The sequence below is a fragment of the Dyadobacter sp. SRI_021 genome (assembly GCF_057586235.1).
On the sequence record NZ_JBYCZM010000001.1, the window covers coordinates 749,729 to 806,676 of the forward strand.

Annotated in this window: 55 protein-coding genes and 1 pseudogene (2 of these 56 running past the window's edge); 22 read left to right on the plus strand and 34 right to left on the minus strand. The window is 49.1% G+C overall.

The features are described from left to right. Both AC2YIT_RS03000 and AC2YIT_RS03005 read left to right on the plus strand, forming a co-directional pair. On the plus strand, positions 1-114 hold the 3' end of the coding sequence (locus tag AC2YIT_RS03000) for a toast rack family protein (protein WP_487278187.1). 915 nt of this gene lie to the left of the window's left edge; 114 of the gene's 1,029 nt are visible here — the last part of the coding sequence; its start codon lies beyond the left edge, outside the window; the stop codon is at positions 112-114. Between the two features lie 60 nt (positions 115-174). Then, on the plus strand, positions 175-870 hold the full coding sequence (locus tag AC2YIT_RS03005) for a M15 family metallopeptidase (protein ID WP_430842586.1): 696 nt from the start codon (positions 175-177) through the stop codon (positions 868-870). 5 nt (positions 871-875) lie between these two features. Here AC2YIT_RS03005 and AC2YIT_RS03010 read toward each other — a convergent pair whose 3' ends face one another. Further along, the gene (locus AC2YIT_RS03010) at positions 876-1,595 is read right to left on the minus strand and encodes a head GIN domain-containing protein (protein ID WP_430842584.1); all 720 of its coding nucleotides are present in this window, start codon (positions 1,593-1,595) and stop codon (positions 876-878) included. A gap of 171 nt (positions 1,596-1,766) precedes the next feature. On the opposite strand from AC2YIT_RS03010, the gene AC2YIT_RS03015 reads away from it, so the two are divergent. From AC2YIT_RS03015 to AC2YIT_RS03025, 3 genes are read left to right on the plus strand one after another with little or no spacing between them, the layout of a single operon-like run. Continuing rightward, on the plus strand, positions 1,767-2,387 hold the full coding sequence (locus AC2YIT_RS03015) for an RNA polymerase sigma-70 factor (RefSeq protein ID WP_487278487.1): 621 nt from the start codon (positions 1,767-1,769) through the stop codon (positions 2,385-2,387). A 2-nt stretch (positions 2,388-2,389) separates the two neighbouring features. Beyond that, a complete protein-coding gene (locus tag AC2YIT_RS03020) occupies positions 2,390-3,457 on the plus strand; it encodes a FecR family protein (RefSeq protein WP_487278188.1) in 1,068 nt (355 codons plus the stop codon). A gap of 20 nt (positions 3,458-3,477) precedes the next feature. Continuing rightward, the gene (locus AC2YIT_RS03025; protein ID WP_487278189.1) at positions 3,478-5,295 is read left to right on the plus strand and encodes a peptidase associated/transthyretin-like domain-containing protein; all 1,818 of its coding nucleotides are present in this window, start codon (positions 3,478-3,480) and stop codon (positions 5,293-5,295) included. A 2-nt stretch (positions 5,296-5,297) separates the two neighbouring features. On the opposite strand, the gene AC2YIT_RS03030 is transcribed toward AC2YIT_RS03025, so the two are convergent. From AC2YIT_RS03030 to nadE, 3 genes are read right to left on the minus strand one after another with little or no spacing between them, the layout of a single operon-like run. Next, complete coding sequence (locus AC2YIT_RS03030) at positions 5,298-5,633, minus strand: type II toxin-antitoxin system RelE/ParE family toxin (protein ID WP_430842578.1); 336 nt, start codon at positions 5,631-5,633, stop codon at positions 5,298-5,300. Further along, on the minus strand, positions 5,630-5,845 hold the full coding sequence (locus AC2YIT_RS03035) for a hypothetical protein (protein WP_430842576.1): 216 nt from the start codon (positions 5,843-5,845) through the stop codon (positions 5,630-5,632). Before AC2YIT_RS03035 ends, AC2YIT_RS03030 begins: the two co-directional genes overlap by 4 nt. Before the next feature lie 48 nt (positions 5,846-5,893). After that, complete coding sequence (nadE, locus tag AC2YIT_RS03040) at positions 5,894-7,954, minus strand: NAD(+) synthase (protein ID WP_487278190.1); 2,061 nt, start codon at positions 7,952-7,954, stop codon at positions 5,894-5,896. Positions 7,955-8,091: 137 nt separating this feature from the next. On the opposite strand from nadE, the gene AC2YIT_RS03045 reads away from it, so the two are divergent. Beyond that, positions 8,092-9,327, plus strand: coding sequence for an ABC transporter permease (locus tag AC2YIT_RS03045; protein ID WP_487278191.1), 1,236 nt, complete (start codon positions 8,092-8,094; stop codon positions 9,325-9,327). A gap of 36 nt (positions 9,328-9,363) precedes the next feature. On the opposite strand, the pseudogene AC2YIT_RS03050 reads toward AC2YIT_RS03045, so the two are convergent. The 4 genes and pseudogenes from AC2YIT_RS03050 to AC2YIT_RS03065 all read right to left on the minus strand — a co-directional run. Continuing rightward, positions 9,364-9,798 (minus strand): annotated as a pseudogene (locus AC2YIT_RS03050) (RES family NAD+ phosphorylase); the annotation flags it as partial. Then, positions 9,795-10,229 carry a type II RES/Xre toxin-antitoxin system antitoxin gene (parS, locus tag AC2YIT_RS03055; RefSeq protein ID WP_430842568.1) on the minus strand — a complete coding sequence of 145 codons (435 nt, stop codon included), beginning with the start codon at positions 10,227-10,229 and terminating at the stop codon, positions 9,795-9,797. The pseudogene AC2YIT_RS03050 and the gene parS, both read right to left, overlap by 4 nt. Positions 10,230-10,304: 75 nt before the next feature. After that, positions 10,305-11,465 (minus strand): methionine aminotransferase, encoded by a 1,161-nt coding sequence (locus AC2YIT_RS03060; RefSeq protein ID WP_487278192.1) that lies wholly within the window; start codon positions 11,463-11,465, stop codon positions 10,305-10,307. 99 nt (positions 11,466-11,564) lie between these two features. Next, a complete protein-coding gene (locus AC2YIT_RS03065; protein WP_487278193.1) occupies positions 11,565-12,176 on the minus strand; it encodes a peroxiredoxin family protein in 612 nt (203 codons plus the stop codon). A 121-nt stretch (positions 12,177-12,297) separates the two neighbouring features. Here AC2YIT_RS03065 and AC2YIT_RS03070 point away from each other — a divergent pair, with 121 nt between their 5' ends. After that, a complete protein-coding gene (locus tag AC2YIT_RS03070) occupies positions 12,298-14,466 on the plus strand; it encodes a glycoside hydrolase family 31 protein (RefSeq protein WP_487278194.1) in 2,169 nt (722 codons plus the stop codon). Here AC2YIT_RS03070 and AC2YIT_RS03075 read toward each other — a convergent pair. Both AC2YIT_RS03075 and AC2YIT_RS03080 read right to left on the minus strand, forming a co-directional pair. Next, on the minus strand, positions 14,453-14,944 hold the full coding sequence (locus tag AC2YIT_RS03075) for an NUDIX hydrolase (RefSeq protein WP_487278195.1): 492 nt from the start codon (positions 14,942-14,944) through the stop codon (positions 14,453-14,455). The two genes, AC2YIT_RS03070 and AC2YIT_RS03075, sit on opposite strands and share 14 nt — an antisense overlap. Before the next feature lie 19 nt (positions 14,945-14,963). Then, positions 14,964-15,998, minus strand: a complete 1,035-nt coding sequence (locus tag AC2YIT_RS03080; RefSeq protein ID WP_487278196.1) for a LacI family DNA-binding transcriptional regulator — start codon at positions 15,996-15,998, stop codon at positions 14,964-14,966. 267 nt (positions 15,999-16,265) lie between these two features. Between AC2YIT_RS03080 and AC2YIT_RS03085 the strand changes: the two genes are divergently transcribed. From AC2YIT_RS03085 to AC2YIT_RS03110, 6 genes are all read left to right on the plus strand, one after another. Continuing rightward, positions 16,266-17,036 (plus strand): SDR family NAD(P)-dependent oxidoreductase, encoded by a 771-nt coding sequence (locus AC2YIT_RS03085; protein ID WP_487278197.1) that lies wholly within the window; start codon positions 16,266-16,268, stop codon positions 17,034-17,036. A 40-nt stretch (positions 17,037-17,076) separates the two neighbouring features. Then, positions 17,077-17,907 (plus strand): 5-dehydro-4-deoxy-D-glucuronate isomerase, encoded by an 831-nt coding sequence (kduI, locus tag AC2YIT_RS03090; RefSeq protein WP_487278198.1) that lies wholly within the window; start codon positions 17,077-17,079, stop codon positions 17,905-17,907. Next, positions 17,907-18,263, plus strand: a complete 357-nt coding sequence (locus AC2YIT_RS03095; RefSeq protein WP_430842552.1) for a cupin domain-containing protein — start codon at positions 17,907-17,909, stop codon at positions 18,261-18,263. Before kduI ends, AC2YIT_RS03095 begins: the two co-directional genes overlap by 1 nt. A 357-nt stretch (positions 18,264-18,620) precedes the next feature. Continuing rightward, positions 18,621-20,156 carry a tagaturonate reductase gene (locus tag AC2YIT_RS03100; protein ID WP_487278199.1) on the plus strand — a complete coding sequence of 512 codons (1,536 nt, stop codon included), beginning with the start codon at positions 18,621-18,623 and terminating at the stop codon, positions 20,154-20,156. Then, entirely contained in the window at positions 20,137-21,453 is a 1,317-nt protein-coding gene (locus AC2YIT_RS03105; protein ID WP_487278200.1) for an MFS transporter, read from the plus strand. The genes AC2YIT_RS03100 and AC2YIT_RS03105 overlap by 20 nt, the downstream gene beginning before the upstream one ends. A 100-nt stretch (positions 21,454-21,553) precedes the next feature. Then, the gene (locus AC2YIT_RS03110; protein ID WP_487278201.1) at positions 21,554-21,988 is read left to right on the plus strand and encodes a nuclear transport factor 2 family protein; all 435 of its coding nucleotides are present in this window, start codon (positions 21,554-21,556) and stop codon (positions 21,986-21,988) included. 29 nt (positions 21,989-22,017) lie between these two features. Here the strand turns inward: AC2YIT_RS03110 and AC2YIT_RS03115 are convergent, their stop codons facing one another. Next, positions 22,018-23,079 carry a PDDEXK nuclease domain-containing protein gene (locus tag AC2YIT_RS03115; RefSeq protein ID WP_430842544.1) on the minus strand — a complete coding sequence of 354 codons (1,062 nt, stop codon included), beginning with the start codon at positions 23,077-23,079 and terminating at the stop codon, positions 22,018-22,020. A 137-nt stretch (positions 23,080-23,216) separates the two neighbouring features. On the opposite strand from AC2YIT_RS03115, the gene AC2YIT_RS03120 reads away from it, so the two are divergent. After that, positions 23,217-23,657 (plus strand): SRPBCC family protein, encoded by a 441-nt coding sequence (locus tag AC2YIT_RS03120; protein ID WP_430842542.1) that lies wholly within the window; start codon positions 23,217-23,219, stop codon positions 23,655-23,657. Next, positions 23,654-23,986: an ArsR/SmtB family transcription factor gene (locus AC2YIT_RS03125; protein WP_430842540.1), complete on the plus strand. Its 333-nt coding sequence runs from the start codon at positions 23,654-23,656 to the stop codon at positions 23,984-23,986. Before AC2YIT_RS03120 ends, AC2YIT_RS03125 begins: the two co-directional genes overlap by 4 nt. Before the next feature lie 3 nt (positions 23,987-23,989). Here AC2YIT_RS03125 and AC2YIT_RS03130 read toward each other — a convergent pair whose 3' ends face one another. From AC2YIT_RS03130 to AC2YIT_RS03140, 3 genes are all read right to left on the minus strand, one after another. Next, positions 23,990-25,204 (minus strand): ATP-grasp domain-containing protein, encoded by a 1,215-nt coding sequence (locus AC2YIT_RS03130; protein WP_430842538.1) that lies wholly within the window; start codon positions 25,202-25,204, stop codon positions 23,990-23,992. 138 nt (positions 25,205-25,342) lie between these two features. After that, the gene (locus tag AC2YIT_RS03135; protein ID WP_487278202.1) at positions 25,343-26,731 is read right to left on the minus strand and encodes a leucyl aminopeptidase family protein; all 1,389 of its coding nucleotides are present in this window, start codon (positions 26,729-26,731) and stop codon (positions 25,343-25,345) included. 75 nt (positions 26,732-26,806) lie between these two features. Then, entirely contained in the window at positions 26,807-28,372 is a 1,566-nt protein-coding gene (locus AC2YIT_RS03140; protein WP_487278203.1) for a M20/M25/M40 family metallo-hydrolase, read from the minus strand. Between the two features lie 145 nt (positions 28,373-28,517). Between AC2YIT_RS03140 and AC2YIT_RS03145 the strand changes: the two genes are divergently transcribed. Together AC2YIT_RS03145 and AC2YIT_RS03150 are read left to right on the plus strand one after the other, a co-directional pair. Continuing rightward, positions 28,518-29,441 carry a UbiA family prenyltransferase gene (locus AC2YIT_RS03145; protein WP_487278204.1) on the plus strand — a complete coding sequence of 308 codons (924 nt, stop codon included), beginning with the start codon at positions 28,518-28,520 and terminating at the stop codon, positions 29,439-29,441. Positions 29,442-29,443: 2 nt separating this feature from the next. Further along, a complete protein-coding gene (locus AC2YIT_RS03150; RefSeq protein WP_487278205.1) occupies positions 29,444-30,127 on the plus strand; it encodes a class I SAM-dependent methyltransferase in 684 nt (227 codons plus the stop codon). Here the strand turns inward: AC2YIT_RS03150 and AC2YIT_RS03155 are convergent. Beyond that, the gene (locus AC2YIT_RS03155; protein WP_487278206.1) at positions 30,068-30,967 is read right to left on the minus strand and encodes an EamA family transporter; all 900 of its coding nucleotides are present in this window, start codon (positions 30,965-30,967) and stop codon (positions 30,068-30,070) included. The two genes, AC2YIT_RS03150 and AC2YIT_RS03155, sit on opposite strands and share 60 nt — an antisense overlap. A gap of 161 nt (positions 30,968-31,128) precedes the next feature. Between AC2YIT_RS03155 and AC2YIT_RS03160 the strand changes: the two genes are divergently transcribed. Further along, the gene (locus tag AC2YIT_RS03160) at positions 31,129-31,836 is read left to right on the plus strand and encodes an outer membrane beta-barrel protein (protein WP_487278207.1); all 708 of its coding nucleotides are present in this window, start codon (positions 31,129-31,131) and stop codon (positions 31,834-31,836) included. A gap of 67 nt (positions 31,837-31,903) precedes the next feature. After that, positions 31,904-32,701, plus strand: a complete 798-nt coding sequence (locus AC2YIT_RS03165) for an HAD family hydrolase (RefSeq protein WP_487278208.1) — start codon at positions 31,904-31,906, stop codon at positions 32,699-32,701. A 9-nt stretch (positions 32,702-32,710) separates the two neighbouring features. Here the strand turns inward: AC2YIT_RS03165 and fabF are convergent, their stop codons facing one another. The 7 genes from fabF to AC2YIT_RS03200 form a co-directional block, all read right to left on the minus strand. Continuing rightward, entirely contained in the window at positions 32,711-33,961 is a 1,251-nt protein-coding gene (gene fabF, locus AC2YIT_RS03170; protein WP_487278209.1) for a beta-ketoacyl-ACP synthase II, read from the minus strand. Between the two features lie 36 nt (positions 33,962-33,997). Next, positions 33,998-34,231: a DUF2798 domain-containing protein gene (locus AC2YIT_RS03175; protein ID WP_430842520.1), complete on the minus strand. Its 234-nt coding sequence runs from the start codon at positions 34,229-34,231 to the stop codon at positions 33,998-34,000. Positions 34,232-34,280: 49 nt separating this feature from the next. Continuing rightward, on the minus strand, positions 34,281-35,042 hold the full coding sequence (locus AC2YIT_RS03180; RefSeq protein ID WP_487278210.1) for an SDR family oxidoreductase: 762 nt from the start codon (positions 35,040-35,042) through the stop codon (positions 34,281-34,283). Positions 35,043-35,257: 215 nt separating this feature from the next. Beyond that, positions 35,258-36,511, minus strand: a complete 1,254-nt coding sequence (locus AC2YIT_RS03185; protein WP_430842516.1) for a PQQ-dependent sugar dehydrogenase — start codon at positions 36,509-36,511, stop codon at positions 35,258-35,260. Between the two features lie 83 nt (positions 36,512-36,594). Then, positions 36,595-37,038 (minus strand): DUF6841 family protein, encoded by a 444-nt coding sequence (locus AC2YIT_RS03190; protein WP_430842514.1) that lies wholly within the window; start codon positions 37,036-37,038, stop codon positions 36,595-36,597. Between the two features lie 54 nt (positions 37,039-37,092). Next, complete coding sequence (locus AC2YIT_RS03195) at positions 37,093-37,647, minus strand: DUF2911 domain-containing protein (protein ID WP_430842512.1); 555 nt, start codon at positions 37,645-37,647, stop codon at positions 37,093-37,095. A gap of 59 nt (positions 37,648-37,706) precedes the next feature. Next, on the minus strand, positions 37,707-39,299 hold the full coding sequence (locus tag AC2YIT_RS03200) for a serine hydrolase domain-containing protein (RefSeq protein WP_487278211.1): 1,593 nt from the start codon (positions 39,297-39,299) through the stop codon (positions 37,707-37,709). Positions 39,300-39,419: 120 nt separating this feature from the next. Here AC2YIT_RS03200 and AC2YIT_RS03205 point away from each other — a divergent pair, with 120 nt between their 5' ends. Next, positions 39,420-40,577 carry a DEAD/DEAH box helicase gene (locus tag AC2YIT_RS03205; RefSeq protein WP_430842504.1) on the plus strand — a complete coding sequence of 386 codons (1,158 nt, stop codon included), beginning with the start codon at positions 39,420-39,422 and terminating at the stop codon, positions 40,575-40,577. 3 nt (positions 40,578-40,580) lie between these two features. Here the strand turns inward: AC2YIT_RS03205 and AC2YIT_RS03210 are convergent, their stop codons facing one another. From AC2YIT_RS03210 to AC2YIT_RS03230, 5 genes are all read right to left on the minus strand, one after another. Further along, positions 40,581-41,693 (minus strand): sialidase family protein, encoded by a 1,113-nt coding sequence (locus AC2YIT_RS03210; protein WP_487278212.1) that lies wholly within the window; start codon positions 41,691-41,693, stop codon positions 40,581-40,583. A gap of 58 nt (positions 41,694-41,751) precedes the next feature. After that, positions 41,752-42,759 carry an NAD(P)H-dependent glycerol-3-phosphate dehydrogenase gene (locus AC2YIT_RS03215; RefSeq protein WP_430842500.1) on the minus strand — a complete coding sequence of 336 codons (1,008 nt, stop codon included), beginning with the start codon at positions 42,757-42,759 and terminating at the stop codon, positions 41,752-41,754. A gap of 132 nt (positions 42,760-42,891) precedes the next feature. Next, positions 42,892-44,328: an efflux RND transporter periplasmic adaptor subunit gene (locus AC2YIT_RS03220; protein WP_487278213.1), complete on the minus strand. Its 1,437-nt coding sequence runs from the start codon at positions 44,326-44,328 to the stop codon at positions 42,892-42,894. Positions 44,329-44,379: 51 nt separating this feature from the next. After that, positions 44,380-45,864 (minus strand): TolC family protein, encoded by a 1,485-nt coding sequence (locus AC2YIT_RS03225; RefSeq protein ID WP_430842496.1) that lies wholly within the window; start codon positions 45,862-45,864, stop codon positions 44,380-44,382. A gap of 116 nt (positions 45,865-45,980) precedes the next feature. Next, positions 45,981-47,216: a nucleoside recognition domain-containing protein gene (locus AC2YIT_RS03230; RefSeq protein ID WP_487278214.1), complete on the minus strand. Its 1,236-nt coding sequence runs from the start codon at positions 47,214-47,216 to the stop codon at positions 45,981-45,983. A gap of 135 nt (positions 47,217-47,351) precedes the next feature. On the opposite strand from AC2YIT_RS03230, the gene AC2YIT_RS03235 reads away from it, so the two are divergent. Next, positions 47,352-47,831 (plus strand): hypothetical protein, encoded by a 480-nt coding sequence (locus tag AC2YIT_RS03235; RefSeq protein ID WP_487278215.1) that lies wholly within the window; start codon positions 47,352-47,354, stop codon positions 47,829-47,831. Positions 47,832-47,881: 50 nt separating this feature from the next. Here the strand turns inward: AC2YIT_RS03235 and AC2YIT_RS03240 are convergent, their stop codons facing one another. The 7 genes from AC2YIT_RS03240 to AC2YIT_RS03270 all read right to left on the minus strand — a co-directional run bounded on the left by AC2YIT_RS03240 (position 47,882) and on the right by AC2YIT_RS03270 (position 55,132). Then, positions 47,882-48,400: a hypothetical protein gene (locus AC2YIT_RS03240; RefSeq protein ID WP_430842490.1), complete on the minus strand. Its 519-nt coding sequence runs from the start codon at positions 48,398-48,400 to the stop codon at positions 47,882-47,884. A 1-nt stretch (position 48,401) separates the two neighbouring features. Beyond that, the gene (locus tag AC2YIT_RS03245) at positions 48,402-49,760 is read right to left on the minus strand and encodes a C10 family peptidase (RefSeq protein ID WP_487278216.1); all 1,359 of its coding nucleotides are present in this window, start codon (positions 49,758-49,760) and stop codon (positions 48,402-48,404) included. A 178-nt stretch (positions 49,761-49,938) separates the two neighbouring features. Beyond that, positions 49,939-51,300 (minus strand): T9SS type A sorting domain-containing protein, encoded by a 1,362-nt coding sequence (locus AC2YIT_RS03250; protein WP_487278217.1) that lies wholly within the window; start codon positions 51,298-51,300, stop codon positions 49,939-49,941. 172 nt (positions 51,301-51,472) lie between these two features. After that, positions 51,473-52,144: a hypothetical protein gene (locus AC2YIT_RS03255; protein WP_487278218.1), complete on the minus strand. Its 672-nt coding sequence runs from the start codon at positions 52,142-52,144 to the stop codon at positions 51,473-51,475. 90 nt (positions 52,145-52,234) lie between these two features. Continuing rightward, complete coding sequence (locus tag AC2YIT_RS03260; protein WP_487278219.1) at positions 52,235-52,816, minus strand: Crp/Fnr family transcriptional regulator; 582 nt, start codon at positions 52,814-52,816, stop codon at positions 52,235-52,237. Between the two features lie 120 nt (positions 52,817-52,936). Then, positions 52,937-53,833 (minus strand): sugar phosphate isomerase/epimerase family protein, encoded by an 897-nt coding sequence (locus tag AC2YIT_RS03265; RefSeq protein ID WP_487278220.1) that lies wholly within the window; start codon positions 53,831-53,833, stop codon positions 52,937-52,939. Positions 53,834-53,872: 39 nt separating this feature from the next. Further along, a complete protein-coding gene (locus AC2YIT_RS03270; RefSeq protein ID WP_409014504.1) occupies positions 53,873-55,132 on the minus strand; it encodes a Gfo/Idh/MocA family protein in 1,260 nt (419 codons plus the stop codon). A 256-nt stretch (positions 55,133-55,388) separates the two neighbouring features. On the opposite strand from AC2YIT_RS03270, the gene AC2YIT_RS03275 reads away from it, so the two are divergent. Further along, positions 55,389-56,948 carry the 5' portion of a Na+/H+ antiporter gene (locus AC2YIT_RS03275; RefSeq protein ID WP_430842478.1) on the plus strand. The gene runs 36 nt beyond the window's last position, so only the first 1,560 of its 1,596 coding nucleotides appear in the window; it begins with the start codon at positions 55,389-55,391; its stop codon lies beyond the right edge, outside the window.

A 56,948-nucleotide genomic window follows, 5' to 3' on the forward strand; every position in this document is an offset into this window, starting at 1 on the left:
TTAAGCAAAATCGGCGACGGCCTCTACCGCACCGCGAATTTCGACACCGCAACGAAGAAAGTCATTGTACATTACGAAGGCGGGCTTACCAGCATCAATATCAAACGGTACTAGCCTACACTTCCCAATTCAGCAAAAAGAATATCTTTGCAGCCTTTGCAAGGATATTTTTTTATGCTCAAAACTGCATTTTCCCTACTGCTAACAAGCTTCGCTGCTCTCCAGACCTTTGCCCAGTCATCGAAATCACTGCCTGCTATCGAGCAAAAAATGGTCGACCGGGGCCTTGTCGATATTCAAAAAGTGGATCCCGAAATTCTGGTTGAACTGAAATATTCGACCACCGACAACTTCATCGGACGCGATGTGTACGGCGACCTCACCCGCGCCTATCTGCAACCCGAAATGGCTAAACGGCTTGCCAAAGCCAGCACATTGCTGAAAAAAGAAAAGCCGGGATACCGGTTGCTGGTTTATGATGCGGCACGCCCTAACTCGGCCCAATACGATCTTTGGAATGCATTGGATCATTTAAAAATCCCCGCACGAAGCAAAACCCAATACGTGGCCGATCCCAAAATCGGTTCGAACCACAACTTCGGGTGTGCCATCGACCTTACCGTTGTCGATGAAAACGGCAAACCACTCGATATGGGCACTAAATTCGACTTTTTTGGCCCTTTGGCATATCCACGCTCCGAGCAGGAAATGCTGGAAAAAGGAAAGCTGACGGCCAGGCAAATCGAGAACCGCCAGCTTTTGCGAAAAGTCATGACCCAGGTGGGATTCAAGGTCAATACCACGGAATGGTGGCATTTCGACGGTATGTCGAAAGCACAGGCCCGGGTTAAATATGGAATGATCCCCTGAAAATTCTAATCAGCGCGGACACTACTCCCACCAGTTACTTCCTTTTCGACTTTCGGGTTGCCGCGGTAACGCACGTTGCTCGCGCCGGTGGCTTTCACGTCCAGCAAACGGGTAACCCATACTTTGGCATTACTCGCGCCCGAAACATCCAGATCAGATTCTTCCGTTTCCAGTTGGAATGCATTGAGTTGCGACGCCCCGGAAGCTTCGCCGTCAACGAACTTCATTTTACCAAAAGCATTCAGCTGTGAGGCACCGTTGAGGTCGAACTTTAATGTGGTGCCACTTCCTTCGAAATCGCATTGAGAAGCGCCGGATAGCTCAATTTCAATGCTGGGCAGGTTTTCAAAATCATTGATCTCCGCATCTACCGCGCCCGAAAAATCCACGCCGCTGAGATCGGGCATTGTAATGTCGATATCCATTCTCTGCCGTTTCCTCCATGAATTATTGTAACGCGCAGTGAGCTTCCCGTCCTGAACGAAAATGTTAAGGTCGTCGAGGTCGTTGCGTTCGCCGGTAGCTTCAACGCTGAACGACGTGCCTGCGATCACATGAACGCGGATTGCGTCGCTTACTTCCAGCTCATCGAAATTGCGAAAATCATACGTGCGTGTGGCTTCGCCCCTCGGCGGAATGTCCTCATCCTTATTGATATAAACGCAGGATTGAAAAACAGAAACGATACTAAGGGCAAGCGATAGTTTAAGAAAAGTTTGTTTCATGGCTAAAAGACGTTGTTTACGATAGGACAACTGCCCCCTTGAATCCCCCTATTCAAAAAAATAAATTTTGTTATAGGGGTATGCGGCGGGTAAGTTGTCACATTCCAAAGGACATCCATAATGACCGCTCTTCTATATCAGGAACCGCTAATCGAAAGAGATTATCTATTTTTGACCGAAAATCAAAAACAGATAACGGTGCACTCTTCCGACCCAGAAATAGTCAGCGCGATACGGCGGGGCGATGAACAGGCCTTTGAGCAGACCTTCCGGACCTACTATCCGAGGCTGTGCAATTATGCATGTACAATGCTTAAAGATGAAGAAGAGTCCGAAGAAGTCGTACAGACGGTTTTTCTGACGATCTGGGAGAAGCGGGAGGATCTCGAAATCACCCTTTCGCTGAAATCATATCTCTATCGGGCAGTGCACAACCATTGCCTCAACCGCTTCAAGCACGCGAATGTGCGGAAAGCGCATAAGGATTATACCATGTATGTTTCGAGTGGGTCGTACGACTCGGTGACGGAGGTAATCCACGCCAGCGAGCTGGAAGAACGCATCGAGCGGGCAGTGAGCACATTGCCCGAGCAGTGCCAGAAAGCATTCAGGCTAAGCCGTTTTGAGGAATTGAAATATCAGGAAATAGCAGATCAGTTGGGAATATCCATTAAAACGGTGGAAAATCAGATAGGGAAAGCATTGAAAATTCTGCGCGCGGAACTGGCAGACTACCTGCCCGTCACGCTTTGGTTGTGTGGTAGCATTGTTGAACAGTTAATCAGATCGTAACCATGAACTCATCTCATGCAAACATATCGGAGGAACTGCTCGCACGTTACCTGGCCGACACCGCTTCGGAATCCGAAAGAAATGATGTGGAAGCTTGGCTCGCCGAATCGGAAGCCAATGCACGGGAGCTGGCTACTTACCGGCTGATCTGGGACCACACGGCTGCTATGAAAAAGAGCAGCGTTGGGGTGGATACGGATGCCGCCTGGAATAAAATGAAGGGTAAAATGGCTGCGCGGAAGACTGCTGACCCATCGTCCAAATTGCCTGGGAAGGAAGTGCCTACCCCGGAAGCACCGACCAGGGAGGCAAAAACAATCGAATTCCGGCCCGAGATACGAAAACGCCGGTTGCCGGTAACGATGTGGGCGGCTGCGGTGATTGCTATTCTGGTCACAGCTTTCGGATGGTTCTTCCTTATTTCGGAAAAAACGCCGGAATCGCTTCACGTAGCCACAACCGACAATACGAAGGAGCAACTCCTTCCCGATGGAACGAAGGTTTTTCTCAATTACAACTCTAAACTCACCTATCCTGAAAACTTCAAAGGCGATTTGCGGACGGTTTCACTGCAGGGAGAAGCGTTTTTTGATGTGAAACCGGATGCCGCACACCCGTTCGTCATTCAAGCTAACGGCACGGAGATTCGGGTATTGGGAACGTCTTTTAATGTAAAAGCTTACCATGAAGCACCTGTGCGGGTGGATGTCGCGACCGGGAAAGTACGTGTAAGCAAAAACTCCCACCGCGTCGAACTGGTGAAAGGGCAAAGTGCGGAAGTGCTCAAAGACTCGATCCGTAGCCTGCAAGCCAATATGAACCTGATGGGTTATCGCACACAGATTTACGAATTCAATGCCGCCGATCTGCAAGATGTCGTTACGTCGATCCGCGACGGCTATCACGTGGACGTGCGGCTGTCCAATGACAAGATCGCGCAATGCAGGCTCACGATCCGTTTCGAAAAAGAACCGGTGGACGCCACATTGTCCGTCATCGCCGAAACCCTCGACCTCAGTCTCCGGAAAGAAGGAAAGGTTTACTGGCTCGACGGAAACGGTTGCCAATAGAAACTACAAGTTATCCTGCTTTGAAACTACTTTACAGAATTACTTTCTGCTGTGCCTGCATTTGCCTGCTCCCCGGCTACATTTCGGCCCAGGAATTGCTGGAAAAGCGCATTAATTTGAAAGTAACGAACCAACCGCTCGACGAGACGCTACGAAAAATCGGCAATGCGGGCGGTTTCAGTTTCTCGTACAGCCCCGACATGATCGACGTCAAAAGTCGTGTATCGATGCAGGCTGAAAACCGGAGCGTACGGGAAATATTGGTAGCCATTTTTAAAGACAAGGTCACATTCAAGGAGCGTCGCCACTATATCATCCTTCAAAAGAAACCAGAAACCGAAAAGCCAGAGGAGCCCCAAAACTTCGACCTGAATGGCTACATTATCGACAATAAAACCGGCAAAAAACTGGCTAACGCAAGTATTTACGAGCCGGTGACGCTGGCTTCGGCAGTAAGCAACCAATATGGTTATTACAAAATACGTCTCCCGGCCGCCCGCTCCTCACTCCGGCTCGAAATCAGGAAAGAGGATTATATCGGCAAATCCATCCCCATTCCGACGCGCAAAGATACCTACCTGCAGATTTCGCTTACGCCCGACACGCTGAAACCGATTTCCGGAAAGATCGCTACGCCCACCCCCGTGCAGGTGGACTCGCTGCATACCAAAGTAACTGTCCCGCAATTTGAAGTGGCGAAAACGGAATTACCGCGCGATACCATTTTTATCGATAGCTCGGCCAGCGGCAAAGCTATTACCTGGGCCGATTACGAGTCGTTGCGCAAGAAGTACCGGCGCGTTCAGAACAAGTTTGTCAGCGCATTCGCATCGGCCAAGCAAGCCATACACACCCGCAATATCGAGGATACGCTGTATGCGCCCTTCCAGGCCTCTATTTTGCCATTCCTGGGCACGAACCACGGGCTGAGCGGAAATATTGTAAATGAATATTCCATCAACCTCATCGCCGGGTACTCGCTGGGGGTGTCCAAATTCGAAATCGGCAGTTTGATCAACGTCGTAAGAGGTAATGTCAGGGGTTTCCAGTTTGCGGGGGTAAGTAATATAGTCGGTAACGATGTAGTCGGCTTTCAATATGCTAATGCACTGAACATGACGCTGGGCAATTTCACCGGCTTCCAGGGAACGCATTTACTGAACTACATAGGCCGCAATTTTACGGGTTTCCAGGTGGCCGGCGTGGGTAATGTAATTGTAGGTGAATTGCATGGTTACCAGTTCTCGGCTGTTTATAATTATGCCCACACGGTCAAAAGCGGCCATCAGATCGGCGCTGTGAACTACGCCGACTCGACGGCGACCGTTCCGTTCGGGCTTTTCAGCTGGGTGCATAGCAATGGTTACCGCCGCTACGAGTTCTCCACCGACGAGTTCAACTATTTCAATACCGCATTCAAAACGGGGGTAAGTCGTTTTTACAATATTTTCAACCTCGGTTTCAGCGGCTTGGCAAAAGACAAACCGCTCTTTACCATAGGTTACGGTTTCGGGACGGCCCAAAAACTGGGCAGAGGTTGGAGCGCTAATGCGGATTTGACGGGAAGCTTGGTACTGCTTGAACATAATATCGACGATGACATCAGTCAGGGGCTTGTCAAATTTGCATTAGGTATCGAGAAGAAAATCGGTTCGCGGTTCGCGCTATTTGTGGGCCCATCAATCAACACCTTCTTTGCCAAACACTCCGGTTTAATCAACGCAGAAGGCAAAAAAGGGTTTCCATCCGTTTGGCTAGGGGAAAAGCCGGACGCTTCCAGCAAAGTTTACGGCTGGATCGGCTTCCAGGCCGGTATCCGGTTTTTGAATAAGATCTGAGGCTACTGTTTGTTGGGGATTTCTAGTAGTAGCCGGTTCAACTCGTCGTCGGAAATGTCCGATTGTTCCGATTTGTCGTAAATCGAAACCAGAAATACTTTATTCTTAACCACTTTAACATAAGTAATCACGCGCGCACCACCTCGCTTGCCTTTGCCCTTTGACTTTATCGCAAGCCTTATTTTGTAGAAACCGCCTCTTAGTGCTGTTCCAATAAAAGGGTCTGTTTCGAGTTGTTCGATTAAATGAAGTAAGTCACTTGGAAGAGATATAAACTTTTTTCGGAGCCTTCTGGCTTCCCTTTCAAAGTTTGGAAGGGTTTCAACCTCGAACCTCATAGTTCATTAAGAAACTCACGTGCAGAACGGGTTTTCAGCTTACCTCCTTCCACCAAAGACAATTCGCGAATCCCCTCCCTGACATTTGCACGAACAGCCTCGTCAGAATCCTCTTCGACGTCTTCGCTGATTTTCACGAAAGGAAATTTCATCAAAAGCGCTCGCAGAAAGTCAAGTTCTGTATCCTCTACTTCAACGGTTATTGTAGCCATGACAGCAAATTTTATTTCAGTAAAGATAACGAAATACGGCCGCTATTGCTAAAACCCGATCCGCTTGCGCCCGTTCTGCACAGCCGCGCCTTGTACATATGCGCGCAGCTCGGCTAATTCTTTCTCAAACCCGCCGGACAATATCGGGAAGCGACACCAGGAGCGCGGGTCGAGGTTTCGGTCGTCGAGGTGGAAGGATGGCGCGTAACGCTCCCGCTTCCACTGGTTGCGGCTCCATAACTTAAAGAAACGTTCTGTCCAACCGAGGAGCTGCTCCACGCTATAAGTTCCTTTGTAACGCACATAAAGGTTTTTGTAAGACTCCAATGGCGACTTTTTATCCCTGATAGCCAGTCCTTCCAGGTCATTTAAAAACTCATAAGGCATTAAATCGGCCTCGTCTGTCTGCGTCTGTGCGAGTGGTCGTAGTTCGGCGGTGGGTTGCAGGCTATTTACTTTCTTTAAACCTTCAATCCGGATGTGCTTGCCTTTCACTTCACATCCCACCGTTTCGAGCCAGCGGAGCCATTGGCGCAGGTAATGCTTGTCGATCCCCGCTAACGGACTAATGCTGCCGGAGGTATCACCATCCATAGTGGCATATCCGACGGCCGCCTCCGAGCGGTTCGATGTAGCGAGCAAGAGGTGGTTCGAAAGGTTGGTCAGCAGCCACACTCCCGGGGCACGGACCCTCGCCTGAATATTCTGCAGTGCGATGTCATCCTGCTCCCAGTTCAGCTTCCGGCCAATCTGGCTTTCAATCAGATCTTTATAAGTCTCGACCAGTCCATTGATATTTACATTATAAAATGTAGAACCAATCGACTCCGCCAATGACTGTGCGGATTCGAGCGTATCGGAAGAGCTGTTTTCAGTCCCCTGGTAAATATTATGGATCAAAACTTTGGCAAGGTCTTCCTCTGTTTGGGCAGATTGAATATCCTTGATGTAAGATAGCTTCTGCTTGAAGCGGTCCATACCGATACTTTCATCGGCCAGGCGGATCATCAGCCCACACAATGCAGTACAGGCACAGGAATCGGCCCCGCCCGAAAGTGATATGGTGAAACCGTTGGAACGGCTCTTTCTCAGATAGTCGAACAATGCAAGACACTCGGCCCGCGCGAATTCCTCCTCCTTTAATGCCCCACCTTTTTCAAATGGCTCTATATCCGGAACCTGTGGTAATACCGGCTCGATATCCGGAAAATCGAACCTTGCAGCAACGCGCCAGGTCCGTTCTTTCTCCGCAGTAGCAATTTTGCTCTGAACCTGACTTAAACGGGTGTATTCCGTATCAATAACTGCCGTTGTGATCACATAGTCCTCGTAGCTGAATCGCGGACTGGATGCAAGCAGGTCGCCATTCGAGGCGATCATCGCATCCCCATCGTACACAGCCCTCCCCGCCTCGTTACCCAGGAGATTAGTATAAATATAACTACATGAGAATGAGCGAGACGCATCCACTACGAGCTTCTCGCGCACCATAAACTTATTGAATGCAAAATGACTCGCGCTGGGGTTCAGGATAATGTCCACACCCCGCTCGTAATGCCTGCGAGCGGGACGATTGGCCACCCAGCCATCCTCGCAAATCTCGAACGCAATCTTCACTCCGTGTGAACCGCCCAGGATAGGACCCGAAGCCACGTCAAAAATGAGATCCCCGATTGGGTAAAACATCTGATTGACCTCAATGCTCTCTACTACCCCAGGCTGCCACGGCCTGAACCATCGCGCCTCGTAGTGAATACCGTTGTTGGCCAGGTTTTGCTTGCAGTAAAAACCGGCAATCTGCTTATTGGAAATCAGGCAGGCTGCATTATACAAACTTCCACTATGCCGCAGCGGCAAGCCTACCGCCACGATCATCCCTGCCGTTTCCTCTGCTATTTCGAGCAGGCAATGCTGAGCTTGTTCCACCATGTCCGGCGCAAAAAAATAATCATCGCAGCCGTAACCTGAAATGCATAATTCGGGCAGGCAGAGCAGGCTTACATCCTGCTTCCTGGCCTCCCTGATCGCATCGACGATATTTTGGGTGTTGGCCTCCCAGGCCATGGGTATCTGGTTTACTACTCCGGAAGCAACTTTGATTAATGGCATGGACCGTGGTATGTTTTTCGATTCGGTATGTCTTTGGGCTAAAAAGAGGCTGGAAACTTAATAAAAAAATGCCTTTTTCGAACCGCTAAGGTTTTTTCCTATTTTTGTCAACAACTAATTTAAAGAACAGATTCCTCTTGCAATTCCCCTCATTCATCGCCAAACGAATACGCCATAACGAAGCAGGATCATTTTCTGCCACAGTTTCGCGAATCGGCGTGGCCAGTATCGCCATTGGTATTGCGGTTGGAATCATCGCTTTTGCAGTGCTGCTGGGCTTCAAGCAAACCATCCAGCAAAAAATATTCCTTTTCAGCGCACATATCAATGTAAATGCCTTTTCGCAGGGCAATACTTATGAAGAGGCGCCGCTCCCGGTCAAAAATGCGGTGTCGGATATACTACCAACAATTCCCGAAATCAAGCGCTGGCAAGCCGTAGCACATAAATCGGGCATTCTGAAGACGCCAGACGAAATCAAAGGAATAATTCTGAAAGGCGTAGGCAAGGACTACGACTGGGAAACTTTCAAACCCAACCTCAAAGAAGGGAAACTAATCACCCGCACCGATTCTTCCTCCATTAAATACGGTTATTCTTCACAAATCCTTATCAGCCGGAAAATCGCTGCGCAAATGCGGCTGAAAACCGGCGACGATGTAATCATGTATTCGCTTCAAAATCCGCCCAGGCCCCGTAAGCTGGTGGTCGCCGGTATTTATGAAACGGAAATGGAAGAGTTTGATAACAACCTGATCATCGGGGATATCGGACTTGTACAGCGGCTGAATGGCTGGGGCGCAGATTCTGTCGGGACTTATGAAATTTACCTCAAAGACTTTCACAACCTCGACCAGGTCACCCACAAGCTCCGTCGCGAACTTCCACCAGGTTTATTTCTGCAAAAAGTTACCAGCCTCTTTCCGCAAATCTTCGACTGGCTCGTTCTGCTCGACCGCAATACAGCCGTTTTCCTGGTGCTTATCCTCTTTGTAGCTTGTTTTAACATGATCTCAATATTGCTCGTGATCATTATGGAAAGAACACCGCTCATTGGATTGCTCAAAACACTCGGAAGCCCAAACCGGCAAATCCGGATGATCTTTTTCCAGGTCGGCCTCGACATGCTTCGCAAGGGGATCATTATCGGCAACGTGACCGCGCTCTTGTTATGCTGGCTTCAATACCAGTTCAAACTGATCCCGCTCGACCCGGTCAATTATTACATGGACACCGTCCCTATCGTATTCGATTGGGGAATTTTCGCGTTGGTCAACGTAGTCGCGGTCATTATCACGGCGGCGATCCTGCTCATTCCAACGCTCATCATCACGCGGATTCAGCCGATCAAGGCATTGTTGTTCAAGAAGTAGTTTTTGGGCTAAGAGCTTTGCAAGCAGACGTAAGTCTGTTGAGAAGTCAACTGCGGGCATAAACTGAATATCGCCGAATCTTTTGGCGAATGGATTCAATATCACATTTCTTTCCGAAGGTACAATCGCCGATGGCGCCGTAAATGCGATGATTTCAGGGTCGGTCAGGATCTGTTCGCCAATCCACTGAGAATAGGAAATATCGTTCATCCAATTCTTCTTCAACTGCTGGTCGTCGACATGAAAAACCAGGTTATCATCGTCGGGAATAGTGATTTGGAGTAAGGCGAGCCGCTCCATACATTCCCGGAATTCGGCATGGACGTATTTCTCAAGTAATGCGAGTGAAAGGTTCTGGCTGGCATAAATGCAAGGGCATCCCGCCGGATTCCAGCGCCCTCCAAACAACTTGGCTCCTGAACCCGATAGGTCATCAATATACGCCCTCGCAGCAAGGCGGTACGCGATCATATGTACACGCCATGTTCCATGCGCCCGAGCTCATTGCAAATCAGTTTCACACCCCAGAATGAGCGCAACGTCGAAAAATCCTGCGTTTCACCGAGAACTTCCCTCGGCGTACGAAGCCATCTTTCAAAGGCTTTCGCATCCCCAAATACTTCCAGGCCAAGATCGGCCATATTTTCAAGCTGGTACAAATGCTCCGCATACAACCCTTCGAAAGGCTTATCGTCTTTCAGATACCTGTGCAGCGTTCTATCGCTTACATGCAGTATCTCGGCCCATTCCATTTGGGTGAAAAGCAACTTCTGAGAAAGCGCCTGAAAGCGCCCGACAGGAAACATATCGATCGTTTGCCGGGCAACATACAACACTTCGGGCTCCTCAGCTATCCGCAACGGAGCGACTTCATCGTATTTTTGATATTGTATCGTTTTCATACGTCCGAAATTTGTCAGATTAAGTTACGACTTTTTTCGAATTTATAAATAACAATCCGGTCTCCTACAATCTTTTTACCAACGTGCCGCGTTCAACAAGCCTGCGGCTTTCAGCAAGGTTTCATCATGCTTGGCAAAGCAAAATCTAAGCGTTTTGAAGTCCGTTTCTCTTCCATAGAATGCCGACACCGGTATAGAAGCAACCCCAATCTCCCTGGTGAGCCGTTCGGCTAATGCAAGATCGTTTTCATCTGACAAGTTGGCATAGGAAACATTCTGAAAAAAGCTGCCCTCTGAGGGTTTAAGCACAAAACCAATGTCCTGGATTGCCTCATTAAACAAATCCCGCTTACGCTGGTAAAATGCAGAGAGCGACAGGTAATGCTCCGGTTCGTTCAGGTACTCGGCTACGGCAAATTGCAATGGCGTTACCACGCTGAACACCAGGAATTGGTGAATTTTCCTGAACTCGGCAGTAAGATGGGCCGGAGCAAGACAGTAGCCCAATTTCCAGCCGGTTGTGTGAAATGTCTTCCCGAAGGATCCGCAAACAAAGCTGCGCCCGGCCAGCGAAGGGATAGACGCCACCGAAATATGCTTTCGCCCGTCAAAAACAATGTATTCATAAACCTCGTCACTGATCACGATCAGATCGTGCACCTCCGCGAGGGAAGCCAGCGCCCGTAAATCAGCAGCCTCCCAAACTTTTCCGGTCGGGTTATGCGGTGTGTTGACGAGGATTGCACGTGTTTTTTCGCTAATGCGCGACTTTACGGCCTCCCAATCAATAAAGTCGTATTGTGGGTCGAGCGTTACGGAAACCGGAATGCCGCCGCTAAGCTCAATAGCCGGCACGTAACTGTCATAGGCAGGTTCGAACACGATTACTTCATCGCCCGGATGCACCACTGTGCTGATTGCCACGAATAGTGCCTCGGTGGCGCCGCTGGTAATGGTGATGTCCGTCACAGGATGATATTCGTGACCGGAGGCTTCAAAAGTCTTTCGTGCGATTGCCTCTCGCAACGGCAATACGCCCGGCATGGGCGCATACTGGTTTTTACCTGACCGTACATACTTGTCGACCAGCCACTGTAAATCAGGTGAACAATCGAATTCGGGGAAACCCTGCGCCAGGTTCAGCGCCTTGTGCTCTTCGGCCAGCGCCGACATTTTAGTAAAAATGGTAGTCCCGACATTGGGGAGCTTCGATTGCAACCTGTTTTTCAATAACATATCCAAAAATAGTATTAAACAAATACCGTGTCAGCGGCGAAACCAAAGATAATGCATGGTTGCCTGGCTGACACGGTATGAATGCCAAATATGTAATTCCTATTGCCGTCCGTCGTAAACCGCTTTCAAAATCGTTTTAAGGTCTGGCGTATTATCAAAGTTTTCATCTACAAATGCGTAACCCACCCGACGGTCACGACCGAGAACGAACAGCGATGGCGTAAAAACTTCTTCCGAAATCCCTGCAATGCGGTCCCAGATCGGGGAGGTTTCAGAAAACACGCCATAGGAGCGCGCCACGTTGTAATTTTTATCATGGTAAATCAACGCTGCCGTATCCAGCTTTCTGGCAATGCGCCCTATTTCCTTTTGGGATTCATTCGTCAATATCAACAGTTGTCCCCCCAAAGCCTCCACCTGCGGCGCGAGCGCCTTCAGAACTTCCAGGTGTTTGGGCGCGTAACTTCCCCAGCAATTGCAATAGAAACTGAGTACAAGCGGCTTGAAACGCACCAGATCGAGCACCGATCGTAAGTCGCTGTCCGACGGAGCGCCCGCCAGCGATGTGACCGGAAATCCTTCCTCGTTCCGTAGATAGAACAGCGGAGCCAGCTCATCCTTCTTGGGCGGCTCAATCTGCTCTTCCGCGATCCGTTGTTTAAGTTGTAAGGTGGACACGTTGCCCAGTTCGTCTTCAATTTCGTAGTACATAATGCCAGGGGTCTTCTGATTTCGAAGCTCGAAGTTAACATTAATCTATTTATCCTACAAAATTAATAGACTTATTTTGCCACCGCCATTTCTTAGTATAAAAAACCAATAACCACTTATAATGTTGATCCACGAGCCCCTGAACACGATGCGCCAACTCAACCTAGGCCTTTCTACGTTATTTTTAATCTTCATTCCATCCCTGCTTTTCGGGCAAACTATCACCTGGAAAGAGATTCATCCGGGCATCTGGAAGGGTACCGCAGGCAAGCCCGATGCCTACGATCTGTTGAAAGCGGCGGAAAGCACCGCCTCTCCTGCGCTTTCCAAACTATCCATACAGGAGTTTCCGCTCGACAAATCGGCCATCGCATTTCAATTGAATAATGGCAAGTCGTACCTACGCCTGCCGTTGCAAAGGAATGAGCAGCTGTATGGTTTCGGGCTGAATTTCCAGACTATCCATCAGCGCGGCCGCATTATGCAGCTCCACGCCGATCATTACGGCAAAACCGACAACGGCCGCACACACGCCCCGGTGCCATTTTATGTATCGTCGCTGGGTTATGGTGTCTTCGTCAATTCTGCCAAATACATCGATGTATACGCGGGCTCGGGCGTACGCAAGGACAGTAAAAATCCGCCGAAAGTGATGGATCGCAACACCGACAAGAACTGGGAAGCCCACCCCTATTCCGACGCAGTTGAAATGCTGATTCCGGCCGAAGGCATTGAAATCTACGTTTTCGCCGGCCCCAAACCTGTCAATGCGATCGAGCGTTTTAATTTGCTGAGCGGCGGAGGCTGTCTGCCGCCACGCTGGGGGCTCGGCTTTACACAGCGCGTCCACCGGCTCTACACGGCCGATCAGGTGAAACAGGAGGCGAAAGCATTTGAAGAAAAAGGCTTCCCGCTCGATTTCATCGGTCTCGAACCCGGCTGGCAAACCAAGTCCTACCCTTGTACATTCGAATGGGACCGCTCACGCTTCCCGGATCCGGCAAGTTTTGTAAAGGATCTGGATCAAATGGGTGTCAAAATCAACCTCTGGACAAACCCGTACGTCTCGCCCGATGCCTCCATTTACAAGGCAATAGCGCCCTACACCGGTTCACACACAGTTTGGAATGGTGTAGTACCAGACCTTTCGATGCCCCAGGCGCGCAAAATTCTCTTTGATCAGTTTGAAAAAGAGCATGTCAAAATCGGTGTCAGTGGCTATAAGATCGATGAAGTAGATGGCTTCGATTCCTACCTCTGGCCGGATGTGGCCAAATTTCCTTCGGGCCGTTCATCTGAGCAAATCCGCCAGACTTACGGGCTGCTCGTTCAGAAACACAGCTTCGAAATGTTCCGTCGCAACAATATGCGCACATATGGGCTCGTTCGTGCGTCCAACGCGGGTGGGGCGCCGTTTCCTTATGTGATTTATAATGACAATTACAGCCATGAAGATTTCATTACCGCGCTCATCAACAGCGGCTACGTCGGCGTGCTGTGGACTCCGGAGGTACGTGCGTCGAAAACCGCCGAAGAATGGCTCCGGCGCTTTCAGACAGTATGCTTCTCTCCTATGGCGATGATCAACGCGTGGTCGAGCAGCATGCAGCCTTGGACATTCCCCGAGGTGGCGCCGCAGATCAAGGCATTGGCTGAACTCCGGATGCGCATGATGCCTTACTGGTACTCCGAATTTGCGAAATACCATTACAACGGCACGCCGCCATTCCGTGGGATGAACCTGGAAGAGGGTTTTGGCATAAACATGAAAAAGGAAAAAACGGCGACCAATCTCGAAGAAAATCCTTATGAAGAAGCGGTTACCCATGAAGTGAAAGACCAATATATGGCTGGTGAATACCTGTTGGTAGCACCATTGTTTACCGGACAAACTTCCCGAAAAGTGATTTTGCCCAAAGGAAAATGGTATGATTTCTACACCGGCAAGTTCGCAGGCAACGGCGAGGTGATCACTGTCAGCCCGGGAATGGATCAAATTCCGGTTTTTGTGAAAGACGGAGGTATTATTCCTATGATGCCGGCCCTGCTCCACGCACCGCGGTCGGGAACCAAAACGGATATCGAAATCCGGCATTATGGTGAAAAGAATGGCAGCTATAACCTTTACGACGATGACGGTGAGACATTCGCTTACGAAAAAGGGGCATTCTCGTGGCGTACCATTAAAGTGGAACGGCAGGGCGGCCAACTGAAAGGCAGCATTTCAGCCGCTGAAACTGGCAAGCCTGACACAATCGGTAATATTACCTGGCGATTTATGACGGAATAGCGCCCACGGCGTCGAGATCAAGATAACCCGAGTTATAATGTCCTTTTTCCAGAGGTTTCTTCGCAAGTGCGTCCGTGAGGAATTCAGGGTAGACACGAATCGAATGCAAATCAGTCACATCGTGCCAATGGAAAAGCAATTCATCCTGCCCTTCCACACCGAGAAAATCATCCTGGTTGGGCAGGTTTTTAATCTGCATTTCAAAATAGAAACCTATTTCGTGGTATTTATCGCCATTATAGAGGAAGAAATTTTCGGAAACCCAAAGCATTGCGCCGGCTTCGGCGTCCAGCCCGGTTTCTTCCTGCATTTCACGCTGCAAAGTATCTTTTGAAAATTCGAACAACTCGCAGCGCCCGCCGGGAAGCGTCCAGAAATTATCTGAAGGGGTTTTATGCAGGAGCACCTTGCCATTCAGCACCGCCACACCGGCGACCCTGTAATTGAACAATGCTCCATCAATGCGAAGGCTAATCATCCGTGACGCGTCTTTTCCGCTAAACTACGGTTTTTCCCACAGACGATTCCCTGATCGTCATGACAGTTTTAAGTGAGCGCGTTTCAAATTTGTCGTTTTTTTGCGGATGCTCGATCAGCCTGATCAAGAGCTCTACGGCCTGCTGACCCATTTCCATCGCAGGTTGCATGACGGTCGTCAACGGCGGATTGAGCAAGTTTGCCACGCTTATATTGGTGAAGCCGACGATCGCCACCTCATCCGGCACCCGGATACCTTTCCTTTGGAATACCGACATACACCCGGTTGTAAGCCGGTCGCTGGCTGTGAATATGGCATCGGGCGGCTCCGGCAATGAGAGCAGATCTTCTATTGCGGCTTCGTTCTCAGCCTCTATTTTGCCGCCGTAAAGGCAATATTTGACATACGACTCATCAAATGGAATGCCGTAATCTTCCAGTGCCTTTTTATAACCCGCGAGTCGCTCGGTGGTGATCGACAGGTAAATAGGGCTCGTGAGATGCGCAATGCGCCGGCGCCCCGAAAGGATTAAATGCTCGGTAGCCTCGTAACTGCCTGTAAAATTGTCGGCTACGACCTTATGCGTCTCGATATCATTAGGTACCCGGTCGAGAAACACGATAGGCAGCCCTTTTTCCATCAATTCCTGAAAATGTACGAGATTGGTTGTCAAGCTCGCCAGCGAAACCAGCAGCCCATCCACACGCCTCGAGACCAAATAGTTGGTATTCGCTACTTCCCTTTCATAGGAATCATGGCTTTGGAAAATCACCACGTGATAACCCAGGTTATAAGCAATGGATTCGATGCCATTGATAAGCTGTGAGAAAAAGTGGTTTGCAATTTCAGGGATAATGACGCCTATCGACTTGCTTTTGCTATCCTTCAAACTGAGCGCAATGGGATTCGGGCGGTAGTTCATCCGCTCGGCGTACTCCATCACCAGCTTCTTGGTTTCGGGGTTAATCTCATAGCTATTTCTCAATGCACGTGAGACTGTCGAGGTCGACAGGCTCAGTGCCTTTGCGATATCCTTGATGGTGATGGTTTCCAATGCCAGAAAATTGGTTTATTCCAACTTATTATTCGATTCAAAATATCCCACACTCCTGTGCTCCTCTCAGCCGGACTGCCAATTTATCCTAAAATTTACAATCATCCGGCTCAACTGACAACGTTCCCGATAACGATTGCACAAAAAAAGACAATTCGTTATTTGATTTTTCTGATTATTCAATCTAACATCGTTTGGTTCGGGTCTATTTAGTATCGACGCTAAATTTATCGGATACCCCGAAAAAGACAAATTATAAACCCATTCATGAATACCGTTAATTTATTTGACCTTTCCGGAAAAACTGCATTGGTAACCGGCTGCAATCGCGGCATTGGAAAAGCCATGGCGGAGGCGCTCGCTGAGGCCGGTGCAGATATTATCGGGGTCACTTCTTCGGAGTTTGAGAAAGGCAGCGAAACGGAACGTGCTATCCGACAGACAGGAAGGAGCTTCTACCCCTATCAGGCCGACCTCGGTGAACGGGAAAAGCTCTATCAATTCATCCATCAGGTAAAAAAAGACCATCCTGTCATCGACATTCTTGTAAACAACGCTGGTATTATCCTTCGTGAACCAGCTGCCGGGCACTCCGATGAGTATTGGGACAAAGTACTGAGTATCAATCTCGACGCACCTTACATTCTCGCACGCGAGCTCGGTAAGGAAATGATCTCGCGCGGCTCGGGCAAGATCATTTTTACTGCGTCGCTGCTCACATTTCAGGGAGGTATCAATGTACCGGGATACACGGCTTCAAAAAGTGCTATCGGCGGTTTGGTGAAAGCATTGGCCAATGAGTGGGCGGGTAAAGGTGTGAATGTGAACGCCATTGCACCGGGTTACGTCAATACCGACAATACCAAGGCATTACGCAACGACCCGGTACGCAGCAAATCCATCCTCGACCGCATACCGGCTGGGCGCTGGGGACTACCGGAAGATTTCAAAGGGCCAACCCTCTTCCTGGCTTCGGAAGCCGCGAGTTATGTCCATGGCACCATACTGACCGTCGACGGCGGCTGGATGGGCCGCTAGTCAAACTAATTATAAAAAATTCAACAAGTTGCCGCAGCAAATGCAGATCAGATTTGAAAGCAGCCGGAAAGAAGTAGGGCAAATGGATACCGATACCCTGCGCGACAATTTCCTTGTCAAAGATATTTTCCGGGATGGTGAGATCCATTTCGTATACAGCCACTACGACCGCGTAATCATCGGCGGTGCCATTCCGCTTGCCACACCGTTGGCAATCCCGGTTTTCGATGCCCTGAAGGCCTCCTATTTCCTCGAACGGCGAGAAATAGGCATTATCAATATCGGCGGCGACGGCGAAGTTATTGCCAACGGCACGCATTTCGCGGTCAGTAAGCTGGGTTGTGTATATGTAGGGAAAGGCACAAAAGAAGTATTGTTAACCAGCAAAAACCCTTCTGAACCAGCCGCTTACTATTTACTCTCCTCGCCTGCACATCACACGTACCCGACGCGACTTTTTAACAAGGAAGACGCGACGCCGGCGACCGTGGGAAGCATGGAAACGTCAAACCACCGAACGATTTACAAATACATCCATCTGGACGGCATTCAGAGCTGCCAGCTGGTTATGGGCCTTACGGTACTGCAAACGGGCAGCGTTTGGAATACGATGCCTTCCCACGTTCACGACCGGCGCATGGAAGCGTACTGCTATTTCGATATACCTGAGAATCAAAGGGTATTACATTTAATGGGCGAGCCTTCCGAAACCCGTCATTTGTGGGTGGCCAACCGTCAGGCGGTGATCTCGCCACCGTGGTCGATCCACTCGGGCTGCGGGACTTCCAATTACTCTTTCATTTGGGGAATGGCGGGTGAAAACAAGGATTATACAGATATGGACCCGGTATTGATCGGCGATCTCAGATAATGGAAGCACTCAGAGAAAAAGAATTCGTGTCCGACAGCGAAATCCCCTGGGAAGACCTCGGAGGCGGCCTGAAACGCAAGGTCATGGCCTATGACGACACCCTGATGATGGTGAAAGTGGCATTTGAAAAAGGCGGTATCGGTACGCTGCACAGCCATTTTCATACTCAAATGAGCTATGTCGAAAGCGGCGAATTCGAGATCACGATCGGTGAACGGAAGCAGGTTTTGCGGCAGGGCGATGTGTATTACATCCCGCCGCATCTCGTGCATGGTGCATTGTGCCTTTCGGCCGGCATGCTGGTCGATATTTTTACTCCCATGCGGGAGGATTTTATTAATGTTCCGAAGGCATAACCCGTTCTATATGGCCCTTTTTCTACGCCGTTTACACTCCTTTCCGCTCTGGATCACTTTTGTCGTGACAACCGCTCCTTCGCGCAGGAAATACCGCTATCGCGGCAAATGGCAGATTCTTTCATGACTAACCATAAAGATTCGATCCTTGTCGGCACGACCAGGGATTAGTAATGAAGGCTATTCTTGGAATTTCCAAATATGGCAAGGGTACAGTATTCGCCGTCGGCGATCCGTGAATTTGCAATGATTATGTTGACGGCAGGAGAATCGATACCAGCTTCGGAAATTTCAAAGCGGGCAAAGACCTCACCGGTCGATTGTTGAACAGGTTATTAAAAAATAATTCTCACTGCTATGGGCTATCTTTTCCGCGAGAACCTTCGCCAGCTCAGAAGTCAGCCCGGCGTAGTCGTGGCCGATGATTCCGTGTTCCAGTTGCCGGAAAAAGTGCTGCAATTCGGCACCGGAGCATTCCTGCGCGGCCTGGCCGATTATTTTATAGATAAAGCCAACCGGCAGGGAATCTTCAACGGCCGGATCGTGGTCGTGAAATCCACCGACCAGGGCGACACCAAGGCATTCGAACGACAGGATAACCTGTACACCATTTGCTCCCGCGGCATTCAGGATGGCGAAGCCAAGGAGGAAAATATCATTTCATCGGCCATTAGCAGGGTACTTTCGGCGAAAACGCAATGGTCGCTCGTGCTGGACCTGGCCAAAAACCCGGCTGTAAGCATTGTGATATCCAATACCACGGAAACCGGCATTCAGCTGGTGCAAGACGATATTTACCAGTGGCCGCCGGTGTCGTTCCCCGGCAAATTGCTGGCTTTTTTGTATGCGCGCTACGTGGCATTCGGCGGCAATCCCGATTTTGGAGTAGTGATTATCCCGACAGAATTGATCGCAGATAATGGTAAAAAACTCGAATCCATTATCCTCGAACTCGCTCACCGCAATGGTCTGGAGGGCGCGTTCATCGACTGGATCGAACAAAACAATTTTTTCTGCAACTCGCTCGTCGACCGCATTGTTCCCGGCAAACCCGACGAAACTCGGCTGAAAGAACTGGAAGAAGAACTAGGTTACCGCGACGAGCTGCTCATCACCACCGAGCATTATCATTTGTGGGCTATCGAAGGCGACGAGCGTATCCGTCAAAAAATTGGCTTTTACGGCATTGATGAAGGCCTGATTATCGAGCCGGACATTGAACAGTTCCGTGAACTGAAACTGCGGCTGCTGAACGGCCCTCACACGCTCGGGGGTGGGCTCGCGCATTTGTGCGGTTTCAAAACGGTCGTCGATGCGATGAACGACCCGTTCTTTTCGGCATTCATTAGGCATTTAATGGAAAGCGAAATCGCGACCGCGATCCCTTACGACGTCCGCCCGGACGTAGCCCTCACATTCAGTCGACAAGTTGCCGACCGTTTCCGAAACCCCCATATTTTACATAAGTGGCTTAATATCAATCAGAATTACTCCGCCAAAATCCTTTCGAGGGTCATCCCGACTTATTTGAATTACGAAGCAAAAAATGGTTACCTACCCGAATACATGACTTTCGGGCTTGCGGTTTTTATCTATTTTATGAAAGCTGTGAAGAGAGAGGGAGACCATTATTATGGTCGACTCGACGGTGTTCCTTACCTGATCCAGGATCCGAAAGCGCCGTTCTTTTATCAGAAATGGCAAATGACCTCGCTGCCAGATATGGTGCAGGCGATACTGAAAGAACAATCGATATGGGGCCGTGACATGAATAAAATCGATTCTGTACATAGCTCCATCGTCAGATATCTCCAATCCATTGCCCAAAATGGTATTACTGAAACACTCAAAACGCTTTTAGAAAGAACGGAATATGCTATCTCACAATCCTGAACCCGCAGAGCTTCAATCGGAGGCCAAAAGGACCAGTTATCGCTGGCGCGTTGTCGCGCTCCTGTTCTGCGCAACGACTATCAATTACCTCGACCGCCAGGTGCTGGGATTGCTCAAACCGACCCTGGAAGCCGACTTCGGCTGGTCGGAATCCGATTTCAGCCACATTGTAATGGCATTTCAGGCTGCATATGCATTTTCCCTGATCGGTTTCGGAGCTATTATTGATAAAATCGGCACCAAAATTGGTTACGTGATCTCGGTGGTTGTGTGGAGCATCGCGGCCATGTTGCATGCTGTCGCGACGGGCACACTCAGTTTTGGGTTCATGCGGGCCGTTCTGGGGCTTGGTGAAGCCGGCAACTTTCCGGTGGCGATCAAGGCAACCGCCGAGTGGTTTCCTAAAAAAGAGCGGGCGTTGGCCACGGGCATCTTCAATTCCGGGGCTAATATCGGCGCAGTTGTAGCGCCCGTCATGGTCCCCTGGATTCTGGGCGCCTATGGCTGGCAGGAGGCATTTCTGATCACCGGTGCCCTCGGTTTTGTGTGGCTGATATTCTGGTGGCGGTACTATGAGCTTCCCGCAAAGCAAACGCGCATCAACCAGGCCGAATATGACTACATTCACAGTGACAACGAAGCTGATACGAGCAAAGAAGCACCGGTTAAATGGCTTCAACTTTTCAAAATCCGCCAAACCTGGGCATTTGTTTTTGGTAAAATGCTCACCGACCCGATCTGGTGGTTCTTTCTCTACTGGCTGCCTTCCTATTTCGCCGAAGCATTTAAACTCAATCTTTCCAAACCGAGCCCGGAACTCGTGATCGTGTACACGGCAACCACGGTGGGCAGTATCGGCGGCGGGTATTTGTCGGGGTATTTTATCAAAAAGGGCTGGCCGGTGTTTCGCGCCAGAAAGACCTCAATGCTGATTTTCGCATTCCTGGTAATGCCTATTATGGCGGCCCAATACACGACTAACATTTGGCAGGCCGTCGTGCTGATCAGTCTGGCGGCAGCGGCGCACCAGGCTTGGAGCGCAAATATTTTTACGACAGCCTCGGATATGTTTCCTAAAAAGGCTGTAAGTTCGGTCGTCGGTATCGGTGGTATGGCCGGATCAGTAGGAGGTATCCTCTTTCCTCTTTTGGTAGGGATCATTCTCGACAACTACAAGGCTGCCGGGAATATCGGCGGAGGGTATAACGTCATTTTCATCATCTGCGGGTTCGCGTACCTGCTCGCTTGGGGAGTAATGCACGTGTTTTCTCCGAAAATGGAGAGGGTGGATATATAGTACTTCGGCTTTCGGCCGTCGGCTGTCATACCTGACCGTTTCAGAAAACAAAAGTCCGATAGCCGACAGCCGAAGTTAAGTCCTAATTCCTTATTAATCGATGAAAAAAACACTTTTGCTCCTTGCATTCCTTTTGATAGGCAATGCATTTGTATTCGCCCAAAGCGCCGACGAAAAAGCCGTTGCAGCAACTGTCGAAAAGCTGAAAACTGCCATTATCAGCGCTAACGAGGCCGATCTGAAAAAACTGACCTCTCCCTCCCTCTCCTATGGCCATTCCAATGGTCTGCTGGAAGACCAGAAGGAGTTCATCCGCGCGCTGGTTAGCACGGAATCTAAATTCACCAAAATTGATCTTAGTGAACAAACTATCACCATCTCGGGCGATGTTGCTTTGGTCCGCCACAAGCTGTTTGGCGATACACATAACAAGGGCAAAGAACCAGCGCAGGTGAAACTCGGAGTATTGATGGTATTCCAAAAAGTAAAAGGAAACTGGGTACTGCTGGGCCGCCAGGCATTCAAGCTGGTTTAATCTCTTTCAAAATATTCAAAAAGGGTCTGTTAATCACTTTGGCAGACCCTTTTGGCATTTGAGAAATCGCGTTGCTCCATTTTCTGTCGAGCGATCTCTACTGCCTTGTGTAACTTTTCCTGCAAAATTTGCTGAGACGGCAATGCCGTGAGGTAATCCGCGACGCGGATGTTACTATTACTCAGCTGCATTAATTCAATGTGCTCGCTGCTTTTCCCAGAGCATAAGATCAACCCGATCGGGTCATTTTCACCTTCCATCATCTCGTATTTTTCCAAAAACCGCAAATAAAGCTCCATTTGCCCTTTAAAACCAGCTTCGAATTCCCCCATTTTTAAGTCCACTACAACCAGGCATTTCAGCCGCCGGTGATAGAATAGCAAGTCGATGAAATAATCCCTGTGATCGATAGTAATGCGCTTCTGTCGCGCCATGAATGCGAAATCGGTACCCATTTCAATAATGAAACGCTGCAATTCCACGATAATCGAGGCTTCAAGGTCCTTTTCGGAATAGGCATCTTTCAATCCCAGAAAGTCGAGGAAATATGGGTCTTTGAAAACCAAATCGGGGTTCAGTTTCTGCTCGCTTCTCAGCAGTTTCAGGTCGTTAATGATCACGTCCTCGGGCTTTTTACTGATGGCGGTCCGTTCGTAGAGCATGGATTGAATGCGTTCCCTGAACGTCCGCACACTCCATTTTTCGTGGATGCACATTTGGATATAGAATTCTCTTTTGACGAGCTCCTGAATGGGCAATACCTCCTTGATGTGCGACCAACTCAATTGTCGTATCAGTGATACGACAATTTGTTCGTCAGGAAAGAGCTCTGCAAATTGAGTCATTCTACGCAAATGCTTTTCGGAAAATGATGTCCCGTATTCCCCTTCCAATTGTCGCGACAGTGTAGCGACAATTTGCTTTCCGTATTCAGCCCGCTCCTGTTTCAGGATTTCCTGCCGGATTACCGTTCCGATTTTCCAGTACAACAGGCTCATTTCTGCATTCACCGAAACGGCAATATACTGCCTACTAGCCTGTATCAGATCTTTTACCGCGTTGAAAAGTGAACTTTTTGTGATGTTGTCCATAGTGAATGTGATTAAGTCCACTCATTTAGACGTTCGCCTCCCACTTTGGTAACAGACTTCTACAAAAACTTTTTCACCCAAAAATTGCGTAACAAAAAAGTTACATATAAATTCGCGTAACTAAAAGGTTACGCATTATGAAACGCGACATCAAACTCAAATGGTTTTATCCGTACCCGCCTGAAATGATATGGGAATGCCTTACCAATCCCGAAATCCTCACCAAATGGAGCCCGATGAAAGACTTCAAGCCCGAAATAGGTTTTGAATGCCAAACCCAGCAAAAGCCGAGGCCTGCACAGAATTGGGATGGAATTATGTACCACAAAATACTGGAAATCGAGCCGTTGAAAAGACTCTCTTATAGTTTCAAAGGGGGACCCAAGCCGGGTGTTACCACACTGGATACGGTCGTGACCTGGATTTTGGAACCCAAGGACGGAGGCACTGAGCTGCGACTGGAACATACCGGGTTTACCGGCGCGAAAAACATGCTCACGAGCTTCATCATGGAAATGGGCTGGAAGAAAATCGTTAATAAATCACTCAAAAAGGCTTTCGAAGCACATTTCTTATGAGCACGGAGACGGTGGATGCCTTCCAGGCCCTGGCGGACCGGGGGCGACGGGAAATATTGATGATGGTTGCCAAAGAAAAACGCTCGATCAATGCGATCGCGGAGAATTTCGATATCAGCCGACCAGCCGTTTCAAAACATATCAAAATCCTCCAAAATGCAGGATTTATCAATATTGAGGAGAAAGGTCGTGAGCGATATTGCGTGCTGAGCCAGACCGGCTTCAGCGAAGTCCAGCAATGGATCAACATGTTCGAGGAATACTGGACAGCACAATTCAGAAGCCTGGAAAATTACCTGGCCGCCCATGCGCCCGCCTCCAAAAAATAACCGTCAATGCGCCGGTTTCTTCGGGGCCGGCGCGGAAGCATGGTATTTTTTCTGGACAATGGCAGCATACTTATCCATCAGTTCCAACACCTTTTCGCGGGATTTGGACCTTACTACCAGCCCTACATGGTGCGGTTCGTTCATACGCCATACCACTTCCGGGTCGTTGAAAACCGACAGGTCGGGCCACTCCTGGCGTGCCAGAGAGATGATAATGCCGGAATACTCTTTCCGCACAGGCGGCAGTTTGTAGTTTTCGCCCTTGGCCTCAGCGGTTTCCATCCTCGCCCATTCTTTCCAGAGGTTAATACCCGACGACGCTTCCACCATCTCAGAAAGGTGCGCGCCGCCAACGCGCGACGATGTTTCGAGGAAATAGTATTTCCCGTCGTCATAGCAACGGATCACCTCCGTATGCGAAGCGCTGTGTTTCAGTCCGAATGCTTTCAGCAAATCCACGGCGAGCGTTTGCAATGCATGCTCTTCGGAAGAATCGAAGGGCACCGTAACCGAGCGGAATATCCCCCCGCCATGGGCCACATCGAAAGGTGGAGCAAGGTATTTGCTATTCCAGGAAAATATAACAATACCGTTGTACGATATCGAATCTACATGATAGACGTCGCCCGGCTTGTACTGCTCCACCAAATAGGCGTGGCGTTTGTCGCCCAGTTCGTGAATGGTGTTCCAGAGCTCCTCGGCGGTACTCAGCTTCTGAATGCCCAAAGCCGAAGCCTCCGAACGTGGTTTGATCATCCACGGGCCCGGGTATCTCTCAATAAAACGGTTGATCTCATCATCATTAAAAAGCGCCGAAAAGCCCGGAACAAGAATGCCCGATTCCAATGCTTTTGTACGCATTGCAAGCTTGTCTCGAAAATAGCGGCCGGTGGTCTGCCCCATACCGGGAATCCGGAAATACTCGCGGATGTGCGCCGCTTTCTCCACGTCGAAATCATCGAGTGCCACCACGCGGTCGATCGGGCGCGTGCGCATCACATACGCAAGACCGGTGATGATCTCGTTCATGTTATAAGTACCATCTTCGCCCTCTTCCACATAGAAAAACTCATCCACGGCATCCCTGACCCAAGGTTTATCTTCCAGCTTTTTCGCGGTGATCAAAAAAACCTTATTACCAGCATCTTTCAGCGCCTGCAAAAAATCGTTGCCTTTGAAATAGGTGGAAATGCAGAGAAAAGTCAGAGTTCGGGTCATAAAATGTGATTTGGTGGACGGTAGCGGCATTTAACGAATGAGTCATGCCGCAAAGCATATATTCTCAAATCTAGCAAAAAGAACCATTTTGGCAAGAAAAGCTCCCGTTAAATTTCCGTTACAACCGGGCCATTGAAATTAACCCGCGAGTTTCGAGAGGTAAGCGATCAATAACTTCACGCCGTAGGCGGTTCCGGCACGGCCTGGCGCAAATTCGGTATCTCCGAATGCCATTCCGGCAATGTCGAGATGTGCCCACGCCGGATGCCCGGCAGTAAATACTTCCAGAAACTTCGCCGCCACGATAGCGCCCGCCAGGGGTTTACCGTGATAGTTCTTTACGTCCGCGATATCGGAGTTGATCTCTTCTTTGTATTCATCCCAAACCGGCAGTCGCCACAGGCGCTCGCCGGTCTCGTCGGCTGCGCTAATGAGCTCTGCCGCGAGATCGTCGTTGGGCGTAAAAAGACCTGCCGCTTCGTAACCGAGCGTCTGGATAACACTTCCGGTGAGCGTTGCAAGGTCGATAAGCACATCCGGCTCATAATGTTTGACGGCATAATGCAGGCCATCGGCAAGGATCAGCCGGCCTTCCGCATCGGTATCGATCACCTCGATCGTTTTCCCTGCATAGGAACCGATCACATCCCCGGGTTTCATACCCGAACCATCCACCGAGTTTTCAGTGGAAGGAAGCACACCGATAATGCGGACTGGTAATTTCAACTGTGCCGCCAGTTCAATTGTACCTAAAACAGCGGCTGCTCCACCCATGTCGCTTTTCATCAAATGCATATTGGCCGACGGTTTGATCGAAATACCGCCGGTATCGAAGGTGACTCCCTTTCCAACAAGCGCAATCGTTCGAGTGTAATGTGCCGGTTTATATTCGGAAACAATCATCACAGGCGGCTCGTCACTTCCCTTGCTCACAGCCAGCAATGCATGCATACCTTGTTCTTCCAACTGCTTTTTTTCCAATATCTGAACCGAATAGCCATTCTTGGCGCCCGATTTTACTGCCCAGTCGGCCAGCGTAGCAGGCTTTTTATAATTAGAAGGCGCATTCATCAAGTCCATGACGCGGATTTGTACCAGAGCAGTTTTCAATGCATTGTTCGCTGATTGCTTCATATCCAAACCTTCGGTCAAAATCGACAAGATACCCGATTTGAAAAATTCACTCACCGCTTTCGGCTCCGTTTTATAAAGCTGCAGGTCGTAACCGCCCAAAACAATACCATTCACCGCACTCCCGATCCATTCGGCCCCATGTCCGCGTCCGTCAAGTATGATGTGCGCGGGCCAGCGGTCTTTTCGTTTGAAAAAAAGCGAGCGGAAAATTTTGGCAACAGCCGGGAGCTTAGGTGCTTTTCCCAGCCCCAACCACAACTCTTTCGACGAATACCACCATGTTTCCCCTTTCTCCGCTTTAAACATTTCCTGGTTAGCGGGTTCGGCACCCTGTTCGAACGGGCGGACAATCAGCACGTCTTCGATAGGCTCCTGTATGATCTCTATTTGCATTGGATTCAAAATTCGGTTAATAAAAAAAGCAAAGACAATATATGCCTTTGCTTTCAAAAATGGGTTATGCGGACATTAATCCAATCCGCCGCGGCGGGTAGGCTTGCGCGGCTCAGGCCATGCGCCCGGTACACCTTTGGCATCGAGGGGCAAAATGCTTTTGTCACGCGAGGTTTTGGCAGGATCTTCGCTTGCCTGATAGGCCAGAATTGCCGCCAGTATCGCATTGCTGCGAACGTCGTCGAATACGATCTTGTCGTAGGTATCCCGGTTGGTGTGCCACGTGTAAGTGCCGTACGACCAGTTCAATGAGCTCAATGAAAATGCCGGAGCACCCGCTGCTACGAATGAGGCGAAATCGGACCCGCCGGTTCCGGGGGCACCGGGAAATGAGGTTTGGATAGGTGTACGGATCGGCTCGGGAACTTTTGTCAGCCAGCGGGTTAGGTATTCATAAGCATTCAAAAAGCCCTGACCTGACAGGTTCACGACCCGGCCCGTGCCATTGTCCTGGTTGAACACCGCCTGAATATTCTGCACGATCTCCGGATGGTCTTCCACAAATGCGCGCGAGCCGTTCAGCCCCTGCTCTTCGCTTCCCCAATGCCCGACCAGGATCGTTCGCTTGGGATTGGGATATACCTTTTTGAGAATGCGCATGGCCTCCATCATCACAAGTGTACCGGTACCGTTGTCAGTAGCGCCGGTGCCACCGTCCCAGGAGTCGAAATGCGCGGAGAGGATTACATATTCATTAGGCTTTTCAGTGCCTTTGATCTCCCCTACAGTGTTAAAAGTCTGGCTTATACCGGTTTCTTTCGCGTCGGCACGCACGCTGATTTTCGGCGTATGCCCCGATTCCGCCAGGCGGTATAACAGGCCGTAATCTTCAAGTGAAATATCTACCGTTGGGATGGCTTTCGTGTAAGCACCGAAAATCTTATTTGCCCCAAAACCCTTTGACCAGTAAGACATCACCACGCCCGCCGCGCCCGCTTTCTCCAATGCAAGCGGCAATGTGCGGGAAGTGTAGCCGGTCTTTTTCAGACGATTTGCCCATCCCTCGGTCTGCGCATCCCGGTCCTTTTTCATCTTTTCAAACGATTCTTTCGTGGCAAACTCCTGCCAGTTATAATCAGGGCGGCCTGTGGGTTGGTTCATACTAATCAGCACGAACTTGCCTTTGGCAGAAGGAAGCCATTTCTGAAAGGCTACCGAATCGGCCACATCGGGCAGTATCACCACATCCGCGGTTACCGTTTTACCATTCGTGCCGGGGCTCCATGCGAGCTGCATTCCTTCGAGCGACTTCACGCGCGGCGCCACCATGTCTATATGCGACACGCCGCGCTCCCAACCACGCCACTCACCCCATTTTTCATTTTTTGCGCTGATACCCCAACCTTTGTATTTAGCCACCGCCCAGTCGTGTGCCTGCTGCATTTGAGGCGAGCCTACGAGCCGCGGACCGATCACGTCCATCAGTTCATGACCGAGTTTTTCCAACTGCGAGTTTTCAGTAGCCTCCTTTACAATGTTTTCAACCACTAGGTCTTTCGCGACCGCGTCTTTACTTTGCGCAAAAACAAAACCGGCCTGGCTCGAAAGACAAAGGGTCAGGAATAAATAGATTTTTTTCATGGAATTGGTGGTTTAAGAAATATCGTGACCCAATGTAGGAAATCGCTATGACGCTTTCCTTGCCCTCTTAAAAAATTCTAAATTGATATTTTAATTATATTATTCCAGTAAGAGCCATGGATGGCACACTGGTTCACAGGCAGATATGTTAAACCGGATTATCGCATTTGTATTTTTCGCCAACTACTTCGTCGGAATCCTGGCGGTGGCATTATCCCTGGAAACTGCCTTTCAGCTTAACATCCCGCTCAATTCACTCTCCTATTACATTCTCCTTTTCTGCACAACCGTATTCTACTACACGATCGCCTATTCGGGACCGGTTATCCCGAAAGTTTCCGCCAATCCCCGCACCGAATGGTACCGGCAGCATTACCGTTTTGTACGGATGAGCCAGGTGTTCCTTTTCAGTATTTGCACGCTGCTGGGGGCCTGGTACCTGGTTGAAAACTTCCATGCGATCGTACATTTGCCGCTTTACTACTGGCTGGTTTTAACCGTTGTGCCGCTTGCCGCGATCCTGTATTATGGTTTACTGCCCAAATCCCTCATTTCATTTAACCTACGTCACACCGGCTGGCTGAAAGCATTCGTGATCGGCTTTGTGTGGGCTGGATGCGTCAATCTTTTTCCAGTCGCGGCCCTGCGGATCGAACGGGGCATAGCCGTTGCGGAGCCCCTGCTGATGCTCTGGCTTTTTACCAAAAACTGGATGTTCTGCACGGTCAACGCCATTATGTTCGATATGAAGGACTATGAAGACGACGCGAATATCGAATTGAAAACATTTGCCGTGAGAATGGGACTTCGGAGGACCATCTACGCCGTGCTCGTACCGCTTTTGCTCGTCGGCCTCGTTTCTTTTCTGGCATTTGCTATTTACCAGGATTTCGGCATTCCGACGATATTGTTCAATATGGTACCCTTTGTGTGCCTGCTGGTGGTCGCGTTTTCGCTTCAAAAACGGCAAAGCATTTTGTTCTACCTGATCGTGATCGACGGACTACTACTGGTTAAAGCACTATGCGGGATCGCAGGGAGCTTTTTTGCGCACCAAAATCTGTATTAGCTATGCTGAACAATTATGACCGCATTGCTTCGAACTATGACAGGCTTAGCAGGCTGATATTCGGCAAATCGATCGTTCGCGCGCAGCAGGCATTACTGCCATTTATAACCTCTCACGCCCGCGTGCTCATCGTAGGCGGGGGAACGGGTTGGATATTGGAGGAAATTGCGAGGCTATATCCCTCAGGATTAGCCATCGATTATGTCGAAATCTCATCCAATATGCTGGACCTGGCCAGGAAAAGAGATTTCAAGGGCAATCGGATCACATTTGTTCATACAGGTATCGAAGACTATGCAGCACCTGTAAAATACGATGTAATTATGACGCCGTTTCTTTTCGACAATTTCAGTCGCGAACGTGCACACGAGGTTTTTGAAAAGCTGGATAAAATTCTCAAAAGCGGCGCATTATGGCTGTTCACCGACTTTCACATTGACAAAAACCTCAATCGGATCTGGCAGAAAGCATTGCTGCAATCGATGTATATTTTCTTCAAAAAAATCAGCCACGTGGAAGCGGATCAGCTCCCTGATATGCCACGGCATTTTGCCAATAATGATTACTACCTGACATTTGAAACCTTCTACTTCGGCCGTTTCATCCGTTCGGCCGCGTACCGCAGATCAGGCGACCGCAGCGCGGCCCCGACCGAAAATAAACCGCTCGTTGAAAACAAGGATTGATAACAGGATCAATGAGTAAGCAGTGATCTGCACCGAATTAATCGGCTCATGAAAGTAAAACAACGCGATCGCGAAGTTCATCAATGGATTGATATACAACAGAATGCCCATTGTCGAGGAGGTCACCCCCTGCAACGCATACAGGTTCATGAAGAGCGGAATGATGGTGAAAACGACGGCTATCAGCGTGATCAGGACGTAAAATAAACCTTCTGTTGGCAGCGCTGCGCTGTATTTCGGGTAAAAAGGAAGCAGCAGCAATGCAGAGAACACTATCTGGATCGTGAGCACCAGGAACTTGTCGATACCCGTATTCTTGCGCTGGCTTACGAGATAGAATGCGTACGAAGCCGCGACAATCAGGCTGTACAGAATATCCGATATATTATTGAATGACAACAAAATACAACTCAGAACACTGAGCATTACCGCTGTCCACTGCCATTTGCTGAGCTTTTCATCCAGTACGAAAAAGGCGATTACGGTGGTCATGATCGGGCAGACGAGATAGGCGAACGAAGCGGCCTTCACACTGATGTGGTTCATCACGTAAATGAAGAAAAACCAGTTGGCGGTCAGCAATACCCCGCCGATCAATGTCAGGAATGCAACCTGACGTTTCCGCCCCGCAGGCATTGCCCTGAAAGCAGCGACACTCTCTTTCAGCACTTTCACCCGCACAAACAGACTGATTACCGCCATCACCGCCGCGCACATAAACACGCGGTAAAAAAGGATGTCGAGCGACGGATATCCTTTCAATGGTTTGAGGGCAAGGCTGAAAAAGCCCCAGATTAGAAATGAAACAAATGCGGTGAGGTAGTACTTTGAAAATTTCATCAGGCTGTTGATGTGGTGTGGACCGTATTCCCGGAACAGCAAAAAATACAGCCGGGTTCGTGAAGGGATATTTCCCATTGAAATTTAACCGTTTCACTATGCAACCGTTGGTTGACCTATCGTGTCAACCAGACAGTTTCCATTCCCAAAAGCCCAGATCCATGAAAATTCTCTACATCCTTCCTTTCCTGTTCATCTGCCAGATCGGCCTCGCCCAGCATACTACATTTTCCGTTGGGCTCAATTCAGGCATTTCACGCTTTGCGGGCGCGAGTGCAGAGAAAACAACTACTTCGGGCACCGGAGGACCTTTTTGTGGCTGTGCGCTCCGGGAGGCCAGTTATCTTGGCAACGTACCTGCAATTACCTACGGCGCAAACCTAGTGGTGCAACACGAGTTTAAAAACCACTTCCTACTCGAATTGGAAACCGGTTACGAAAACCTCCGCACCCGTATTAATGTTGAGCAATATCAGCTCGACGACATGATCTTTAAAACCGACAATGGCTACGATATTACCCGTAACCACTTCATTAACATTTTCCCCAGCGCTGGATATAACTTTTCATTAGCAGAAAATCTGGATCTCTCGCTCCGCGGTGGCGCCGATTTTGGCATCGGCCTCAGCAGTTCGAGCCGCCTGGTTATCAAAGATGTATTTGAAGACGACCAATATACCGATCGCGACGGCCTCGCCCCCGGCCTCGATTTCCGCCCCAGAATGGAAGCAAAAATATCCGGTAAGCGGCTCGGGTTGGCAGTAAGTTACGCGCACGGGGTGACGAACTGGCTCAACGACTGGGCAGGCGGCCCTACCGACCTTCATATGCGTGTGTGGCGCATTGGTGTCCAGTACCGAATATTCTAAAAAAGCAGTAAAAGCGGAACCATAGTCGGCTTATTTGACTTGATTGGTAAGGCAATATTAATCAAGTATGACATTTTCCGACATCCGGCTGGTGGCTACCGATATGGACGGTACGCTTTTGAATTCCAAACACGAAATCCACGAATCTTTTTTCCCTGTTTTCAGGAAACTTAAAAATCACGGAATCATTTTCGTCGCAGCCAGTGGTCGTCAATATTTCAACCTCGCCAAAACCCTCGATGCCGTCAAGGATGAGATCATCTTCGCTGCCGAGAATGGCAGTTATGTAGTTTTCAAAGACGAAGAAATCCACATTCAGGCAATCGACCCGGAGATTACCCGCGAGTTGATCTTGATTTCAAGAAAGATCAAAAATACCTACCCGATCATTTGCGGGAAGAAAAAGGCTTACGTCGAGAATGACGACGAAGAGTTCATCAATCACCTCAAACTGTATTTTGAAAGATACGAGGTTGTGCCTGACCTGCTCGAAATCACCGACGATCAATTTCTCAAATTCACATTATGCGACCTGGCAGGCTCTGAAGTAAACAGCTACCCGTATTACAAGAAATACGAGCACGACCTGCAGGTGAAAGTCTCCGGGCCGATCTGGCTGGATATTTCACATAAAAAAGCCAACAAAGGCCGCGCGATGGAGGTTTTGCAGGAAAAATTCAAAGTTACCGCGGAGCAAACGATGGTTTTCGGGGATTACCTCAACGACCTGGAAATGCTCGAAAAAGCACATTACTCCTACGCAATGGCGAATGCGCATCCGGATATCAAAAAAATAGCCCGTTTCATCGCCAAAAGCAACGATGAAAACGGGGTCGTAGAAGTCCTTTCGGAAATCAGGGAGTAAGGCAATGCCCTACTCCGTATATTTTTTGAAGATGGAAGTCGCCGTGTGCCCTCCGAAACCGAAGGTATTGTTCAATGCATAATTCACAGTCTGGTTCAGCGACTTGCCCAACACGATGTTCATACCTTCGGGAATTGCCTCGTCCAGGTTTTGTGTATTAATGGTCGCCGGAATAATATCGTTTTTAACTGCCAATGCACAAACGATACTTTCGAGCGCTCCCGCCGCACCCAGCAAATGGCCCGTCATGGATTTGGTTGCGCTGATCGCCACCGGGTGGTCACCAAATACGGTTTTCATCCCTTGCAGTTCGCTCATATCGCCTAGCCCGGTGGATGTTGCGTGCGCATTCACGTAGTCGATCTTGTCGGGTGTAATGCCGGCTTCCGCCAGAGCTTTTCTCATACCCAATGCTGCACCCATACCATCCGGAGGTGTACCGGTGAGGTGGTAAGCATCCGCAGCCATTCCGCCGCCGACGATTTCAGCATAGATTTTGGCTCCTCTCGCTTTGGCATATTCCAAATCTTCGAGGATCAATGCCGCAGCACCCTCGCCCATTACAAAACCATCACGGTCTTTATCGAATGGTCTTGAAGCCGTTGCAGGATCGTCATTCCGCTTCGAAAGTGCCTGAGCCGCGCTGAAACCGCCCAATGCCGAGTAGATAATCGCTGCCTCGGAACCACCGGCTACCATCAGCTTGGCCTTACCCATGCGGATTGTGTCAAATGCGCTGATCAATGCAGTATTCGAAGACGCACAGGCCGAAACGGTACAGTAGTTAGGTCCGTGCAGTTTGTGGCGGATCGAAATTACACCTGCTGCAATATCCACAATCATTTTTGGAATAAAGAACGGGCTGAAACGCGGTACCCCGCCTGATGCGTGGAATTCCAGTAACTGGTCCTCAAATGTACCCATACCACCGTTTCCGGTTGCCCAGATCACCCCCATGTCCTGGCGGTCTTCCAAGTCGATATTCGCAAAGTCTAGCCCTGCATCCTTGATCGCCGTATCCGACGCTGCAATCGCATATTGGGTATGCAGGTCGTATTTTTTGAGCTCCTTCTTTTCGATATACTCTTCGGGATGGAAGTCCTTCACTTCGCAGCCGAACTGAGTTTTGAATTTGGAAACATCCATCTTAGTGATGGTAGCAGCACCGCTTTTACCATCTACAATATTTTGCCAGAATTCTTCCACGGAATTCCCCAGCGGAGAAATAACCCCCAAGCCGGTAACTACAACTCTTTTCATACAGTTTAATTATTTGATCCAGGACATCAGGAGCGGTTAGTCAACCTCCTGAGTCAGTGTATCTTTGAAGATATCGTCGACCAGTTTCTGCACCTTCGGACCAATCAGCAGGATTGCCGGGATGACGATCAGATACGACATGCTCCAAGATTTGAGCCAAATCACCAAAAAATTGGCAACAAATCCAATATTTAGGGAAATCAAAGCGAAGGAAATTATCCCCGTCGTAACGATCCCCATGATCATGGCAAAAGCGATTTTCTGTCTCATAACGGCAGTGATTTTTGTGTATTGAAGGTTACTTTTTGCGATGTCCTTTTCAGGCAGTTTGGAGGTCAACGCCGGGGTTCATCGCCTGCAAAGCGGCTGCCGGGTTACTCAAAAAGAGACTAAACACATCGGCAGTACGCCCTGTGAGAATTTCATAGGTATTGTTTTCAAATGCTTCCACGAGTTCGTCCGCTACTTGTTTGGCGGGGATCCCATTCGTAGCGCCACCGATTTCAGCTGAAAACTCCGTATCCACCAGCGGAGGGAGGATCTCGAACACTTTGATATTGGTGGATTTGCCCAGCGCAATACGCAGAGATTGCGTGTAAGAGTGCAATGCGGCCTTACTTGCGGCGTAGGTTGGCAGGAAGTGGTTCGGCACCAGGCCCGCTATGCTGGAAACGGTTACGATTGCGCCTTCGTTCGCCTTTTTGAGCAGCGGCAGCAATTTCTGGTTCAGACGGATAATGGCCAGGTAATTGGTGGTAATCTCCTCTTCGGCCAATGTTGCAGCGTCCCGATCACCGTCCAGGTGATAGTAAGCGGCCTTACCGGCATTGTTAATGACCACATTCAGGGTAGGAAATTCATTTTCGAGGCGGGCAACGAGCTCGTCCGTCGCCTGCTGATCAATCACATCGTAGACGATCGGCGTTACGTTATCCAGCTGCGCCGCCGCTTTTTGCAAACGCTCTTCATTCCGACCGGTGATGATTACATGATTACCTTTTGCAACAAATGCTTTGGCGAATTCGAGACCAATACCGGCACTTCCGCCGGTAATGAGGATTGTATTTCCAGTAGTTTTCATTGTTTCTTTATTTAAAATATACCAATCGGTATACTATTTGAGAAAATAAAAGCCGGGTATTCATCCGGTTCCTTTGGCGAATTAAAATTCCATGACAAAAATATACCGATCAGTATATTTTTGCAAGAAAAAACGGAAAAATTTTTGCCTTATACACAAAAAACGGCCTGGTTGCCCACCAGGCCGCTATTGTATTTCCCATAGCCCATAATTTCTTACTTTGCGCTTACGCGCCAGATAATATTGGCGGAGTCGTCGTTCACTAGCAGCGAACCATCATTCATTACCGTCACTCCGACGGGCCGGCCATAAACCTTCTTTTCGCTTTCCACAAAACCGGTGAGAAAATCTTCCGGCTTGCCCGAGGGCTTCCCATTTTGAAATGGTACAAAGACCACCTTATATCCCGAAAGCTTCGAGCGGTTCCATGAGCCATGCAGGCCTACGAATGCGCCATTGTGGTATTTCGCAGGAAATTTGGTTTTGTTATAGAATGCCAGTCCCAGCGCTGCCGTGTGTGAACCGACGGGAACATCCGGCACGATCGTCTTTGCAACCAGGTCGGGGCGTTCCCCTTTTCTTCGCGGGTCTTCATTTTGTCCGAAATAAGCATAAGGCCAACCGTAGAAGCCACCCTCTTTTACACCCGTAATGTAATCGGGCACGAGGTCATCGCCCAGTTTATCGCGCTCGTTCACAGCTGTCCAAAGCACATTCGAACCCGGAGCCCAGTCCATTCCCACGGGATTCCGCAGCCCGCTCGCGTATATGCGCTCGCCCGAGCCATCGGGGTTTATTTCCAGGATATTGGCTCTCCGCTTTTCTTCATCGATACCGTGGTCAGCCACATTACTTGCGGATCCGACCGAAATGTAAATTTTACTCCCGCTCGCATTCGCCAGCAGGTTTCTCGTCCAGTGATTGTTATAGCCACCTGCCGGCAAGTCCACAATCTTTTCGCCTTTGGAAGTAATTTTAGTTTCGCCGTCTTTATAAGGATAGCGGTAAAGGCCATTGGTGTTGGCCACGTAGAAGTAGCCGTTCAACACGAGCATTCCGAAAGGCTTGTTGAGTTTTTCAAGAAAAATTTCGCGCATTTCAGGCGTCCCGTCCTTGTTCACATCTCTAAGGAGCGTGATCCTATCTGCACTTTTACGTGTGGCCGATTCGGCTACGAAAATGTCGCCATTCGGTGCAATATAAGTCCAGCGCGGACTATCGAGTTTATCGGCAAATTTGGTTACTACAAAGCCTGCGGGCGCCACGGGTGTTTGGCCATCGGGCCAGCCAGCCTCTTCCGGCCTGTTCTCCACAGACTCGGTCGCGAATGGAGCAGGCAATGTGAGACTGTCGGTCGCAGTTGCCACGGAGTCGGGTCCGCTTTGCGCCGCTTCTTCCTTTTCCTTCTTACTATTGCAGCCCCAGGCGAACACCAGAGCCAGCAGACAGATCATTTGACACTTCTTCATCTTGATGAATGTTAATGCAAAAAGCTGGGCAGAAACATTGCGTTTCCGACCAGCTTTTACAATAATAATGCCAGTATCCCCCTCTACACCAAGCCCCTTTCTTTCAGGACGGCCTGTTCATCACCGGTAATGTAGGCAAACACTTTCAACGTCCCGTTCAGATGCTGCAACAGGTAAATCACACTGAATTCGATGGAACCCGGCTGACCGCCCTTTTCATAAAACGATTCCCAGTACACTTCCACCATATAATGCAGCTCGTTCAGCTCTGTAATATCCAGCTGCCTGATCTCCATTTTGGTAATACCGATGGAGCGGTAGAAATTATAGCCTTCCGGCACACGTTCCCAAAATTCCTGGTCATTCTTCCCGCCGATAATTCCGTTCGGACTCGCTTCGACGAAGAAATCTGCAAATGCCGCCGCTGTTTCTTCCGCTACCGCATTCCCGGCAAGCCCTTCGGCAAACCGCTTCTCATATGCGTCAAAAAACTGCTCGATCTGATCGTGGATATCTGCCATTGTCATAAATTCATTGGTTCAGACAGCGGTCCGAGAAAGAACCGTGCCATTTCAGCAACCTCAGAACGACACAGGCACTTCCACAATGGTCGTTTCCCATCCCAGATACATCTTCGCGGCTTTGTCGGAAACCTTTTCAAATACTATTGAGAAGTTCTCGATCGGTGCATCTGCTTTTTTTACCGGCGCCGTCACGCGTAACACATCATTAGCCTCCTTGTATTTGTAGGCACCCCAGTAATCTACGTCGCTGCTCAAAATGATTGTCCATTCTTTCTCGTTTGGAATTGCAAACATCGAGTAGGTACCTGCCTTCACTTTTTTGCCTCCAAAAGTGGCGTCTTCATAGAATCTGATTTCCGTTGATTCATCCGCGCCCAGGCGCCACACTTTGCCATAGGGTTCTTTTTTACCGAAAATTTCACGCCCATTCAAAAAAGGACGGCTGTACGACACCTTCACCAATGCTTTCTCTCCGTCCTTGCGGTCATGTGCAAAGTGATCCGGGAAATATGCGATATCGCGCGGGCTTTTATCCAGTCCTCTGAATTTCTGCGCATTCACCCCGAACGCAATCACCATCATCAAAAGGGCCAGGAAAATGTTCTTTTTCATATTTGTGGTCGTTGTTAAAGATTTGAATGCTAATGATATGAAAATCTTTTGGTTTAAGCTCACGCAATCGCCTTCCCACTCAAAACCGGCCGCGGATCTTTCGTATTGCCGATAATCGCGAGACTCCTCTTAAATTCAACTTGCAGGTTATCCCCTTCAAATTTGCACCGTACGGTTTCATGATGCGCGGTTTCGATGAAGCGCCAGGTCATTTCGAAAGTTGTGTCGTCGATCCAGGCGCCATTGGCGGCAATTTTCGTTTTCTTTTCGCCAGGGACGGGGGTTAGGACGAGTTTGAGCGGCATGGTCGATAAGTCGGTAAGGCCAATTTTCCAGTTGCCCAAACCATTTACCACAAGGTGTTCGCCCTTATCGTCGGTTACGCGGAAGAGACACCAGCCCTTATCAAATTCGAAGGATATTTTGCTAATTTTCAACTCATTACTCGCCAGCTTGAATGCTCTCCCGTTCATTTTCGCGGCGAGTTCAGAAGCCGGCTTTCCTTGAGTAAGAGGCAATGCGAGTGAGCCCAGTTTCTTCTGCATCTCCGATTGCACACCTTTGTCGGCAGGAACACCGGTGGCCTTCACAGTCGGCAGGATATGGTTCCAAACGTGGTTCAGAATGGCCTGCATATCTCCGGTTTCACTGGTAATGGCTACTACCATGTCTTCCTTCGGCATTACAATACAATACTGCCCGAATGCGCCATCTCCGCGGTAGGCACCGTTCCGGCAACGCCAGAACTGATAGCCATAACCTTGCTGCCAGTCGTCGTCCTCAGGTTTCCTGTTACTTCCTTTCGACATAATATGCGACCGTGTAGCTTCCTCAACCCAGGCAGCCGGCAGAATGCGTTTACCATTGTACTCCCCTTTTTGCAAATACAACTGGCCGAATTTGGCAATATCCTCTGTTTTGACCCGCAACCCCCAACCGCCGGTATTAATGCCCTTAGGATCCACTTCCCAATCCACATCTTCGATCACCAATGGCTGGAAAAGGCGCGGTTTGAGGTATTCAAGCAAGGTTTGGCCGGTTAGTTTCTGAATAATGGCCGACAGCATGTACGTGGCGCCGCTATTGTACACAAAGAATGTACCGGGTTCGTGCTCCACAGGCTGCGCCAGAAACGATTTCACCCAGTTATCACTCCCCGATTCCCGCAGTTTCCCTGTCGTATCCTTATCATGGCCGGTCGACATGCTGAGCAAGTCGCGTACGCGCATTGCTGCGAGATTGGCGCTTACAGTCGCAGGTTTATCCTCCGGGAAAAAGGAAATGACTTTATCGTCCACTTTCAACTTGCCTTCCGCTACGGCAAAGCCTATCGCGCTGGAAGTAAAACTTTTACTGAGAGAATATAAAGTATGCTTCAAATCGGGTGCATAGGGAGCCCACCAGCCCTCGGCAACCACTTTTCCCTGCCGCAGAACCATCAAACTATGCAGGTTTAGCCGATCGGTTTCGACGGCATTGGCAAAATCCAGAATGCCTTTGGCCGACATTCCCTGCGCTTCCGGCGAGCTGCGCGGCAACTGTCCGTAGCTAAGCGACGACGCCCACGCCGACGCTGGAATGGCGCTGATTACACCCAATTGAAGGGCTCCAAACCCTAGTTTTTGAAGAAACTCCCTGCGGTTGTACGACATAATGATTATAAATGCTGGTGATGGAAAATTTCTGCGCACCGGCGGACCGGCTCGCGGGCGGACAGGTAGCATTTGCGCAGGGAGCGCTATCTTTGCATCAATCACGAAACAAATGACCGCATGCCGGAGAACGCAACTTCCTTCCAATCGCTTGGATTGTCCGAACCATTACTAAAAACCATCGCTGAACAGAATTATACTCAACCCTATCCGATTCAGCGGGCCGCAATTCCAGCCATTTTGAAGGGAAATGACGTGCTCGGCATCGCCAAAACAGGCTCGGGAAAAACGGCAAGCTTTGTGTTGCCTATTCTGGAATCCTTTCAAAACAGGCCTCCGGCGAAAAACCGGCATATTACTGCATTGGTATTGGTGCCTACCCGCGAGCTGGCGGTGCAGATCGGCACGGTTTTCCAGACGTTCGGCGAAAGGCTTCCGCGTAAGGTGAAAACGCTTGCGGTTTTTGGTGGGGTATCCATTAACCCGCAAATGATCGCATTGCAGCATGTGGAAATCCTGGTTGCCACGCCCGGCCGATTGCTCGAACTGCTCTCTTACAAAGCGCTGAACTTGTCTGAAACGCGCATTCTGGTGCTGGACGAGGCTGACAAAATGCTGAATATGGGCTTCGCCGATGAAATGCGGGATATTTTCTTCCTCCTTCCCAAAAGTCGCCAGAGCATTCTCTTCTCGGCTACATTAGGCGATGAAGTGGATAAAATCAATAAGAATCAGCTGAAAAACCCGATCCGGATAGAGATCGAAGAGGAAGAGCAGAACCTCGACCTGATCAAGCAAACCGGCTACTTCGTCGATCCTGACCGAAAGGGGCCGCTATTGAGATATTTGATCAAATCGCAACAAATGAAGCAGGTGCTGGTGTTCGTTTCGGCGACACGAACCGCGGATAACCTCGTTGAAAAGCTGAAAAAGAACGGTATCGACGCCATGGCCATGCATAGCAAAAAAAGCCAGGGTGCGCGCACCGAGGCTTTGAATAAGTTTAAATCGGGAAAATTGAATGTACTGGTGGCGACCGACCTCGCGTCGCGCGGGATCGATATCCAGTTTCTGCCTTATGTGATCAATTTCGAATTACCGCGCTCTCCGAAAGATTACGTGCACCGCATTGGCCGGACAGGGCGGGCCGAAAACCCGGGAGAGGCTATTTCGCTGATCTGCCCCGAAGACGTCCATCATTTCAAAATCATCCAGAAAAAGATGGGTAAGCGCGTCGAAATGATGGAGTCTTACGATATCGAACTGCGGGGCTATTAAATGCTATTTCTTCTTGGCCGCCAGGTCTACAATATCCTTCTTGCTGCCTGTCCAAAATGCGATTTTCCGGCGGTTATAAGTGTAAGTAACCGCCACCGAATCGCCCCAGCTGATCACGGCGGGATAGGAATATTCGTCTTCCTTCTTGCCAGTCGCGATGTCGATCTTATCGGTCCAGTTCTGGCCATCGTCGTACGAAAGGATGAGCGAAAGCGGCGAGCGGGAGCCCCAGTTGTGGTCGTCGGGGTTGTAGGCCAGTACCAATGTGCCGTCGGCTAATTTGGCAAGATCAATGCCGCTGTTTGGGTTGGGCAGTGAGGTCTTTTTAATAGTTGACCAGGTTTTGCCGTAGTCCTTCGAATCGCTGCGCCCGATCACGCCACCGGTCGTACGCACGAGCATATGCACTTGTCCGGGCTCCGATTCCCACAATGTAGGCTGAATGGCGCCTTTTCCTTTTATTTCTGTCGTATCGATTTTTAAATATGGGCTGGCCGTCCAGGTTTTGCCCTTATCCGTGCTGCGGTCTACGAAAACCTCCCAGCGATTCACTTCATTGGAAGCGCCGGCGAGCCAGTCGCCGTTCGACAGCTCGATCAGCTTGTCTTTCACAGGGCCGCGGCCGCCTTTGTCACCCTTTACGAGTTCATAGGCTTCCGACCACGTTGCACCATTGTCCGAAGAAGTCTTTACCCACGTTTCCCACTGGGCGATCTCCTTCCCTACTTTGAAATACAAAATCACTTTTCCGTCGGCTGTTTTCTGCAAAACCGGGTTCCAATGCGCATCCTCGCGGATTTTGGCGACCTCGACCGGAGCGCTCCAATGGCCGGGACGACCTTTCGATAGCCAGATACCCACGTCCGGGTTCTTTTCTTCCGTGCCGCCAAACCATGCTACGAGAAACTGCCCGTCATAGAGTCGCACGAGCGTGGAAGCGTGGCATTGCGGAAAGGGACGCTGATCGCCGAAAACGAATTCTTTGTCATTTGCGAGCGAATCCAGTTTTTTGTCCTCTGCTGTTTCGGTCTGTTTCGAGCCGCAGGATGTCATCACAATGGAGCCCAGCAGCAAAGTAGCCGCCAGCCACTTAGATTGCTTTTTGTATTGTAGCATGGATTAAAAGATAGGTTAAACGTTTTGCAGAATACCCTGCCAAACCGAAAAGAGGCTATTATTTGAGCAACTTCTTCAATTCGTTCATGACCGCGGCGGGCGCCTGCTCCTCGTAGAGAATGCTGTAAACCGCGTTGGTGATAGGTAAATTAACGTGATAAGTTTTGTTGAGCTCCTGGATACTCCTGGTGGCATAATAACCTTCCGCGATCATCTTCATTTCAAGCTGCGCAGCTTTGACACTATACCCCCGGCCGATCATATTACCAAACAACCGGTTGCGGCTGAACTGCGAATAGGCCGTCACGAGCAAATCACCCAGGTAGGCTGACGAACTCAGATTCCGTTCACGCGGGTCGAGAGCAGTAACCAGGCTACCAATTTCCTGCATCGCATTCGATACAAGTACAGCCTGGAAATTGTCGCCGTACCCGAGCCCGTGCGTGATCCCGCACGCGAGCGCGATGATGTTTTTCATCACCGCAGCGTATTCTACGCCATAAAGATCGTCGAGCGCATTGGCGGTGACGTAACGGCAGGTCATCAGCTCCGCAAAATCTTCTGCCGCCGGACATTCTGTGGAAGCGATAGTCAGGTAGGATTGCTTTTCCAACGCCACTTCCTCCGCATGGCACGGGCCGGCAATGACGCAGGTATCCTTCATTTCGATACCAAAAGCATCGGCAGCCCAATCGGTAACGAGGGCGTTCTGGCCGGGAACCATGCCTTTAATGGCTGAAACGATGCGCTTACCCTGCAAATGTTTGGGCGATAAATGCTGCAATGATTCCTGAATGAATGCGGCGGGGACCGCCAGGATAATGTAATCCGCTCCTTTGACAGCGTCGGTGGTTTTTTCAAAAACCTTCACCTTCTTGGGTGAAAGCACGACGTCACTGAGGTAACTCGGATTGTGATTGAACCTTCGGATATGGTCGATGTCCTTCTGGTTCCGGAGCCACCAGCGGATTTGAACGTGATTTTGTTCGCAGAGGATCTTGATCAGAGCAGTCGCCCAGCTGCCCCCGCCTATCACGGCAATTTTAGTATGATTTAAAAAACTCATCCGGCTGGATTGTCAGAATTTGGCTGAAATATTGGCCAAAATAGCTGAAAATAAAAAATCCTTGCAGCAAAGCCGCAAGGATTTTCCTTTTTAACCTAAACTAAATCGAACTTATTACTTTTTTACAACGCATCAGTTCGGGTTTTCATTTGATTTTTTTCCATCTTTTTTCGGATCTTCCTTCTTTTTTTCAACCAGGTCACCGTTATTGAGGTTTTTGGACACTGCAATGTAGGGTCCGGAGATAATTTTGTCGCCCGGTTTCAGGCCCGAAAGTATTTCGATATTCTCAAAATCGCTAATACCCGTCTTCACTTCCTTCATTTCCGCCTTGCCATTCACATCGACAAATACCACTTCTTTAATCACTTCCTGCTTCCTAGGTTTCTTCTCGTCTTCCTCGGCTGGCTGCGCACTATTATTATTCGACCCGTCGCCTGAGCCCGGGATCACCTGTGGAGTGCCTCCCCTCGTAGTAACCGCCGCGATGGGCACCGAAACCACGCCATTTTTACGCTCGGTAATGATCTCTACCGATGCTGTCATACCCGGTTTGAAAGGATAAGATTTTTTCGAACGGGCGGTCATCAGGTCTTTGAAAGATTCATTCAGGATTTTCACTTTCACCTGAAATTCCGTTACGGCATCGGCGGAGGTGCTTGCAGCGGCCGTTGATGTCGACGATAGCGATGCAAGTCCCGCAGCCGTATTGGCGATTTCCTTCACCACCCCCTTAAACTTGCGGCCCGACGAACTGTAAGCATCCACGTCGATTTCAGCGGTATCACCAATCGACACCCGTACGATATCGTTTTCATTCACATTCACGCGCACTTCCATATCGGCCAGGTTGGCAATGCGCATCATTTCGGTACCCGCCATTTGTGACGTACCTACCACACGTTCGCCAGCCTCCACATTCAGCAGCGATACAATACCGCTCACCGGCGCGAAAATGCTGGTTTTACGCAAGTTTTCCGCCGCGTCGCGCATGCTGGCTTCCGCACTTTTAATATTGAAAAGCGCCGCCGCTACATTCGCTTTTGCTGATTCCACGTCCTGCTGGGCAACTCCATAGCTGGACGCAAATCCTTCGAAATCCGCCGAAGAAATCACTTTATCAGCAAAAAGCTTCTTGTTCCGGTCATAATTGGCCTTTGCCTGAACAAGCCTTGCCTCTGCCTGCGCTACCAGTGCCTTGGTTTGCTCATAGTTAGCCTTGCTCGAATTGACCGCAGCTTGTGCCCTGGCCATTAATGATTCGTAGTTATCCGGACGGATCTTCAAAAGCAGTTGCCCTTTTACCACCGAATCGCCTTCCGCTACATTCAATGCGATGATCTCACCAGAAACGTCCGGACTGAGCTTCACTTCCACCTCCGGCTGCACTTTTCCCGACGCACTCACCCGTTCGATGATATCCGATTTTTTGACGATTGCGTATTCTACCTCCGTGGTTTTAGGCTTACCGATGTAGCCGGCCTGTTTGGCCCCAAACAAACCACCGATGAGTAGCACCACGACACCTCCCGTTATCCACCAGATCTGTTTCGAAGATTTACGTGCCATATTTTTTTGATTACAAATTTTTGAAGATAGGTTGCTGATAGTACGGGAATTCTAGAAATCAGAGAGCGGGCGGTTCATATAAAAATCCAGGATTTTAGTCCTGAAAACGTAGTCATACTTGGTCTGAACGAGGTTACCATTCGCTCTGTCAAGGTTGGCTTTCGCGATGTTGTACTCTACCGAGTTGATCGCCCCGACATCGAAACGCACCTGCGCTACGCGGAAAGTTTCCTGTAATGCACGGACCTGGTTTGCAGTTGCGGAGTAACGTTTGGCCGCATTCGTCATATCGATATAAGCCTGTTCCACATTCTTGCGGATCGTCAGTTGCACCTGCTGCGCCTGGTATTCGTAGGTCTTTTGCTGCAATTTGGCATTGGCCACATTGTATTTCGTCCGGAAATTGTTGAAGATCGGAATCGAAAGGTTCAGGTTGATCGCCGAGTTACGGTTAAAGTCGAGCTGGTTGAAATAACGGAAGTTCTGGATAGAACCATTCGGTGCCGTAACGCGCTGGATGATCGGCACTTGCTTGTTGTCTATCATCACATAATCCGTCGTCGAGGGGACGTCAATCGTCGTATTTCCCGTTCCGTCTCCTACAAACCGCTGTTTGGGCGCCGCACTCGAATAAGCGGTGTAAATACCGCCGTTCAGCGTCAGCGTGGGCATACCGGCCCCTTTTGCCAGATCAATATTAATTTTTGAAGCTTCAATCCGCATATTGGCAGCCTTCATTTGCGGCAAGTTGTTCAATGCGGTTTCATAAATCTCCTGAATAGAAGCGTCATACGCCTGCATTGTCGGATCTTTTACGGGTATTTTAACCACATTGATCACCTCGCTGCCCGGCATGTTCATGTATTGTTTCAAATTCAGCTTTGCGCTTTCAAGGTTATTCTGGGCATTTACGAGTGAAAGTTCGTCGTTGGCCAGTTGTGATTTGAGGTCGAATAGATTACTTTCCGCAAGCGTACCTGCCTCTACAAGTTTGGCGGTACGTTCTACCTGCAATTGGGATGCATCGACCTGCCGCTGCGCTACCATGATGAGCTCTTCGTTGGTCACCACCTGCAAATACGACAACGCCACATTGAGCATAATATCGTTACGGGTCGCTTCCAGGTCTTTGGCGCTCGCCTGATAATTGGCATTGTTGAATTTGATGTTATTACTGATCTGAAACCCGCTGAAAAGTGTCACCTGGCCGCCGAGCTGATAGTTGTTGGAGCTGACGTTCTGCTGAACGAACTGGTTGGTGAATGGGTCGATGTTACGTCCTGAACGGAAACCCTGGCTGGCACTGAAGCTGATGCTTGGCCACCGCTGCCATTTCGACTGCTCGTAGGTGTTGCCATTAGTTTGCACCGTAATTTCCGATTGCTTTACCTGCGGGTTGGTTTCCAGGGCAATCCGGATGCAATCTTCCAGCGAATAGGTGTTAGCCGGCTGACTTACATTTTGCTGCGCCTGCGACACTGTCATTCCACCAAACAATGCCAAAACCAGCGCGGAATAGCGTAAAGAATGAAACATAAGCGGTTTAGAGTTAGATGATCAATATTAGTGCTTACCGGAAAATGCAACCATCCATTTGGTACGGACGGTTGCATTTCCGTGGTAAAGGGCGATTTATCGCGGATGCTTCGGGCTCAATGGAAAAACAGGTAACCGAGCCAAATTCCGGCGACTACGCCGATAAAATCGGCGATGAGGCCCGCCACAATAGCATATCTCGTGTTTTTGATCCCGACGGAACCGAAGTAAAGCGCAACAATATATAGGGTGGTGTCGGCCGATCCCTGGAAAATACACACCAGCCTTCCCACAAAAGAATCTGGGCCGAATTCCTTCATAGCGTCGATCATGAGCGCACGCGCGCCGCTTCCGCTAAGAGGTTTCATGAGTGCTACCGGCAATGCGTCTGTAAAGTCGGTGTTCATACCTGTTGAGGCAAACATCCATTTCAAACCGTCGATCACGTAGTCCATCGCCCCGCAGCTCCGAAATGCGCTGATCGCAACCAACAGACCCACCAGATACGGAATGATCGTGACCGAAGTGGTGAACCCGCCCTTTGCACCTTCGATGAAAGCTTCAAAAACATTAACCTTTTTAAACATTCCCCAACCCAGGAACGCCGCTACCACGAAAAGCAGCACTGAATTACCAGCCAGGATCGAAATGGTTTCGATTTGCTCTTTGGGCAAACCGGATAAATACCACAATACCAATGCGATCATCGCTGTCACACTACCAAGCCCGAGCATCACCGTGCGATTGAAAAGATTGATCTTTTGCCAGGTGGCCGTAATGATCATGCTCACAACCGTAGTTACGTACGTGCCTACTACGCACGGAATGAACACGTCTGACGGACTTTCGGCGCCCAAAATGGCGCGTTGGGCGATGATAGAAAGCGGGATAATCTGCAAGCCGGAAGTATGGAGTACCAGGAACATGATCTGCGCATTCGATGCAGTATCCTTGCTGGGATTGAGTTCTTGCAGGCTTTGCATGGCCTTTAAACCGAATGGTGTAGCCGCATTATCGAGCCCGAGAAAGTTAGCGGAGAAGTTCATAATCATCTGCCCGTTTGCCGGGTGATCCTTTGGAACTTCGGGAAAAAGTTTGTTGAAAAACGGGCCTATAAAGCGGGCGATCACATGGATAATTCCTGCTCTTTCACCCACATTGAGAATACCCAAAAAGAATGTCATAACACCCGTGAGCGGCAAAGCAATGTCCATAACAGCCGTTTCGGCCATTTTGAGCATCCCTTCCGTAATGGCTTTGAAGGTTTGCACATCGCCTGTAAAAATGAATTGCAGGAACGCTATCAGAAAGGCAATGACGAAAAAAGCTACGAAAATGTAATTTAAAGCCATATCAGGTTCAGGAGTGCCAAGGTGGGATTAGTAATGATTTGTTTATAATGCATTGAGTAAAATATTTCTTTTAATGCAAATAACAAAGGTATATTGCAAACAGGTAGACCTATCAACAAACCTCAACGATTTTCCATGAAGCATTACAGCTTTTTACTCCTTTTAGCACTATTGTGCTGCAACAAACCCAAAAACAACGACGAAACCGCAAGGGCAAACAGCGGCGAACCCACCAAAGCCATCAACGACACCATCCCGCTCACCCGCGACAAAGTAGAAAACAGCCCGATCGCGAGTTACAGCGAAAAGGTGAGGGACGAACTCAACGACTGGCGCCTGGCCGTGGATATTTACGAAACAAAAGAGACCTTCAAATTTCTGATGAAGATCGAATACATGGTGCAGGAAGCAGAAGATACGCTGACTATCCCCAATTTCGGTATCATGCCCAAAGTGGAAATCCGCAAAGGCCCTCAGAAAGAGTCGTGCGTTGTTGGGTTTCTGGATAAGAAAGGGGAATTTAAGGAGTATAAATTGATTGCTTTGAAGGACAAGCAATTGAAAATTTCAACTCTGAAGTATTACGCGAGGGCGCGGTATAAGGTGAGTAAGTGATTTTTCGGAAGCCCGGCAACGACCTGGCTTCCGAAAATGAATCATTTGAACTACTTAAATTTGGGACGATAGATATATCTGACCGTATCCAGCTCCGCCTGATAGGTAGCGCTGTTCATCACATTACTGATCATTAGGCGGGTGGTAACTCCCCGTGAGTAATCCTGTTCTAAAACGACCAATATTCCTGTACTGTCATTTAGTATCAGCCACTGACGTTCCTGAGAATATTTGTCGTCCATTTCCACGCTCACTCGTGCTGCTTGTAACGATGAGGTTTCATCATCATTCAAATCATAGAATTTGAATCGGAAGAAATACCCTTTGTCTAAAAAAACGCTATCAGTGTTATTGACAGATTTTGATGGAATCCATTTGACCTGCAACTGTTGTTTCTCGGGCGCTCCCGTGACCGGCAGGGATCTCCCCTCCGTAATATTTATCAATCCCGTCAGAATGTAACGTCCATCTGCATTATTCAACTCGAAATTACTATATCCGCGTTCCGCTCCAGGCTCACATCTTTGCATCAACAGCAGGCAGATATAAAAAAGGGCATGTGTTTTCATATCAGTTAGGTATAATAATATAAGCCTTCATATTGGAACTGTTGTACAGCGTGCCATCACCTACGATGTTATCATAAGCGAACCAGGTATTGTTTTGGGAAGTATCTACCCATCCCCAGTTCATTTGACAATAGTGGGTAGAATATTCGTAGCAATATCCAGCTTGGTCCTGGTAAATAGCATGCAAGTCTTGAATGCCATCAATAACCCATACATGCATATTAGGCAAACACACGCTACAATTCGAGCCATATACAATTACCGGTCTTTGTGAAAGCAACTGATTTTTAATTGTGATCTGATTAGCTGAATTAAAAAAGTCGAGGTCATAGGATGTAAATCCACGAGCTGCAAAAAAATCGTCAGTCTTCCCCGGCTGACTCCATGTTTGACATCCCGATCCAGACATTGGGATACCTAGGGCTGGCACCACGGTGTTGTAAGTTGCTCCAACAGCAATTCCAATATCTCTAAGCAGATGAGAAAGGTTTCCGTTGCCAGTATTATCAAGTGGAGCGCAACTCCCTGAATGAGACTGCGGCATTCCTGTAAACATGGCGGAAGTGTAGTTAGTCCTTTCAATACTTACTGACTTATGATGATACCGTAGCACTTCGCCGATCGCCAACGGACCACAACCTACCGGAGCCTTGTTACATGCAAAGGTTCCGGACTTGTTGCAATTTGGGAATACAATTCCGTCAGGACAATGCGCGTTGTACCCTGTCCGTTGATTCCATCCGGCTAAGCTAAATGTCAAATGCTGGATTATCACATTCTGCGGAATTGGATGGGTCACAAAGTATTCACAACTTGCCTCGGGAGTCCAGACAGGCTGATCCGTTCTTCGGAAACTTGCACCCTGTCCTGCTTCAAATTGCCGCCATTCGTTGATAATATTGATGTGTGCTTCGGTATTTTGCCTTACTCCTGCCGCGGTTTCGGCGATCAAATCTTTCCAAAACTGAATGCCTGGATTGTCTGTCCCTAGGTCAAATGTACCGATATCGGCAAAGGCTAAAACAGGCTTCATTCGCTTATCGGCAGAAAGCACCAGAAAGCCCTCATTGTTTTTGTAACTGATTACGTAGAAAATCGCTCTTCCCTGTCTGTCTGCGAAGGTTTTCAACTCATCAACTTCCTTTGGAATCGTTTCCGTCGTTCTTGCCGTTCGTTGCGATTTCCCTACTAATGCAAGGGCCTCCTTTTTTGTAATCAAAAATTTGTCTTGTACCGATTTCTGAGAGACTTCCGATTTACCGGGTAATTCATTCTCTTTTGAGCAAGCCAGAAATGACAGGATAAGCGTAAGAAGCAATGCCCCTCTTTTTAAATTCTTTCTCAATAATAGTGTGACCATTTTGTTAGAAATTTATTTATACTTTTTTGTACAAATAAAATAAGAACAGACCACACCCATTCTGGGAAAAGGAAGGATCGGAACTACAAAAAGGAAGAAAATTCAGGTGGTATGCCAGGGGGCGGTATAAGGTGAGTAAGTGAGGAACGTCAGGGATTACGGCATTGTGGGGCAATGATTATTCTAAAACAAGACGCACATTTTCCGAAGTACCATCCCGATTGACAAGTCGTAAATAGTAGGTACCTCTTGGCAAATCGCCGACTGATATTACAATAGTTCGGTCTTTATTAAAAGCCGCTGTTGTGTAATGTTCCATCGCCTCGATTACTCGTACTTCTTTTCCGCCAACCTCGCTGTATAACCTGATTATCTGCGGAAGTCGCTCAGCAGCTTGTGCATCATCGAATTGAATTTTCACCTGGTCTTTCGCCGGATTGGGGAATACTTTGTAGATCGGTGTTCCCTTTGCACAGTTGTCGACACAAATGGTGATCCCTTTCTGAACCGAGCCGAAACAGTTGCTAACGGTAATGTCTATGCCATAGCAATTGTTGACATAGGAATTGAAATAAGCGGATCCTCCATTGGAATTAAGAATCGTATTAGCCGGATCACTGCAAGTCCATATCCCAAACTGCGTTCCGGGCTCAGCGGTATAGGCATTGAGCATCACGCCCGCACCGTTGCACATGAAATCGGGAGAACCACCGCCATTGGCAGTTACTAGCAAGGAAGCTGGCTGCGGGGCACTTCGTTTGACGTTGATAGGTGTACTAAATGCCGACGTTACTCCGCAAACGGACGACGTAGCCGAGACTTTCACGGTACCGTCCGAAACACCGGTTATTTGCGCGGAGTTGGTATTGCCGGGAGAATTGGCGGTAATGCCGCCGGTGGCCACCCAGTTGTAGCTTGTCGCGTTGCTGGCCGTTGCGGTGATCGTTTTGGGATTACAAAGTAGAATATCAGGTGAATTAATAACCGGTTTTGTAGGAACCGGTCTTGTAATCGTCAGCTGAGAAGACGTGGTCAGACCAGGCACGTCATTTCTGGAAGTCGTGACTTTGATCACGCCGCCCGAGCCGGCATTCGGCGTAAGCGTAACGATATTCCCGCTTCCTGAAAGCGTCCAGCCAGCCGGGTAAGTCCAAACGTAATTGGTTGCATTCGCCACTGGATCAACCGATACGTTGATCGGTGCCGTACCACAATTGACTTGGTAACTTCCGCTCTGCGCGACACCATTGATTTTGATGTTGCCGGGCGTGCCCAGGTAGCGGATGGGGATGGTTTTGGTTTGCGTCAGGCCTACCGGACATTGATCACACTCAGCGGTCGACGGATTGGGCTTCCCAGTGGAAGTCACCTTTACTATTCCATTTCCATTAGTATTGTTCCAAATGACTGTAATCTGATTCTTACCGCTTGCTTCAAGTATGGAAGGATTGTCAGTTGAGCCGCTAACTATAACACCATTAGTCACTTCCCATTTGTATTTGCAGCCTGCACCTTTATTACAAATTGAGAATGAATTCATTACAACAGAGTAGTCATGTGACACATTATTGGGAAGTGCATAAGAACAAGTGTTATTAGGAACTCCACAATTTAGGGTCAACGACTGCCCATCAGCATTTACTAATAAGCCAAAGCAATAAAATACAAATGCAATCAAACCGCCTATTTTTTTAGTTTTCATAGTGCTGTATTTAAAAGTGAAAAGTAAAGTTTAACCTGCTAATGTAATTTGGCTCTATTCCAATATGCCGGTCCCGGTAATTATACCCGCCGCTCTGATTTCTGGACTTTTGCCATTGATAAGAGAAAGCCATGCAAGTTTCCACAGATGCAGAAAATCGCTTGTTGATTTGATATTTATAACCGCAAAATGGCCCCAGGCTCAGATCAACAATTGTCGTCCAGGTCTCCGGAGACGAATATTGGTAGTTATTATTCCAATAAAGCCAGGCGTCCACTCCGTAGAGCAGTTGACCTAATTTGAGATTTCGTCTGAACTCATAACCAAAGGATGTAACGACGTTAAAAACTCGTCGATGAAGCCAGAACTCAGCATCGGGGGGCAAAATCCCGCTCGAATCAGCACCTCTGGCATCTTTTTCACTTAACCATGAAATGTCCCCAATTGACCACCGAAAAGCACCTCTCGGATTAGGGGCATATCTTAGCGTAAAAAACGGGTTCATGCCAGAGGCACCTTTAAGCCGATACGCGTCCAAACTGATATCCCACCGATAGTCTGTACTAGCGTGATTACTGCGAATCCGTTCCGGAGGCTTCTTTTGCTCCTGACAATGAGCACTTTGCATTAAACTAACAAGCCCCAAAAAGGCCATCACAACTAGGTAGCATGCTCTCTTCATATTATTTATATTTTTTGTACAAATAAAATGAGAACAAACCACACCCGTTCTGGGAAAAGGAAGGATCGGACCTACAAAAAGGAAGAAAATTCAGGGTCGGGATTTGAGCTTGCTGACGTAGTTTTCGGAGATGCCGAGGTAGGAGGCGATATACTTCTGGGGCACACGGTTGAAGAGCTCGCGGGAGCGGGTACGGAACGATTCGAGCTTCTCTGGCGCGGAAAGCGTGCGCATGTCGCGGAGCAAATCCTGATGCGTCAGCAACTGGCGCTCGGCGATGATACGGCCAATGCAGCAGGCCTGGGGATGGTTCATATATAGCTCGTAGAGGTCAGCCCTTGTAATGTAAATGAGTACAGAGGCTTCCAGGGTCTCGATGTATTCGCGGGATGGGAGCTGTTTTGAGAAACTGTCGGCGGCATGGAAAAAGTCGCCCTCGCTGGCAAACCAGTCGGTAACGTCGCGGAAGTTGCCCTGACCGTCGGCTGCGAAATGGTAACCACGCACAAGGCCCGATTGCAGGTACCAGAGTTTATCACATGTTTCGCCGTCCGAGAGTAGCACCCGTCCCTTCGGAACCTTCACGATTTTTAATCTCTGCTGAAACAGTGACCGGGTTTGGTCTTCAACGGGCAGGATTTCACTCAGGGAGGATATGAATTCGCAATACATATGATATAGTGTGTTGATATAACCGCAAGTTGAAAATTTTCAACCACATTTCTATACTACAACAAGGCACAAAAAAAGGCCCGGTTCCCCGGGCCTTTTCTGCATTTGTAAGAAGTGTAATTATGCGTTAAATACGAGATCCATCTTCTCACGGATAGTCAATAAACGTTTGCGGTCACCGCCGGAAACTTCCGCGGAAGCCCAGCCCGAGTAGCCAATCTTTTGCAATGCCTTGTTCACTTCGGACCAATTGCAATCGCCTTCCATAAACTCCACGTCGAAGCCTTTCCAGAGCCCCAGGTCGTTTTGTTTTTTGAAGCTGAATTCTTTCAAATCCAGTTTGAGAATGCGCTTGTTCAATGCTTCGATCCACGAAACCGGCCAGCTGTAACGGAGCACGTTGCCTACATCGAAATACCAGCCTACCATCGGGTGTTTGAACTCGTCCACATAACGGGCAGCTTCGAGTGGACTCAGCAAGAACTGGTTCCAAACGTTCTCGAACGCGATCTTAACACCTGTTTTTTCACAAACCGGCAGCAGCTTGCGGATTTCCGCCTGCGAGCGCTCGTATGCTTCCGCGTACGTCACATTCGCATTCACAACGCCCGGTACCACCAGCACCGTAGTTCCGCCGTATTGCTTGGTGTCGTACAATGCCTTTTCGATAGACTTGACGCATTCTTCACGTTTTTTGGGATCCGGATCTGACAATGGGAGTTTCCAGTGCATCGAGTTCACGGTTCCAGGCAGTTCGAGGCCGGTTTTGTCGCGCGCGGCAAGCACCTCCTTCATATCCAGCTTGTCGGGCGAATCGAGTTCGACACCGTCGTAGCCGAGGTCTTTCAGGAGTTTGAATTTGTCCATGATCGACAAATCCTCTTTCACCATGCCCCATTTAAGACTTTTCTTCACCATCGGACGTGCGGCCACCCGGGCGCCGGCAGCGGGCATAGCAGCATTTGCTTCGGCGCTCGCCAGCACCGAAGAGCCCACCGCCACGGCAGATGCTGCCATGGCGGTGTTTTTTAAGAAATCTCTTCTTTGCATAAGGTATCAGGAGAATGCAGTGATACCTGGTTTAGCCACCTCTACAACCGGTGGTTTCATGTCAAAGCTATAAGTATCAGGGCCCAGCTTCTCGGTAGAGTTCAATGCCTCGTTCCAGGTAATGCGTTTGCCGGTGTAGGCAGCCATTCTACCCATGATGGCGGTCAATGTGCTGTGTGCCATGAACTCGCCGTCGTTGATCAGCTTACCGCTACGGATAGACGCAAACAGTTCGTTGTGCTCTGTCTGGTACATATCGTTTTGTACGCCTTCGTACTTCCAGGGGTTAGCACCTGTGATTTCGTGCACGTTACGTGCACAGTTCACCATCGCTGATCCTTTGGTACCGAGCGTTTGTACAAGGTAGCTGTTTTCGCAGTTCGCCTGCTGGCGTGAGTGGTGGAAGCCCTTCACACCGTTATCGTAATCGTAAACAACCGAGAAGTGGTCGAAGATATTACCGAACAACGAGTCGGTACGAACCTGACGGCCGCCTGTACCTACCGCCGAAACCGGCAGCTTGCCACCCATTGCCCACGCCATCATGTCGATGCTGTGAACGGCCTGCTCCACAATGTGGTCACCGGCGAGCCAGGTGTAGTAAGTCCAGTTACGCAGTACGTATTCAGCGTCTGTCCAGCCCGAAACACGTGGGAACGACCACAGTGTACCGGTGTCGTAAGTGTTATAGATAGCCGTAATGTCGCCCACTGCGCCATCGAGGATTCGCGCGAAACTCGCACGTTTCGGCTCGTGGTAACGCCAGCAGAAGCCCGACATCAGGGACACATTCTTTTGTTTTGCCAATTTCGCTGCGTCCAGCACTTTACGTACACCAGGAGCATCGACTGCCACTGGTTTTTCGCAGAACACGTGCTTACCTGCATTGATCGCGGCAGTGAGGTGCTCGGGACGGAAATGAGGAGGCGTAGCAAGCAGCACTACATCCACACCTGAGTCCAGCACTTTTTTGAAAGCGTCGAAACCAATGAATTTACGACCTTCATCCACTTTCACTTTCGGACCGTGCACTTTGGTAAGGTTTTCAAGCGACGCGTCCATTTTGTCTTTGAAAATGTCGCCCATTGCCCACAACACCACATTCGGGTCGGCTTTCAAAGCCTGGTTGGCAGCACCGGAGCCGCGGCCGCCGCAACCGATCAAACCTACTTTGAGGGTGTCGGCATTTACGCCTGCAAAAGCGCGATTGGGGTTCAGAATCGCAAAGGTCGGCAACGTGCTACCTGCCAATGCAACTCCCGCCATTTTCAAAACATCTCTCCGAGAAGTACTCATTGTCAATTAAGGATTAGGTGATGGAATGACTGTTTTTATTGAATTTTCTGTTGATTATGCCAGTGATACAGGATCTTAAAGGCATTAAAGTTAATGCAAAACCGTAATATTTCCTGCTAATATAAACCAAAATTTCCATTTGCGTGCTCGACCACACACAAAAGTTATTAGATGTTAACGATACAATTTATATAGTTTTATATCCCCGAACTTCCGTTTCCTGAATATGGTCCTTGAGAATTTGCTGCTCATTATATCCCTCCTTTTTGTGGTTTCGATGCTCACGATGCTGAGCGAAAAAATAGGCATTTCATACCCGATCTTCCTGGTCATCGCGGGCTTGCTGATCGGTGTTGTTCCCGGAATGCCCCATATCCAGCTTGAACCTGACTGGGTTTTCCTGATCTTCCTGCCGCCATTGCTTTATGAAGCGGCCTGGAATACCTCCTGGAAAGATTTCTGGGCATCCCGGCGGGCAATCGGGCTGTTATCTATCGGTCTGGTGGTATTTACGGCCACCGCCATTGCCTATATCAGCCACGCGCTTATTCCGGGTTTCACACTGGCGATGGGCTTTGTGCTTGGCGGCATTATTTCTCCCCCCGATGCCGTGGCAGCAACTTCCGTTCTGCATGGATTGAAGGTTCCAAAGCGCGTCGTCACAATTCTAGAAGGAGAGAGTCTTGTCAACGATGCCTCTTCGCTGATCGTGTTCCGCGTGGCGCTCGCGACGATCGAAACGGGCAACTTTGTGCTCTGGAAAGCAGGGGCAGACTTCCTGATGGTGGCCATTATGGGTATCCTCATCGGATTAGCCATCGCGCATGTGCTGTACGTAGTACATCGTTTTTTCCCGACTACTCCGAGTATCGACACGGCGCTCACATTCATTTCACCCTATTTGATGTACATCGCGGCTGAGCATTTCCACTATTCGGGCGTACTGGCGGTAGTGAGCGGCGGACTGTTCCTGAGCTTCCGCGCACACGAGCTGTTTACTTATCAATCGAGAATGCAAACCAATTATGTCTGGCAAACGGTCGTTTTCCTTTTAAATGGCATTGTGTTCATTCTAATAGGTCTGCAACTACCTGAGGTGATGAAGGGATTGCATGAGTACACCGTCACCGAGGTAGTGACTTACGCTGTCATTATCAGCATTGTTACCATTCTGATCCGCATTATCTGGGTTTTTCCCAGTACTTACATTCCCCGGATTCTTTTCAAATCCATTCGCAAAAAAGAGGCAAGGCCTGGCTGGCAGCCCGTGTTCATCGTCGCCTGGAGTGGGATGCGCGGCGTGGTTTCGCTGGCATCTGCATTGGCTATCCCACTTTTAATGAATGGCAAGGCATTTCCGCATCGCGACCTCTTCTTATTTATCACATTCGTCGTGATCCTCTTCACACTGGTATTTCAAGGGCTCAGCCTGCCTTACCTCATCAAGTGGTTGAAAATTGAAGATGATGGCGACAGCCTGGAAAAGGAGAATGCATTGATAAACTCCCGACTGGCAACAGTGAGCCTCGATTACATGAAATCCAATTATGAAGGTGAGATACAGGATTTCGAGCCATTCCGGCTATTGAAAGACCGATATGAGAAAATCGTCGAAATGGCTGATTATAAACTGCTTCATTCCGAAGACAGCAAGTCAGTGAGCCACGTGCGCAAATACAGAAAGATGCTATTGGAAATTATTGAAGTAAAACGGGAGGAAATCCTGAAACTGAGACAGGAGAGAACTTGCTCCAACGAGCTCATCAAGACCAAAGAGCATGAACTC

Coding starts and splice junctions, on each gene's coding strand:
- AC2YIT_RS03265 (WP_487278220.1), bottom strand. CDS start 53,833: ATGGCAGCATCTGCCGTGGCGGTGGGCTCTTCGGTGCTGGCGAGCGCC.
- kduI (WP_487278198.1), top strand. CDS start 17,077: ATGCAGATCAGATTTGAAAGCAGCCGGAAAGAAGTAGGGCAAATGGAT.
- AC2YIT_RS03135 (WP_487278202.1), bottom strand. CDS start 26,731: ATGCAAATAGAGATCATACAGGAGCCTATCGAAGACGTGCTGATTGTC.
- AC2YIT_RS03035 (WP_430842576.1), bottom strand. CDS start 5,845: ATGGCTACAATAACCGTTGAAGTAGAGGATACAGAACTTGACTTTCTG.
- AC2YIT_RS03105 (WP_487278200.1), top strand. CDS start 20,137: ATGCTATCTCACAATCCTGAACCCGCAGAGCTTCAATCGGAGGCCAAA.
- AC2YIT_RS03020 (WP_487278188.1), top strand. CDS start 2,390: ATGAACTCATCTCATGCAAACATATCGGAGGAACTGCTCGCACGTTAC.
- AC2YIT_RS03145 (WP_487278204.1), top strand. CDS start 28,518: ATGTTAAACCGGATTATCGCATTTGTATTTTTCGCCAACTACTTCGTC.
- AC2YIT_RS03065 (WP_487278193.1), bottom strand. CDS start 12,176: ATGTACTACGAAATTGAAGACGAACTGGGCAACGTGTCCACCTTACAA.
- AC2YIT_RS03160 (WP_487278207.1), top strand. CDS start 31,129: ATGAAAATTCTCTACATCCTTCCTTTCCTGTTCATCTGCCAGATCGGC.
- AC2YIT_RS03230 (WP_487278214.1), bottom strand. CDS start 47,216: ATGGCTTTAAATTACATTTTCGTAGCTTTTTTCGTCATTGCCTTTCTG.
- nadE (WP_487278190.1), bottom strand. CDS start 7,954: ATGCCATTAATCAAAGTTGCTTCCGGAGTAGTAAACCAGATACCCATG.
- AC2YIT_RS03095 (WP_430842552.1), top strand. CDS start 17,907: ATGGAAGCACTCAGAGAAAAAGAATTCGTGTCCGACAGCGAAATCCCC.
- AC2YIT_RS03085 (WP_487278197.1), top strand. CDS start 16,266: ATGAATACCGTTAATTTATTTGACCTTTCCGGAAAAACTGCATTGGTA.
- AC2YIT_RS03270 (WP_409014504.1), bottom strand. CDS start 55,132: ATGGCGGGAGTTGCATTGGCAGGTAGCACGTTGCCGACCTTTGCGATT.
- AC2YIT_RS03185 (WP_430842516.1), bottom strand. CDS start 36,511: ATGAAGAAGTGTCAAATGATCTGTCTGCTGGCTCTGGTGTTCGCCTGG.
- AC2YIT_RS03010 (WP_430842584.1), bottom strand. CDS start 1,595: ATGAAACAAACTTTTCTTAAACTATCGCTTGCCCTTAGTATCGTTTCT.
- AC2YIT_RS03150 (WP_487278205.1), top strand. CDS start 29,444: ATGCTGAACAATTATGACCGCATTGCTTCGAACTATGACAGGCTTAGC.
- AC2YIT_RS03190 (WP_430842514.1), bottom strand. CDS start 37,038: ATGACAATGGCAGATATCCACGATCAGATCGAGCAGTTTTTTGACGCA.
- AC2YIT_RS03155 (WP_487278206.1), bottom strand. CDS start 30,967: ATGAAATTTTCAAAGTACTACCTCACCGCATTTGTTTCATTTCTAATC.
- AC2YIT_RS03225 (WP_430842496.1), bottom strand. CDS start 45,864: ATGTTTCATTCTTTACGCTATTCCGCGCTGGTTTTGGCATTGTTTGGT.
- AC2YIT_RS03255 (WP_487278218.1), bottom strand. CDS start 52,144: ATGAAGAGAGCATGCTACCTAGTTGTGATGGCCTTTTTGGGGCTTGTT.
- AC2YIT_RS03175 (WP_430842520.1), bottom strand. CDS start 34,231: ATGAGACAGAAAATCGCTTTTGCCATGATCATGGGGATCGTTACGACG.
- AC2YIT_RS03100 (WP_487278199.1), top strand. CDS start 18,621: ATGGGCTATCTTTTCCGCGAGAACCTTCGCCAGCTCAGAAGTCAGCCC.
- AC2YIT_RS03205 (WP_430842504.1), top strand. CDS start 39,420: ATGCCGGAGAACGCAACTTCCTTCCAATCGCTTGGATTGTCCGAACCA.
- AC2YIT_RS03130 (WP_430842538.1), bottom strand. CDS start 25,204: ATGACCCGAACTCTGACTTTTCTCTGCATTTCCACCTATTTCAAAGGC.
- parS (WP_430842568.1), bottom strand. CDS start 10,229: ATGAAAACGATACAATATCAAAAATACGATGAAGTCGCTCCGTTGCGG.
- AC2YIT_RS03140 (WP_487278203.1), bottom strand. CDS start 28,372: ATGAAAAAAATCTATTTATTCCTGACCCTTTGTCTTTCGAGCCAGGCC.
- AC2YIT_RS03070 (WP_487278194.1), top strand. CDS start 12,298: ATGTTGATCCACGAGCCCCTGAACACGATGCGCCAACTCAACCTAGGC.
- AC2YIT_RS03245 (WP_487278216.1), bottom strand. CDS start 49,760: ATGGTCACACTATTATTGAGAAAGAATTTAAAAAGAGGGGCATTGCTT.
- AC2YIT_RS03120 (WP_430842542.1), top strand. CDS start 23,217: ATGAAACGCGACATCAAACTCAAATGGTTTTATCCGTACCCGCCTGAA.
- AC2YIT_RS03180 (WP_487278210.1), bottom strand. CDS start 35,042: ATGAAAACTACTGGAAATACAATCCTCATTACCGGCGGAAGTGCCGGT.
- AC2YIT_RS03075 (WP_487278195.1), bottom strand. CDS start 14,944: ATGATTAGCCTTCGCATTGATGGAGCATTGTTCAATTACAGGGTCGCC.
- AC2YIT_RS03165 (WP_487278208.1), top strand. CDS start 31,904: ATGACATTTTCCGACATCCGGCTGGTGGCTACCGATATGGACGGTACG.
- AC2YIT_RS03030 (WP_430842578.1), bottom strand. CDS start 5,633: ATGAGGTTCGAGGTTGAAACCCTTCCAAACTTTGAAAGGGAAGCCAGA.
- fabF (WP_487278209.1), bottom strand. CDS start 33,961: ATGAAAAGAGTTGTAGTTACCGGCTTGGGGGTTATTTCTCCGCTGGGG.
- AC2YIT_RS03250 (WP_487278217.1), bottom strand. CDS start 51,300: ATGAATTCATTCTCAATTTGTAATAAAGGTGCAGGCTGCAAATACAAA.
- AC2YIT_RS03215 (WP_430842500.1), bottom strand. CDS start 42,759: ATGAGTTTTTTAAATCATACTAAAATTGCCGTGATAGGCGGGGGCAGC.
- AC2YIT_RS03210 (WP_487278212.1), bottom strand. CDS start 41,693: ATGCTACAATACAAAAAGCAATCTAAGTGGCTGGCGGCTACTTTGCTG.
- AC2YIT_RS03005 (WP_430842586.1), top strand. CDS start 175: ATGCTCAAAACTGCATTTTCCCTACTGCTAACAAGCTTCGCTGCTCTC.
- AC2YIT_RS03240 (WP_430842490.1), bottom strand. CDS start 48,400: ATGAAAACACATGCCCTTTTTTATATCTGCCTGCTGTTGATGCAAAGA.
- AC2YIT_RS03115 (WP_430842544.1), bottom strand. CDS start 23,079: ATGGACAACATCACAAAAAGTTCACTTTTCAACGCGGTAAAAGATCTG.
- AC2YIT_RS03220 (WP_487278213.1), bottom strand. CDS start 44,328: ATGGCACGTAAATCTTCGAAACAGATCTGGTGGATAACGGGAGGTGTC.
- AC2YIT_RS03195 (WP_430842512.1), bottom strand. CDS start 37,647: ATGAAAAAGAACATTTTCCTGGCCCTTTTGATGATGGTGATTGCGTTC.
- AC2YIT_RS03110 (WP_487278201.1), top strand. CDS start 21,554: ATGAAAAAAACACTTTTGCTCCTTGCATTCCTTTTGATAGGCAATGCA.
- AC2YIT_RS03260 (WP_487278219.1), bottom strand. CDS start 52,816: ATGTATTGCGAATTCATATCCTCCCTGAGTGAAATCCTGCCCGTTGAA.
- AC2YIT_RS03235 (WP_487278215.1), top strand. CDS start 47,352: ATGAAGCATTACAGCTTTTTACTCCTTTTAGCACTATTGTGCTGCAAC.
- AC2YIT_RS03125 (WP_430842540.1), top strand. CDS start 23,654: ATGAGCACGGAGACGGTGGATGCCTTCCAGGCCCTGGCGGACCGGGGG.
- AC2YIT_RS03060 (WP_487278192.1), bottom strand. CDS start 11,465: ATGTTATTGAAAAACAGGTTGCAATCGAAGCTCCCCAATGTCGGGACT.
- AC2YIT_RS03200 (WP_487278211.1), bottom strand. CDS start 39,299: ATGTCGTACAACCGCAGGGAGTTTCTTCAAAAACTAGGGTTTGGAGCC.